Source organism: Ligilactobacillus saerimneri DSM 16049 (assembly GCF_000423265.1).
GTDB lineage: Bacteria > Bacillota > Bacilli > Lactobacillales > Lactobacillaceae > Ligilactobacillus > Ligilactobacillus saerimneri.
Genome location: NZ_AUHQ01000006.1, coordinates 1 through 57,671 on the forward strand (window position 1 = coordinate 1; position 57,671 = coordinate 57,671).

Sequence of the window (57,671 nt, forward strand, 5' to 3'; positions counted from 1 at the left end):
AGGTTAGCCGTTAATGAGCATTTACGACCACGATAACTAAGTTTAGTTTCGTGGTCGGCTTGCGCACTAGTCGCATGGTATTCACCCTTTAACCGGTGAATTTCATTAAAGATAGTAGTCTTACTAAAGCCCAGGTAATCAGCGATATATCGAAGAGATCGCTTTTCATGACGAAGCGTTTCGATGACAATGCGGTCTGAAAATGATAAGATAGTGGTGCCCATAAAGGTCCTTCTTTCTAATGGAATGTTGTAACGACACCATTAAAGACCTTTATGGGTTTTTCTGTCCACTAAAATGTTCAACTTAAATTTTACAATCTGCCCTTTGAAAAACTTGCCGAAGCATTTCCTGAGCAGGTAACTAATGAAGATAAATACCTGAGATTTTATGGAAGGGTTAAGGGAGAAAGAGTATATCGATATTTAAGAAAAGAATATGTATTAGATAATGAATATATCAATAGGTATAAAGTATTTGTTCCAAAGTCTAATGGTAGTGGGGCTTTGGGAGAAGTACTCAGTACACCGCTCATTGGAGCTCCGCTCATTGGAGCTCCGCTCATTGGAGCCACTGATACCTTTTTAAATGTTGGACCTGTAGATAATATTTTTGAAGCCGAAGCTCTACTAAAATATATTAAGTCTAAGTTTTTGAGAGTGATGTTAGGTATAAAAAAGACTACACAAGATAATGCCCGGAACACGTGGTCAGAAGTTCCTCTCCAAGATTTCACCCCTAACTCTGATATTGATTGGACGAAGTCCATCCCTGAAATTGACCAACAATTATATGCAAAATATAAGTTAACCGAAGAAGAAATTAACTTTATTGAAACGAAAGTGCAGGCAATGGAATAAATGACTAACTACAATGATTTAACTGCGCGGGAGAAAGAAGCCTTTGTAATGCTCCCGATTATTGAGGAATTAAAACAATTGGGCGGGGAAGCCGCAAATGATGAAATCAAACGGGCCCTAGTTGCTGGTGACCATGGGCTGCCGGAAGATGTGCTGGTGGCAACCAAGATGGGAAAGAACGGTCCTTTCAAACCATTTGACTTTACCTTTAATTTTGGTGTTAGAAACATGATTATGGCTGGTTATTTGGAACGGCCACGGCGGGGGGTAGTAGCCCTTTTAGCTCAGGGACGAGCTGTGACGGAAACCGACCGACAAGCATTTGCTACCAAGGTTTTTGCCGTTAGTGATCCTAAGCGGGAAGAACTCAGCAAAAAGAAGCAAAAAGCACGGGAGGCCGCCGCTGCTAATGATGAAACAATTGAAGAAGTAGAAGAAAGTCAAGAAAATGCTTGGCGTACTAAATTACTAGATGCCTTGAATAATCTTTCGGCCACTAAATTTGAAACTTTCTGCCGGGCTTTGGTTCATCGGATGAATATTGAGATCGACGAAACAATCGGGATCAGTCCGACTGGTGACGGTGGTTTGGACGGCTATGGTTATTTGACGACTGATGATTTACAAACCGTCCGCGTGGCCTTACAAGCTAAGAAATGGACTAATAGTGTGGTTTCTTCACCGGAAATTGACAAATTCCGCGGGGCCATGGATAAATTCCGGGCGGATTATGGGATTTTTATTACAACTTCAACCTTTACCCAGAATGCCGTAGCGGCTGCGCGCACTGGTTCGAAGATGATTACCTTAGTCGATGGTGACCGGTTAACCAAGCTGGTTGCTAAATATGAAGTTTATGTTCACCCAGTAACAACCTATGAATTGGATGACTTCTTCACAACGGAGGATTAGAAAGGTTTGATGTGTGATGAATGAACGCTTAATCAAATCAACTGATCGGGTTAAAGACCATGGCGAAGTGTTTACCCCTAAAAACATTGTCAACTTAATGTTAGATCAGCCCGAAATTCAAGCAAAAATCCGAGACCTGTCGGCGACATTTCTAGAACCGGCTGCTGGTGAAGGAGCATTTTTGGTAGAGTTATTACACCGTAAAATGCAGGTAGCTTTGAAACAGAGTCATTCTGCTAAGGAATTTGATGAGCATGCATTGATGGCTTTAGCATCTTTATATGGGATTGAATACTTGGAAGATAATATGGAGATGCTGGTGATGAACATGCTAATAGCTTTTCGTGATGATTACCGCGATTCTATTCGCCAGCACTTTGCTAGTGAGCCTAACTCCAAAGTGGAAAAGAGCGCCCAGGTAGTTATTCAGGCCAATATGGTACATGGCGATACTCTCAAAAAAGTGGATGTCCAGGGCAACCCGTTGATTTTCAGTGAATGGACTAACATCCCTGGCCGGGTTAATAAGGTACAACGTACAGAATATACCTTTGAGGCGATCCTTGCAGGAGCTGGTCCCAATGATGTGGTAACCGGGGCACGTCAAGGAGAAGTTGAGCAATTGGACTTGTTTAGTGCATTGGCACCAGAACCGTCGGCTGATGAGCAGACATTGACAACTTATGCGCCTGTAAAGTGGCAGGATATTTATTTGCGTAAGGTATTACCAAAGGAATGAAATTAAACGCATTATAAACTACAAAAGTGCTGTTTTTTGATGATAGGCAGGCAGTTAGGTTGACCTATCGTTAAAAAACGGCACTTTTTTGATGATAGAGTGGAAACATAAGGGAGCTAATATCAAAAAAGTGGTGATTTTTGCTGATAGTTTTTGAGATCTCAGACGTATTTTTCTGGTTTGATGAGTGTTTTTTTGTTACGTTCAAAAGCCGACTGTTTGCCGTAGTTACTAGTGAGAGGGCATTTAAGGAGGTAGCTATGGTAAATTACAGTGAACGGGACCGGCAGCGTTGGTTGCAGGCTAGTCCGACCCATAATAAAATCTTTCAGTGGATTATGGAATCTGGAACGATGTGCCCAGGACTTTCTCAAGGAGATAATTCCTGAGCGGGACTTTAGTCATTTGAAAATCATCAGTGAGAAAAGATTGAAAAACGTCAATCATAAGGAAATTCGTCTCGATATTCTAGCTACTGATAAGCAAGGAAATAAGTACAATATCGAAATGCAGGTTGCTGATGAGCATAATGTTGTTGAGCGATCGTTGTACTACCAATCGTTGTTAGTTGCTGGTATGCTGGATGCAAGGGATAAGTATCAGGACATCCGACAATCCTATGTGATTTTCTTGTGTCTGTTTTCGCCACTGAAGGATGTGCAAAGACCTGACCGAGTAATTAGTCATTTAGAACGCCGGGTAACGGAAGAACTAGAATATTCCCTTAAGGATCGAACCCATACTATTTTATTGAATCTTGATGGTGATTTAAGAACTGTTAATCCCAACTTAAGAGGGTTTATCCAAGCTTTAAAACAGCAACCACAAACAAATACGAGTGACTTAGGAAACCAACTTATTCAAGCATTTAAGGACATTAAGGCTGATCAGGGAAAGGAGCGATCGTATATGATGTTGACAAAGGCAGAGCAAGACGAGATTAGAATGAAAGAAAGACTGGAATCAGCCAAGAGGTATATTCCACGCTTGCGAATTGAAGAACGGTGGGATGCCGCTATGGAAGAATTTGACTATGATGCAGACAAAGCTAAAGCTAAAGCTTTCCTTGAAGAAAATAATATCGAATATTAATAAGCAGGTAATTCTAAAAAAAAGCGAAACCCGCTCCAAGCGTCTAATCACGAGCCCTGGAGCGGGTTTTTGGTTACTTTATTTAGTGTTAGTTAGCAGTTACCGACTTCGGTGTTAGATTTGTCATCCAGGTAGGCCAGGATGTCTTTGGCATCGGCGATTCCAAGAAAAGTATCCAGCAACTTGTTGGAGTTACTTAACCGTAAAGCGCCATACTTGGCATCCAACTTGAGCCCATCCCCGAGGAATGTCATGTCATAGTTAGAAGTATAGAAATTAATTCCTTCTGGACCTTCCAGCTTGACATCGTATTGTGGTTCTAATTCATCAACAGTGATAATAGAGAATTTTCCCCCAATACTGCAGGCCCCCCCATCGATAGAATATTTGCCTCCAGCATCGTCAGTGATGAGGAGCATCGTCTTGTCTGTGAGTTCTTTTTGCTTGAGAATGGCCAGTGCAGCCGGTGTAATAGTAATTTGTGCCATAATCATGACCTCCTTTATGATGGTTTAATCATAGCACATTTATTTACTTTTTGTTAGTAATTTGCTTAGCTTATAGAAGGTAATCAGCCAGAACTTTGAGAACCCCGTTTTCATTGTTACTTGGGGCTTCATGGTCAGCAATATTTTTAACTGCATCGATCCCGTTGGCCATCGCATAGGAGAGGCCGGCTGCTTTGAGCATTTCAGCGTCATTGCCATTATCCCCAAAAGCAATTAATTGGTCGAGCTTGATGCCATGCGTAGTAAGCAACTGTTTCAAGCCATTGGCCTTATTGACATCTGGTGCCAAAATGTCGATACTCCCGTTACCACTCGAAGTAATGTGGAATTGGTTACCAAAATAGGTCCGAATACCATCCGCAATCCGGTCAGTCTGTTCCCAAGGAACGTCCAATGAGAGCTTGAGGATCGGTTCTTGTCCCACCGGCACGTCAGCATATGAAGAAACTTCCGTCGTTTTTGGATAATAAAAATGGACTGCATCCCGGAAAGTTTGGGGGGTCGTCGTCAGGCAATAAGCCTGTTTGAGTCCAGAAATAATGACGTGGACGTTAGTTTGGGGTTGAAGATACTCCAACACCAAGGGAATCAAAGAATTATCAATTGCAGTATAGTCCAATGTTTTTCCACCTTGAAGAAGATACGCTCCGTTTTCAGCGACGTAGTCAATGGCTGTGGCATGCGCCCCAAAGTCTTTTTGCAGTTTATAGAACTGGTTACCACTAGCTGTGATAAAACGGATGTTATTTTTGTGAGCGGCATTGAGCACGGCTGTAAACAAGTCATGATCATAGTCTTTCTTATCTGTCAAAAATGTACCATCCATATCGACAGCAATCGCCTGGAAAGGAATGTGTGTCATACGTGCAGGACTCCTTTTTAATAATTATCTAGTAGTACAAGTATAAAAATAACATAACATCCATTACATGAAAATGCTTTCAAATTGTTATCTAATGTCCCTGTTAACTCTGATAGAATTATTCTCACAATTGAAAAATTACCGGGGGATGGATTTTTCTGGTAGGATAAAGAAGTATTTGGAAAAGAAAGGTGACCTAAGCATATGAACAACCCACAATTTCGTTATCCAGACAAAGCCGCCTATGAATTCGTAGTTAACCGTTTGGCAGACCGGGGCGTCCAGCTCGAAGATTTAGCTGAGATAGTGTACACGACCCAGCATAAATTTGAACCACGCCTGACTAAGGAAGAAGCTCTCACTGAGTTGATCCATACTTTACACAAGCGGGACCTGCTCAATAATGCCATGGTGATGCTAGAACTTGACCGGTTAACTGAAGCTGGTCAACTAGCTAGTCCCCTGAGTGACATCATCGCCAACGATGCGGGTGTCTTTGGCGTGGACGAAACCTTGGCTTTACAGATTGCCAATATCTACGGAACGATTGGTGCAACTAACTTCGGTTACCTTGACCGGGAAAAATCGGGAATTATTCGCAGTTTCGACCAAGGAAATCCCCACGTGACAACCTTTATTGACGATTTGTTAGCTGCAATTGTGGCTGCTGTTTGTGGGAAGATTGCCCACAAGTATGCATAAGTGTCGCTCCTATCTTCTTCAGTAATAACCAAGTGAGAGGGAATAATCCTTGTGGCAAGTCGATGACCTAAAATAGGACGATGGTTGGGCTGGCGCAAAGTACGGCAACTTTCGTTACTAGACTTGTGGTTATTTTCCATGTTATCTGTGAAAAATTAGTGAATATAGACCGAGGCTGGTGAGAAAAAAGTATTTTCTCCCAGCTTTTTTACTGAGGATAATCGCAGTAAAACAGTGTTCCTACAGATAATTAATGATATACTAAAACTAATTATCAAGAAATTTGCAGAGGAGCGACGGAGAGTGGCAGAGAAACCAACATATTACATTACCACCCCAATCTACTACCCATCAGGGAAGTTACATATTGGGAATTCCTATACGACAGTTGCGTGTGATGTTTTAGCACGCTACAAGCGTCTACAAGGCTTTGACGTGTTCTATTTGACAGGGACCGACGAACACGGGTTGAAGATCGAGCAAAAGGCAGAAAAACTAGGGATGACTCCTAAGGCCTATGTTGATCAGATGGCAGCCCAAATCAAAGAATTGTGGCAAACTTTGGAGATCTCCAACACTAAGTTCATCCGGACAACGGATGATTACCATGAAAAGGCAGTGCAAAAGATCTTTGAGCGTCTTTTAAAGCAAGGGGATATCTACAAGGGAACTTACAAGGGCTGGTATTCTGTTTCTGACGAAGAATACTTTACCGAATCACAGTTAGCAGAAGTCTACCGTGACGACCAGGGAAAGATGATCGGCGGCAAGGCCCCTTCTGGTCACGAAGTACAGTTAGTTGAAGAAGAATGCTACTTCTTCAAGATGAGTAAGTATGCAGACCGGTTAGTTAAGTATTATGATGAACATCCTGACTTCATCATCCCTGCTAGCCGCAAGAACGAAATGCTGAATAACTTCATCAAGCCAGGGTTGGAAGACTTAGCCTTAACCCGGACTAGTTTTGACTGGGGGGTTAACGTTCCATCCGATCCTAAGCACGTGATTTACGTATGGATTGATGCTTTGTGCAACTATATCACTGCGCTGGGCTATGGGTCTGATGATGATTCCTTGTTTAACAAGTATTGGCCAGCTGATGTTCAAATGGTTGGTAAGGAAATTGTTCGTTTCCACACTATTTATTGGCCAATTATTTTGATGGCGTTAGACTTACCATTGCCTAAGCACATCTTAGGTCATGGGTGGCTCTTGATGAAGGATGACAAGATGTCCAAGTCCAAAGGAAACGTTATTTACCCAGAAATGTTGGCAGAACGGTATGGTTTGGATGCTGTGCGTTACTACCTTACCAAGTCGATTCCGTTTGGAAATGACGGTCAGTTCACTCCGGAAGACTTTGTTGAACGCATTAACTCCGACCTGGCTAACGACCTGGGGAACTTGCTCAACCGGACGGTTGCTATGATCAACAAGTACCGGGACGGGAAGATTCCAGCCTTACATGCCGGTGTGACCGCCTTTGATGGTGATCTAGAAACGTTAGCACAGACAACGGTAGCTGAATATACTGCTGAAATGGACAGTTTCCACTTTACCAACGCGCTTAATACTTTGTGGAAATTTGTAGCCCGGACAAATAAGTATATCGACGAAACAGAACCATGGGTCTTGGCTAAAGATGACAGTAAGCATGAGCAACTTGACAGTGTCCTGGCACACTTAGCAGCTAGTTTGCGGTTAACAGCGATCCTGATCCAACCAGTGATGACGCATGCTCCTAAAGCTATCTTTACCCAACTGGGATTGACTTTAGAAAACATGGATATCAAAGGAGTTGACTACTTGGCATTACCAGCCGAAACTCAAGTGGTAGCAAAGGGGACTCCAATCTTCCCACGGCTAGATGTTGAGGAAGAAGCTGCCTTTATCAAGTCCAAGATGACGAAGAACGAAAAAGCGAAGGGAAGAAAAGCAATGGCTGAAAAAGCTGAAAAGCAAGAAAAACAAACACCAGCCACAGATGAAACAGCTGGTTTGACTTTGAACAAGAAACCAATTCGGTTCGATAAGTTCGACAAAGTTGAAATGCGGGTTGTGGAGATCAAAGAAGTTTCCAAAGTTGCTGGCGCAGACAAACTTTTGAAGTTCCGGGTTGATGCTGGGGATGAAGGTGGCGATCGCCAGATCCTCTCCGGGATCGCTAAGTGGTATCCTGACTACGAAGCACTAGTCGGTAAGAAGGTTATCGCAGTAGTTAACTTGAAGCCACGGGAAATGAAGGGTGAAGTCAGTCAAGGGATGCTCTTGTCAGCAGAATATGATGATGGCAAGACAGTTCAGCTGATTACTGTTCCAGACAACATTCCAGCCGGATCTGATGTTGGCTAATTAGGCAAATAAACGAGGCCGGGAAGTTTCCTAGCCTCGTTTGTTTTTGCTAAAGGAAGCAGCAAGCTGTTATTATTGAGAAGTTATTTTATTAATGTTAGGTGAAGAAGATGCAGATTTTTGATGCACACACACATATCAATGCTCCCCAGTTCAAAGATGATATTCCTGACGTAATTACCCGAGCTCATGCTCTCGACGTGACGGCAATGTTGGTGCTTGCCGATTCGCCCGCTAGCAATGCGCGCTTGCGGGAATTGTTAGCTTTAGACGACCATATCTACGGAGCGCTGGGATGTCATCCGGAGACCGCCTTGGACTACGGTCCCCAATGGGAGGAACTCCTTTTGACCACCATGCAAAACCCACGCTACAAAGCAGTAGGAGAGATCGGGCTGGATTATTACCATGACGCCCCTCATGATGTGCAAAAGCGGATCTTTATCCGGCAATTAGAATTGGCCCAAGAGTTGCACCGGCCAGTAGTGATCCATACCCGGGACGCCTTGGCAGATACTTATGACATCATGCAGGCTATTCAACCCCAGGATGGGGTGATCATGCACAGTTTTAACGGTGACGCCCATTGGGCCGAAAAATTCTTGGCTTGCGGCTACTATTTATCATTTAGTGGGGTAGTGACATTTGCCAACGCACCGGAGGTCCGAGAAGCAGCACTGATAACGCCGGCTGACCGGCTTTTAGTTGAAACAGATGCTCCTTATCTAGCCCCCATTCCGATGCGGGGAGCTATGAATGAACCGGGCTTTACCCGGTATACGTTAGAATTTCTAGCGCAAATACGGGGGACAACCGCTACAACATTAGCAGCCCAGACATTTGCAAATACAAAGAGGATTTTGAAAATTAATGAATGAAAAGACAAAAATTAGAGAAGTAATCGTTGTTGAAGGCAAAAGTGATACCGAACAGATCAAAAAGGCGGTCAATGCGGACACAATTGAAACGCGGGGGTCTGCGATCAGTGATGAAGTGCTGGCTCAGATTGATGAACTCCAGCAAAAGCGGGGGGTAATTGTTTTTACCGACCCAGATTTCAATGGGGAAAAAATCCGCAAGGTTATTACCCGTGAAGTTCCTGGCGTTAAACACGCTTTTATCAACCGCCAGGATGCAGCGCCCCACGCTAAGGGTAGTTTAGGGGTGGAGCATGCTAGCGCGGAAGCCATTCGGGATGCTTTAGCCCACCTGTATACCGAAGAACCTGATACCCCAGCCTTGATAAGCCTAGAAGACTTACAAACGGCTGGTTTGACTGCTGGTCCCGGAGCCAAACGCAAACGGGAATTGCTCGGTGAGATCTTACGGATCGGTTATACTAATGGTAAACAACTGTACAAACGTCTGCAGCTTTTTCAGATTCAACCAGCGGAATTTGCCCAGGCGTTGGCACAGGTTAATGAGATGATGGGAGAACAAACAGATGGCGAATAATATCGAAATTGGCTCACCGACCCGGACCCGGGCAATCATGGAAGCCTACGGGTTACACTTCAAGAAGAGCCTTGGACAAAACTTCCTAACGGATATCAATATCTTGCGTAAGATTGTGACCAGCGCTGAAATCACTACGGCAGATGATGTGATTGAGATTGGACCTGGGATTGGAGCTCTGACAGAACAGTTAGCACAAAATGCCCACCAGGTTCTAGCATTGGAGATCGACCAGCGCCTGATTCCAGTTCTAGGGGAAACGTTAGCCCCTTATGACAATGTAACAGTGGTTAATCAGGACGTATTACAAGCCGATTTGTCCCAACTGGTAGCGACCCACTTTACAGGGGACCGTCCACTTAAAGTGGTAGCTAACTTGCCATATTACATTACAACCAAGATTATTATGAACTTACTTGATAGTGGTGTGGCTTTAGACAAGATTGTGATTATGGTTCAAAAAGAAGTCGCTGATCGTCTGGCGGCTACACCTCAAACCAAAGATTATGGTTCTTTGTCAGTGGCAGTGCAGTATGCAATGGATGTCCAGACTGCCTTTATTGTTCCCAAGACGGTATTTGTGCCCCAGCCTAAGGTGGACTCTGCGATTGCCGTATTGACGCGCAAAACTGAAGCGCGGGTTCAGCCACAAGATGAATCGCATTTTCGGACTTTGGTTAAGGGCAGTTTCATGCACCGGCGCAAGAGTCTGTGGAACAACCTCCAGGGGCTGTATGGGAAAGATGCGGATGTGAAAGCAAAAATGCAGACTGCTCTAACCAAGGCTGAGATTGCGCCATCAGTGCGGGCTGAAGCCCTGACGGTTGAAGATTTCATCCGTCTTTCTGATTGCTTGCTGGCAGCTGGAGTTATTGCTAAATAATATTTATTTGGTAATTATGCGAAACCATGCTACAATGATATGATGTATAGCGACGGCTGATTAGAGTGAGAGCACAGTAGAGGTGAATTTTATGCCAAGTTCATTGGAAAACATTAAAAAGCGGCTGGACGAACGGATTGGTTCTAAGTTAACCATCACATCCCAAGCCGGCAGAAAAAAGGTTACTAGACGCCACGGCGTTTTGGCCAAGACATTCCCCCGCGTCTTCATCATTGAATTAGATGATAGTGCGGTTAAAACGGTATCCTTTACGTACACGGATATTTTAACTAAGAGTATTGAATTAAACTTTGACGATTACTTTGGTGATGAAGAGTAATCCTTTATCGTCTTCAAGATAAGCGCTAGGTTGCTAGCAAAAAATGGCAAGCTAAGAATACTGTTATCGTAACACTTATTCTTAGCTTGCCATCTTTATTGCAGATGTGAATTGTGGTTAGCGTAAGGGGCGGACAACGTAGACGTTTTGACAAAAGCCTCGTAGACTATTGTAAACATGATTAGCTTGGGTTTGCTTTCGACAAATCCCAAAAACGGTCGGACCAGTTCCGCTCATTTGCGCAACCAGAGCGCCGGATTTGAGCATGGTTTCTTTGATCTTGAGGATTTCGGGGTGTTGCGCACATGTGATTCTTTCTAAGGAGTTACCCATGTTAGCACAGATCCCTGCCAGGTCGTGATTTTGAATGGCTGCCACTACCGCATCGGTGTTTTGGTGATCGAGTTCTTCATAATCGATCTGGCGGAGGATGCGGGGGGTAGAAACACTAGCCTTGATCTTAGCGACTACCAACCAGAGTGGTGGTAAAGGCTCAAGGGGGGTAATGACCTCACCGCGACCGGAGACCCGTGCGGTTTGGCTGTAGACACAGAAAGGAACATCCGAGTCGATTTGCAAACCAATTTGGGCGAGTTCCTTGTGGGAAAGACCCAGTTGCCAGAGCTTATTGAGACCGCGGAGGACGGCAGCGGCATCTGCAGAGCCACCCCCCATGCCCGCAGCTACCGGGATATTTTTCTTAATGTGGATTTTGACGTCGTGGGGAATATTGAATTTGTTCTTCAGGGTAGCAGCCGCCTGAAAAGCCAGGTTCCGTTGGTCACAAGGTAAAAAGCCCGAGTCGGTTTCCACCGTAATTTGGGGTGAACTTTGGGTCTCTTTAGTAGTAATGGTCACGTAGTCAGACAAGTCGATTGCAGTCATGACCATGTCCCATTCAGGGTCACCAGTGTGGTGCCGGTACAGGGTATCAAGGCTCAAGTTGAGCTTGGCCGGAGCTTTTTCGGAAATCTCCATCCATCATCATCCTTTCACGAAATAATATTAATTTTATTATACTGATAAGATTGAAAATTTAAAAGAAGTAACGTTCGTTATCATTTACCGGACAAGTCACTATCTTTTTTAACTAAAAAACGAATTATTTTATTTATTTCAGCCAAAAAGATAGGCAAATGACGAAAAATGCCGTATAATCAATCCGTAAACAACGCTTATAGGAGGGAAAAATGAAAATACGTAGAAGTGATCGCTTGATTGATATGACTAACTACCTGATGGAACGGCCACATACGCTGATTTCATTAACTTTTTTCACCAAGCGGTATGAATCAGCCAAGTCTTCGATCAGTGAAGATTTAGCAATTATTAAGAGAACATTTCAATATCGGGGGATTGGGGTTCTCAAAACCATTCCAGGCGCTGCTGGTGGTGCAATGTTTATCCCATCAATCTCCGAGACAGAAGCGCGCGACTTTATTGCTGATATGGCTCACCAGCTATCTGCACAAGACCGCCTGTTACCTGGGGGATACGTCTACTTATCTGATTTGCTGGGCGAACCCCAAGTTTTAAAGCGGGTTGGTCGTTTGATTGCACGGCAGTACATTGACCAACAAATTGATGCTGTGATGACAGTAGCGACCAAAGGGGTCCCGATTGCTCAGAGTGTAGCCGCTGATTTGAATGTACCGTTTGTGATTGTCCGGCATGATTCTAAGATTACTGAGGGTTCAACAGTGTCGGTTAACTATGTTTCCGGGTCTAATAACCGAATCGAAAAGATGGAGCTATCCAAACGGAGCTTGCCAACTGGAAGCAATGTTTTGGTAGTCGATGACTTCATGAAGGGGGGCGGCACGGTCAACGGAATGAAGAGTATGATCGAAGAATTTGATTCTCACTTGGTGGGGATCACAGTTTTTGCCGAAGCTGCTTTTAGTGGTCACCGGATGGTTGATGAATATACTTCCTTACTCAAGGTTGATAAGGTAAATACACTGGAAAAGACAATTGAGGTTAGTGCAGGGAATTACCTCCAAAAAGTCTTTGGTGATAAATAAGGTCAAAACACAACGTTTAGGATAGGCGTTGTGTTTTTTTAATTCTTAGGGAAATATGATATGATACTGATTGTGTAAAATGGTGGTGTTCATTAAGTAAACACCGCGTTAAATTATGTTCGAACTAGATAAGGAGAAGAAAATGACAGCAAAATATGCAATTATTTTGGCTGCTGGTCAAGGGACACGGATGAAGTCCAAATTGTACAAGGTTTTACACCCTGTTTGTGGCCGGCCAATGGTAGATCACGTTTTAACTCAGATTGAAGCAAATAATATGGACGAAATCGTAACGATTGTCGGTCATGGCTCAGAAGCTGTGGAGCAAACTTTAGGCGATCGGACTGAGTATGCGTTGCAAGCAGAACAACTGGGGACGGGCCATGCCGTCTTACAAGCAGAAGAGCTTTTGGGGGCCAAAGATGGCATTACGTTAATTGCATGTGGTGATACCCCATTATTTACTGCGCAAACTTTTGCGGAATTATTTGAATATCACAAGCAAAAAGGGGCCGTAGCTACTGTTTTAACAGCACGGACTGACAATCCATTTGGGTATGGTCGGATTATCCGCAATGAAATTGGAATTGTGAATAAGATTGTTGAACAAAAAGACGCTACGCAAGAAGAAGCGGCTGTCAAGGAAATTAACACTGGGGTATATGTCTTTGATAACAAGGAACTTTTTGCAGCCTTGCATAAGATTAAAAATGATAATGCCCAAGGGGAATACTACTTGACTGATGTGATGGAAGTCTTCCAAAAAGAAGGTAAGATCGTGGCCGCTTACAAAATGGATGATTTTGAAGAATCCATGGGGGTTAATGATCGCTTAGCCTTGTCCAAGGCAACTAAAGTAATGCGGCGACGGATCAATGAGGAACACATGCGTAATGGGGTTACATTGATTGATCCAGAAAGTACCTATATCGATATTGATGTTAAGATTGGCAATGATACAGTGATTGAACCAGGTGTTCAGTTGAAGGGTAAGACTGTGATTGGAACAGATTGCAAGATTGGGGCTCATTCAGAAATCATTGATAGCCAAATTGGGAACAATGTAACTGTGACCTCTTCATATATCGAAGATGCTGTCATGCATGACAACACTGATATTGGACCTTATAGCCATTTGCGTCCACAAGCTGAGATTAAGTCTGGCGCCCACATCGGGAACTTTGTTGAAGTTAAGAAAGCGACTGTTGGGGAAAATACCAAGGTTGGGCACTTAACTTATGTTGGTGATGCTACTTTAGGCCATGATATTAATGTAGGTTGTGGCACTGTCTTTGTTAACTACGATGGGGTTAACAAGCACCACACAAACGTGGGCGATTACTCCTTTATTGGATCAGGTTCAAATATTGTTGCGCCTGTCAATATTGCAGATCATGCGTATGTCGCTGCTGGTTCAACAATTACTAATGACATTGATGCCCATGACATGGGGATTGCTCGTGGTCGCCAAGTCAACAAGAAGGGATACTTTGATCGTTATCCCGTAGCTCAAGCAGCAGCTGAAGCAGAGAAAAATAAGGCTGAAAATGAAAGAAAATAAGTATTGATTAAACAATAGTGAAATTGTTGCGACAATTTCTTGTTAATGTTAGGAAAATGCATTACTATAAATCTAGTATTGTTAAAAAGATATTTTATTGGAGGCTGCTATGTCGGAACAATATAATGATTCCAACCTTAAAATTTTTGCATTAAATTCCAACAAGCCATTAGCCCAAAAAGTGGCGGCTGCCGTTGGTGTTCCATTGGGTAAGATCTCGGTTGACCGTTTTAGTGACGGTGAAATTCGGATCAACATTGAAGAAAGTGTCCGGGGGGACGAAGTGTTCTTGGTTCAGTCGACTTCTGCACCTGTTAACGACAACTTGATGGAATTATTAATCATGATTGACGCCTTGCGTCGGGCTAGCGTTAAGACGATTAACGTTGTGATTCCATACTATGGTTATGCTCGCCAGGATCGGAAGGCACGTTCACGTGAACCTATCACAGCGAAGTTAGTAGCAGATATGCTCGAAAAGGCTGGGGCATCACGGATTATCGCCTTGGACTTGCACGCTGCACAGATTCAAGGATTCTTCGATATTCCAGTTGACCACTTAATGGGGGCACCATTGTTGGCTGATTATTTCTTGACTAAGGGCTTAGACAAGGATGCCGTAGTTGTTTCCCCTGACCACGGTGGGGTAACGCGGGCACGGAAGTTAGCCGAATTCTTGAAGGCACCGATCGCCATCATTGACAAGCGGCGTCCACGGGCTAATGTTGCTGAAGTGATGAATATCATCGGTGATGTTAAGGGTAAGCGTTGTATCTTGATCGACGATATGATCGACACTGCCGGAACTATCACTCTGGCTGCGCAAGCATTGATCGATGCTGGGGCAACTGAAGTTTATGCTTCTGCTACCCACGCGGTTCTTTCCGGTCCGGCTATTGAAAGAATTGAAAAGTCTCCAATTAAGCGGATGGTCTTGACTGATTCTATCCAATTACCAGAAGAAAAACGGATTGATAAAGTTGACCAAGTATCTGTTGGTGAATTGATTGGTGATGCAATCACGCGGATCCACAACAACCAACCAGTTAGTCCATTGTTTGTTAACCGGTTCCGCCGGAGTTGCAAAGACTAATCTACGGATTTAAGTAGAAACTGATAATTTATCGCTAAATACTAGCGGCATAAAGAGAATGAGAGAAAAAAGATGACTCCTGTCAAAGGGGTCATCTTTTTTATATGCAAGGTTTGATTGCACTGCTATTGTCGTGCTTTCTACCCGCACTACTCAGCACTTTTATTCCTTAACGTGTTCACATCCTCAGATCCCTATCCCTAGCTTTGATCTCTTGCAATGTTTAGCATTGTTACGAGTTCATGTGCTAGTGTACGGGATATAACCGAGGATGTTCACACTTCTATTGTCGTGCTTCACATTGCAAGAGGCTCGTCTGTAAATAGCAACTTCGGCGATAATAAAATTATCACCATCAGTTGCTCCTTACAGCACGCCCCTTACCCGCAATGCTCAGCACTTCTTAATTTAACTTGCTAGCCGCTGCCTCATCCACAATCACAATCACATTCGGATGTTTTTGCAGAGCACTTGCCGGGCAATCCGGTGTTATTGGACCTTCAACCATAGCCTTAACAGCATCAGCTTTCTTTTCGCCATATGCTTCCATCAAGATTTGCTTAGCACTCAAAATTGAACCAATTCCCATTGAAATTGCATAACGGGGTACATCTTCTTCATGTTCAAAAAAGCGAGAGTTAGCATCAATTGTTGATTGAGTTAGCTTAACTTTGTGAGTTTTGCCATCAAATGGAGAACCTGGTTCGTTGAAACCAATGTGACCATTCCGCCCAATTCCCAGCAATTGTAAATCAATCGGATTTTCACTGAGTAATTCTTCATAACGTGCCGTTTCTGCAACGATATCTGATGCCATCCCGTTAGGTAAATAATTGTGTTTAAACGGCTTAGCATCAAATAGGTGTTCATGCATAAAGCGGTAGTAACTTTGCGGATTATCTGGTTGTAACCCTACATATTCATCCAAATTAAGTGAAACGCATTGGGAAAAATCCAGGTCACTATTCCGTAATTCAGTATAAGTAGTTTCTGGGGTACTACCTGTGGCTAACCCGAAAACTTTTGCACCATTAGCTAATGCTTGTTTAAAGACCTCAAAGCCTTTCTTGCCACCAGCCACACTGTCTTTAACTTTGATAATTTGCATGAAACCTCACTCACTTTCTACTCTCTTTGGTATAGTCCAATTATATACCTGTCTATACCAATTATGCAAGTGGTTTCAACCCGAGAAATACTTATTCGACTTGTGACATGTTAGCAATATTCTGGTGCTTTAAGGATGGAAAAATTATCTGGTCTGCAAGGCCTACCAAGGTTCCTTGGAATAATAAGGCAAAAACCGTCCCAATATTAATCGCATAAAGGTGGTGTGTTAAACCAAAGATAACAAAAATGACAATGAGTGGGGGAGTGAAGGTAACTAACTGGGCAACAGTTGAGTTGCCTTTGAAAAAACGAAAGCGGATGATTTGCATTAGGTCATCAACCGGATGAAGCATCCAATTAACGCGTTGATAGAGTGAAATTGCCACAGCAATTAATACAACGCCTAAGCAATCTAAAAAGACTCGCAAGCTAAGTGGTAGACTAGTGATCCCCCATCTAACTAAAAAGTGGGCAAAGATGCCAACCAAAGAGGCAAATGGAACCATAAAAATTAAATTACCGATGATTCGCTTGGTTTGAAAGTGGTGCAATATGATGATATTGGTTAAGATCACTATTGCTCCGGATAAAAATAACCACCAACTCAAAGAAACCGGTGTTGTCTGAGCAAGGTTGACGGAGGCTGCTGTCCACAAGGCAGATCCCAAGTTGATTGAAACGGTTAGGGCATTGCCCAAACTGTTAATAATGACAGATAAGACAAAGTACCCCAATAAGTGCATTTTGTCTGGTTGTTTTACCATACTCTTTCTCTCCTTTACCAAATAGGTATGGGTTAACCCTACTCCAGGAAGCCATGAATGTAAATAATGCGTCGGTTACAAGTGGCGTCAACAAGCGTGGTATACTGAATTTGTAAGGTAGATAGAAGGAGGTCCTGTTATGTCCGAAAGTATCTTTTTCAATCCCGGGCAGTCGATTTCAAGTTCATTTGATTTCGATGAAGCCTACACTGCTGCCAAGATTTATCGGCATAAGGCGGCTAAACCTTTGCTGATCGTTCAAGAAAAGGATGGCCAACCTTACTATGTTTTTGATGAATCACAAGCAGTTAAAGAAGAGAATGCCAAAGCTAAAGAATTTGCGGTTTTGAAGCGTATTACAGACTAACGAGGAGGCTATGCGAATGATTCCTAATTATGAATTACATGATGGCAACGCGATCCCTTTATTGGGTTTTGGGACTTATAAGCTCAACGGGGCTCAAGGTGTAATTAGTATGGATGCGGCTATCAATAATGGTTACCGGTTGCTGGATTCAGCTTTCAACTATGAAAATGAAGGCGCCGTGGGGGAGGCAGTACGTCGGTCGCCAGTTCCGCGGGAACAGTTATTTATCACTTCTAAGTTGCCAGGACGCCACCACCAGTATGATGAAGCTCTGGCTACGATTCAGGAGTCGCTCTACCGGTCAGGGTTGGACTATTTTGATCTTTACCTAATTCACTGGCCTAACCCTAAGCAAGACCACTATGTTGAGGCGTGGCAGGCCCTAATCCAGGCTCAGAAATTCGGATTAGTGAAGTCAATCGGGGTTTCTAACTTCTTACCGGAACATATTGACCGTTTGATTGCCGAAACGGGGGTTACACCAGCAGTTGACCAGGTTGAACTTCACCCATACTGGTCGCAGCCAGATGTAGTTCGCTACAATAGTGACCACCACATCTTGACCCAAGCATGGAGCCCCTTAGGCCGGGCCAATGCTGTCTTGCAGGAACCAGTGATTCAAGAAATTGCGGCGCGGCACAACAAGTCGGTGGCCCAGACCATTTTACGGTGGGAATTACAATTAGGAGTTGGGGTTATTCCAAAGGCTAATAGTATTCACCATCAATTGACTAACTTAGACATTTTTGACTTTGAACTTTCAACGGATGAGATGAAGCGGATTTCTGCCCTGGACCGTCCAGACGGAATGAACAAAAATCAGGATCCGCGGGAATACGAAGAATTCTAGCAATAATCTTGGGATTGTTTTCCGAGTTATTTATGTAACATTAGCGCATAAGAAGGAGGCTGAAAATTTTCCAGCCTCCTTCTTAGTGTAATTATTAGTTTGCTCGGCTTGGCAGGTCGAGTTGAGCTTGGGCAAGGATATGCCCCTTAGCAGCCCTACGAAATTCATTTAGCCAGTAACCTTCTTTAAGATCAAGTTCTTGATCAAGGGCATAGACAGTCAGGGTGTAGTCGTGGGTTGTATCCGGTGGTTGGGGACCAACGTAGCCGGTAGTGATCGCTGGATCACCGTTAACCAAACGGCCAGCGTTGGAATTGTTCCCTTGGACAAACTGGTTAGCCAGGGTCCGACTAGCATCTTCAGGGATGGTTGTCCAGTCAGCCGGGATATTAGCAGCTAGCCAATGGATCCAGGTGAATCCGCAAACAGGGGTTGAATCAAAATCAATAAAGACTAAGGCTAACGATACAGTATTTTTTGGTAAATCGGTAATTTCGATTGGAAAAGACCGGACCGGGTGGTCGGCCTTTAAGTCAGCGGAGCCAGCGAACTTACCAAATTTGTCAGCTAAAAGACCATCTGTTAATGGGACATTAATTTGCATAGTCATGCCATCCTTTCAGAATTGAATTCTTATCACTATAATTGTACCAAAACCAGGCAAATTACCAGCGTAGCAGATGGTAGAATGGAGAAAAGACGACAAAGTGAGGCAAGAAACTATGAAAATCTTATTTGTTTGCTTAGGCAATATCTGTCGCTCACCGATGGCAGAAGCAATATTTACGGCCATGGTCGCCCAAGCGGGGCTTGCTAACCAAGTAGTGGTTGATTCGGCCGCTACTAGCAATGAAGAAGTAGGAAATCCGGCTCATCCCGGTACCAAGAAGATATTGGCCCAGCACGGCTTATCTTCTCAAGGTTTAGTTTCGCGGCAGATTGCAACCGCCGATTTTTACGAAAGCGACTATATCATCTGTATGGATGAAAATAACCGCCGGGACCTGCAACGAATAGCCCCGGCTGATACTACTGCGCAGATTTATCAAATATTTGATATTGTTCCAGGGCAAAAAGGGCACGAGGTTGCTGACCCGTGGTATACCGGAAACTTTACTGTAACCTACCAAGACTTGGACCAAGCCCTTCCTTATTGGCTGGACCTAATCACTAAACAATTAGCGTAATTTAACCACTTCACCGGCACTAAAGACGGCACCCGATGTGAGGACTAGCTCTCCTTGATCGTTGATGTCTTGCACACGTCCGGTGATTTTTTGATTACCTAAATTTAAAGTGACTTCATGACCAATTACAACTGAGTATGTGCGGTATTCTGTCATCAACTTGGGATTAGTTCGATCAGCTAAAGCTGCAAGAACATTGGTCAGGAGGGCAATCGTAAAGGTGGTACTTGAGCATTGAGTAGCTTGGGCAATCTGAGCTAAGGTTCCGATACGATCGTGGAGTTCTGATGGGAAATCATTAATTTTACTTAAATAGTTAATACCAATTCCCAAAACGATTCCTTGTACTTGGTTGGTATCGGTATTCAAAACAACTTCGCTGAGAATGCCACAGACTTTTTTGCCATCAACGAGAACATCGTTGACCCACTTGATTTGTGCTGGTTGGTGAAGAGTTGAAGTTAGGGTTCGGACGACCCCGACTCCAGCGGCCGTTGTGAACAGTCCCGGGCTGGTCAAGTCATGAGTAGTTACGGGAAGAGTTAAGGTCAGATAGATGCCACCCGTAGCCGGTGAACTAAAAGGACGTCCATGGCGACCATACCCTTTGGTTTGATGGTTTGTGAGTACTACTTGGACTTGTTGGCCTTTATTATTTAGGATGAGCTGTTTGGCTAGCTGATTAGTTGATGCGATTTCAGGATAATAGTGAATTTTAAGCTGGGGTAGTGCTTGCTGAATGGTATACGGATTAATTGGGATAAGGTCTTTTTTCATATTGAGTGGTCTCCTTATACATTCAATAATTTTTATTGTTTATTATAATGAAATTTTTGCTAAATTAAAAGTTGTTTAGTAATTCGAACATTAGCTCCTGTAGAATACTTTATAGGTTTAATAATGAATGGGAGTAATTCTCTTACTTTAGCGAGGGATAATTATATTGATGTTATCGAGCTTGTGATAGCTAATTTTGTAAGGGTTACTAAAACTATGCATAGTAATAATTTTTAACATTAGATGCTATCCGATAAATCATCTAATGTTAAAAGAAGTTGGCTTATCAAAAAAAGTGTAGTAGCCAACTAGCATTGGATAAGCAAAATGGTTATCAGTGGATATATTAAATGTAGTATAGTATAATTAAGTGTAGTAACAGTATAATTTAATTAAGGTAAATAAATGTTTGTTTTACGCAAAAACTATTTATTTTTTGACTTAAATAAACGCTTATACTGTAATGATGGAATATAGGAAGGAGGGAGTAATATGTTAAAAAATAACCTATTTGCTACTAATTACAAGCAAAGGTGGTCAATTCGTAAATTGACTATTGGTGTTGTTTCTGTTTTCATTGGGGGAACGATACTTCTTATTAATAGTTCGCATACTGTAATAGCCGATTCTTCAGAACCAAAAATTGAAAGCGCTTCAAATAAAGGGGGAGGCATTTTAACCGATAATTCTACTAATCATGGAGAAGAAAATTCAACTGCTAGTGCAGCTGATGATACAGAAAAAACAACAGTTGCTAACGTAGATAATGATACTATCAAGGTTTCAACTAGTAACATAGTTGGTAATACTGTGGAAAAAACTGCACATCCAGAAGTAACAAAAACGAATGTTCAAGTAAATAGTAGTCCAGTAATTAATAACAATAATAAGGGGGGTGTGCTTGCAAAGCAAAATCATTCCCAAGCTACCGCTTCTCAATATCAACCAAAAGAAAGCGACGAAAGAAAGGAAGAATCTTCAGAATCTTCAAAAGCTAACTACTATGCAATCTTTCGTGAAGTAACTATCATTAAACCTGATGGTACAGAAGTGGTTCTACCTTACCAAGTTTTGGGTTCAATTTATTTTAATTCAGATGAGAAAGAGAATGATCAATTGCCGAAACTTGGGTTTAAAGCTCTTGAAGCTCCACCAATAGAAGGATATAACTCGCCTGTTATTCCTGCAATTTCTGTATCTATTTCTGATTTTTTGAATAATGATATTACTGATCCAACATACGATGATCATCTATACGATGGTCATCATCCTATACAACGTCAAAGTTTGGATGTTGTAGGTCTTCCGGACGACACAAAATATGATGATGACTATGATAGATTTTCAGAGGAGTTTGATGAGAAATACAAGGATAAATATGATTTAAGTGATAATGACTTCGATGTTTTATTAATTAAAGAAAAGTATTTTTACAAAAAGAAGGAAGATCCTAAACCTATTGAAGGTAAGGAAGAAAAGACCATCACTAGAACAATTAATGTTCATTTACCTAATGGAGAAGTGCAAACCACTAAGCAACCTGTTACTTTAGAGCGAACTTACACTAGTGTTGCTGGTAGTGACGAGAAGGAATATGGTCCGTGGAATACGGGGCAATGGGATGCTTTCAGTGCTCCTAAATTAGATGGTTACACTGCTCTTCCTGCATCTGTTGATGCAGACAAGGTAACTTCTGACAGTTTAGATGCTGTTGTTGATATTTACTACAGAGCTGATGATCCAGCTGTTGTTAGTGGCAAAGAAGAAAAGACCATCACTAGAACAATCAATGTTCATTTGCCTAATGGAGAAGTGCAAACTACTAAGCAACCTGTTACTTTAGAACGAACTTACACTAGTGTTGCTGGTAGTGACGAGAAGGAATATGGTCCGTGGAATACGGGGCAATGGGATGCTTTCAGTGCTCCTAAATTAGATGGTTACACTGCTCTTCCTGCATCTGTTGATGCAGCCAAGGTAACTTCTGACAGTTTAGATGCTGTTGTTGATATTTACTATCGGGCTAATGAACCCGTTCTACCAGAGACACCAATTATACCTATTGACCCAAATAAGCCAATTAATCCTCCAACTACACCAGGTAAACCGATTGAGCCACCAACTAATCCGATTACGCCTGGTAATGCAACAATAGGTTTGGAAAGTGGTATTATCTCGAATAAGATAGCAACTAATTCAAAGGTTACAAGTCAGAATGTTGATAACAAAAATGCTCAGGAAAGGCTTCCGCAAACTGGAGATAAAGAGATAACAATCTACTCAATTCTTGGTTTGATATTGACCTCTTTCCTTGGAGTATGGTCATTTATCCGTAAGCGCTAAATGATCTTATGACGATATAGCTTAGTTTTATTTAAACATATAAGAGCGATGTAATTAAAAAGACATCGTTCTTTTTGTTTATGGCGAATTGCCAAACTAAGTACAACACTTCATTAAATAGGGCGGGATGCCAGTAGTTTTAACCACTGGAGGGATAGCCCTCACATATAAGCTCGTTAGAGCTTATTTTTTTGCCCTTCTTTCCTCCCTGTAATATATTTCACTAGCGGTCAAATAATTTAAGACTTTTTTGGGGACGAGGATTAAGTTGCTTTTACCATTCAGTTATTTCTTGGTCCGTATAATTATCAAGATCGGTTTGCTTTAGCACCACGTTGTTCTGGTGAATACTGATCAGGCCAATATACTAACGTCCCTAGGCGTTCAGCTATTGCATCTAAATCAAGGAATTCTGTTCCATGGTTTAAAGTTAGTGAACGAACAAATTCTGGGTCGATACTAGAAAAACATATCGATCAAATATAGTAAGTTGATTATAGCTCATAGTGGGTATTTCGTATGTTTTATTTGGTCATTAAACATTGTACCTGCTATGGGTCTTTTTATATTTGTGATGCACTTAGAGTGTAAATTCACGGCAGAGAATATTGGCAAGGTTAAATAATTTAAAACCTTAAGTAACGTGTAAACTCAATTCTTCGTTAAAGTGTACAATGAAAGTGAAGTGACGTTGGTGAATTTACGAAAGGAGGGGCAATTAGTGTTGTTAGTAACAGACAATGCATTGCTAGTATAAAAATGAAAAATAGAAAAACATTATGGATGTTCTTATTTATCGTTATGAGTGGACTAGCCTTATTCTTTTTCACCAGGCATGATGCTTTTATGTATCGCCAACCAGTTGGTCGTATTGAAACAGTGACCACAACTCACCGTGAAGCGACCACAGATTCATATCACAATCATGATGAGGAAATCCAGCAACAAGTTACGCTCCGAATTATTAATGGTAGATATCAGGGAGACTTGGTGACGATTCGCCATACATATTCACAATCAGGGGGCTTAGACCAGAGCTTAAGACCTCACCAGCAAGTCTTTTTGAATGTGACTTATGATGGCAAGCGGAAAGTTTGGCAATTTGATAACCTGAAGCGAGACACAACACTAGCGATGCTATTTTGGACGGTTATTGTCTTACTAATAGTTACAATGCATTTGCAAGGATTACGTGCTCTCTTATCGGTAGCATTGAATTTTGCGCTATTCTTGTTCTTTATTCAGCTTGATGTCCAGTTAAATTTAAACCATTTCTTCTGGTTATTTGCCCTAAGTGCCTTCCTGTTTACGCTTTTGTCAGTGTTACTTGTGATTGGGTGGAACAAGCAAAGCTTAGTAGTTTGCACTGCTATTTTCCTTGGAGTAACGATAGCTTTGGCACTCGGCTACGCCATCTTACAGGAAACAGGCAATCGTGGCATTCATTATGAAGCGCTGGATTTTGCCACTCAAGCACCAGAACAGCTTTTCTTTGCTGCGACAGTTATTGGATTATTGGGGGCAGTTATGGATGCAGCAACGGATATTGTGGCAACCTTATTTGAATTGAAACGGGCAGAGCCTAAGATCACTAAGCGACAATTATTCCAGTCGGGGCAACAAGTAGGTAAAGCCATCATGGGGCCTTTGATTAATGTATTATTACTGATCTTTTTTGCCGGTGAAATCACTATGGCGGTGGTTTACCTTCGGACCGGTAATTCAATTGCGTATACCTTTGAGTGGACAATGGCTTTAGGCTTAGCCCAAGCATTGATTTCCGCCATTGGGATTGTGTTGGTGATTCCAACGGCAAGTTTCTTGGCAACGCTTGTTTTAGGGAGGGAAAAAGCATGAATTCAATCACCGTCTTGACATTAATTTTGTTAGTTTTAATGGCAATTGTTGGAGGCAAACGTGGGGTTGTTTCTTTTATCAGTGTCGCCTTTAACTTTTGCTTGCTTTTTCTTACTGTGATCCTAATAGCAGGTGGTTTTCCTCCGTTGGCGGTCAGTGCTTTTATGGGAATTTGTATTCTCGCTATAACTATTTATATGGGAAATAACGATGAACGGGCAACTAACGTGGCTTTCTTAGCTACTTTGCTAGTTCTTGGTGCGATGTTAGTGATAATTATTCCCTTTGATCATTGGGCAATGGTTGCAGGATTTAGCAATGAACAATCAGAAGAGATTGAAGCTTTTAACCTCTTGATTGGAGTGAATTTCAGTGCAATTACCGCTGCAGTAACAATTCTCAGTACTTTGGGGGCGATTGCTGAAGCCGCAATTGCAGTAGCTTCAGGGTTAGAAGAAGTTATCCAGAACAAGCCCCATATTAGTCTCAGCGAGTTATTTACCAGTGGGCGTAACATCGGTTTTCAGATCATGGGGATGACGTTCAATACCTTATTCTTTGGGATGTTCGGGGGTGACTTATCCTTATTTGTCTTGTTGTATAAATTAGATGCAAATTTTGGATATTATCTCAATGCCAAGATTTTCGTTCGGGAGTGCATGCTCGTGCTTTATTCCGCAATTGCCGTTATTGCGGTGATCTGGATAACTACTTATCTTATGGGACGGAAAGTAAATAATCTGCGAAAAACTGACCGTTAACTTATGGATTTATATAAATCCATGGTACAATTTAACTGTAAAGAGTTGATCCAAAGGGAGGGATCTGTGGTGTTAAAGAAAAAGAAAGTAGCAACAGGAATTGTTGCCTTACTAACTGTTTTTAGTTTAGGGGCATGTTCAGCTAGTGGAGGCACTAAGAACGATGCCAAAGTCAATACGCAGTCGCAATCCTACGTCAACAATCGGTATCAAAAAGCATTGAAGTATTTGGCTGATGGCTCTAATTCCAAAGCCAATGATGAGCTTCAAAAAATTAATGTGACTAGTAAAACTTCCACTAAGGTAGTCCAATTACGTAACAATGTGCGGACCTTAGTGGGTGTCGAACAGGCATTGGATGCTAACGAAGTTACCCGTGCAGAAAAGTTACTCGATAAGCTCCAAGATGTTTCTCGACCTGAGGAATTACTAACTCAGATTAAGGCAGTAAAAAAAGAAGCTAAAGAAGTAACACTGGCCAATACCTACCACAAGGAAATTCAGCGGTATTACAAAGCTGAGAAATATGAAGCAGCAGGCGGTAGTCTCCAAGCACTGAACTCGTTAAATGATAAGTACGTAACGGTAGCCCGCCTTCAAAAGCAAGCTTCCAAGTACAAAGACAAGATTGAAGATAAGCAAGAAAAAGAAGCAGCTAAACAAGCCAGTTATGCTAATGCTCGTTCTTCTAAGATTGTCAGCTCACAATACGCGCAACAAACTGGACGAAGTATCGAGTCGGCCTCCAATGCTGAAGTGGCCTCAGCTTCCAGTCAGGTAGCACAACCAACGAGCGCAGGGATTATCCAACAGTTCAGAGCAGCTACGGGTATCCCACAGGTTAATGGAGACCAATACTTCGTGCAACAACTAACAGCTACGACTTATCAGATTGAAATCCGGCATACTAGTACCGGGGCATCTACTATTTCTAACCTGAAAGGTTTGTACACATACGATAGCAATACCCACAAGGCCCAGAAAATGGATGAAATCACTGGGGAATATAAGCCGATTAATTAGTGGCTTGGCGTAGCGGGGTTAAATATAATAACAATAATGAGACGTGGGGAAAGTTTCAGAATTTGATAACTTTAACGCACGTCTCTTTTTAGTTAAGAAGGAGGAAGAATTGTGGCAGTTATGGAATTACGAAATGTAGTAAAGAAATATCATCTCGCCGACGGAAATGATTTTACCGCATTGAAGGGGATTAACGCTCAGTTTGAGGCAGGCGAGATGGTTGCTATCGTTGGGGAGTCAGGTTCAGGGAAATCAACCTTGATGAATGCGATCGGCGGATTAGATTCGGATTTTACGGGCGAGATCCTTTATCATGGACACAACTTAGCCCAGTTTAGTCAGCAGGAATTAGTTGACTACCATAAGAAGAGTATTGGTTTTATCTTCCAAAATTTTAACTTGATTGCCCACCTCAACTTGGTTGACAACGTAGCAATGGCTATGACTTTATCCAACGTGGATGAAAAGACCAGAGTGGCACGAGCAGAGCAACTCTTAACCAAGGTGGGGTTGGGGGACCATATGTATAAAAAGCCAGACCAGATCTCAGGGGGACAAAAGCAGCGGGTGGCGATCGCTCGGGCTTTGGTCAATGATCCGGATGTGATTATTGCTGATGAACCAACCGGGGCCCTCGATGCTGAAACCACTGGAGTGATTTTAGCATTGATTAAAGAGATTGCTACTGAAGGGAAACTGGTGCTGATGGTGACCCACTCAGACCGGGTGGCGGCCTTTTGTGATCGCGAACTCCGGATTGAAAATGGTAAGTTATTAGCCACTATACCCACCTCTTCCCCAGCAACAACGCCAGCAGTTGGCCGGTTAGAGAAAGTGGCTAATATGTCTTTGGCAAAGGCGATTCGTTTGGCTTTCCTCAATATGAAAGCTAAGTTCGGGCGGAATTTTTTAGTTGCACTAGGGTCTAGTATTGGGATCATGGCAGTGATTCTGATGCTAGCTTTGGGCAAGGGCGTGACTACATACGTCAGTTCAACGATGAAATCTTATACTAACCCCAACATAACAGAGGTTCATAAACAGGCTGGCAATCAGCAAAAAACCATGCAAAATCCGCAACAGATGGACCGAGCAGAGATTGCCAAACAACAGCAAGCCAATATTGCCGCTATGACTGGGGCTAGCGGTGGGGGTTTCACTGATAAAGATATTGCCCGCTTGAAAAAGATTAAACATGTGGACAGATATCAGTTAGGATATTCGGCATTTTCCATGGGAAACAACGCGGTGACTTATCATGGCAAACGGGCTAGTGTTTTGATGTTGCAGACCATGTCGGACAATATTGCTAAATCAACGATTGTCAAGGGCCATGCTCCTCACCGCGGTGAAGTTGTTCTAGATAAAGGGACGGCTGATTTGCTAGGAAAGGATATAGTTGGTAAGCAGGTTACGTTTGATCTTAAAGTTGGCACCAAAAACCTAACAAAAACGATGACAGTTGCAGGGCTCTATGAAGCACAGACGCAAAGTGTAAGTACGATGATTGTCAGCTATGATGAAGTTGCTAAACTTTACTCCGAAACAGGACAGACACTTGAACCGAATGTAATTTACTTGCACACAGCAAATAAAGATAACACTAAGCAAATCAAGAATAAGGTTAAGAAATTAGGCTATACCGGTTCGATGCAAGAACAAATGACAGAAATGTTTACTCAAATGTTAAATGTCATTACTTGGGTATTAACAGCAATCGCTGCTATTTCATTGGTCGTTTCCGCAATTATGATCTTAGTTGTTCTCAATATTTCTGTGGTCGAGCGGACCAAAGAAATTGGAGTGCTCAAAGCCTTAGGCGCACGGCGTAAAGATATTCGGCGGATTTTTGCAGCGGAAGCCTTTTTGATCGGACTTTTCGCAGGAATTTTAGGCGTGGCTTTCACGTATGGTTTGAGTTTGGGAATCAACCGTTTTGCCCATAGTGCTTTTGATATTACTCTCGTGATGTTGACGCCGAAGTATGTCATGACAGGAATTATTTTGAGTGTTGTGATCAGTATGATCGCAGGAATTTTGCCAGCCAACCGGGCATCCAAGCTGGACCCAGTCGAAGCCTTGCGAAAGGAGTAGGTAGTAAGGGATGAAGAATTTTGTTGATAAGTTATGGGTAAAAACCGACATTTTTATTCTAGTGATATGTGTGATCATGATAGTTATCGGTTATTGGCAAAAACGGATAGTGACGGTTTCTAACTTTTTATTCGTGGACGGTCTCGGTTTTATCTGCCTGATGATTTGTAATATTTTACTTCACGCTGGCTTGTTTTCTGGCTGGTTTAAAAAAAAGAAAAAAGGCGAAACAGACGAGGAGTACCAGGCGGATAAAATTGAGGTTGAAACGGTTGCTAGCAAAAAAAACCGCCCGATTCATTTTGAAGCCTTAGCAGCTAACTGTCTGGTTCTGGGCTTAGGAATGATTGTCCTAGCAATTATCATTACATTGTAGAACAAGAGGGGGCAAGAAGATGACAGTAACGGATGGCTATTTTACTTGGCATAATGACCAGTGGCGCACATATTATCGGATAGTGGGAACTCCTAGTGCAAAAGTGCCCCTAGTTTTATTGCATGGTGGGCCAGGCTCAACGCATACTTATTTTGAGGTGCTAGATGGGTTAGCAGTACGCTTGGACCGCCAACTAATAATGTATGATCAGTTAGGATGTGGGCGGTCGACGATCCCGACTGATCCTGCAGTTTACCGAGCAGAAACTTGGGTTGAAGAATTACAGGCTTTACGCCGTCATCTCAAGTTGGAGCAGATCCATCTTTTAGGTCAGTCCTGGGGTGGAATGTTAGCGATTATTTATCTTTGTGACTATGCTCCTAGTGGTGTACAAAGCGTAATTTTATCCAGTACGCTTTCCTCGGCTCGTTTATGGGCTCAGGAACAACATCGTTTGTTGCAATATCTCCCCCTAACAGCCCAAGAAGCCTTAAAGCAAGCAGAGGTCACGGGTAATTATAGTGGGTCTGCTTATCAAGCAGCTGATGCATTGTTTATGCAGTATTATTGTCGGGATCGGGCAGTCACAAATGCGGAGCCACTCCAACGTGAAGTACGCATGGGGACAGAATCCTATGTAGCAGCTTGGGGACCGAACGAGTTGGTGCCCCAGGGAACGCTGAAAGATTATGAATATACAGACAAATTACAACAGGTAAAGGTGCCTGCATTGATAACAAGTGGAACCGATGATCTATGCACCCCCTTAGTAGCTAAAACGATGTATGACCACCTACCAAATGCGCGGTGGGAATTATTTGCTGGGGCTAAGCACATGGCGTTTGCAGAACAAACTACACAGTATGCAGACCTGTTAGACACATGGTTGGCAGAACGCCAATAAATTGATTATCCAAAAGTGCGTGGAAAATCGATTTTGTGACAAGATATTAGGTTAAGCCCGGATGGTGGTTAACGCAAAGAGCAGAAGTCTGTGTTTCTACTTAGCTTTGAGGTAGGTAGTTGTTTGTTACATTATCTGAGAAATATTAGTGGATAAAAAACAAGGCTGGTGAGAAAGCAGAGCTTTCCACCAGCCTTTTGACTTATTACTTGATTAGCTGATCGTTTTTAATATGCTGCATAAACTCACGATAGACGGGAGCAAATACTTCGCCTTGTCCCTGAAGACTAGTGCCCCGCATTTCTTTAGGGAAGAAGAAACGCTCATCTCCACTGGTCCGGCCAGTAATTGCCAAGACAAGATCAGAAACAGAAGAAAGTTCAACCAGACTCTTATCTTTTTGCATTAGCTCAATCTGTGTTCGCGGTTTTTTTGAGCGCGGATCATACAGGTCATATGGTAGGTCAAAGCTGTCATTGGTATCAGTATAATACTCAGGATTGAATCCGGCTTGGGCAACTAGATCCTGAAGGGTAGGAATGATTGCATGTGTAGTTGGTGTCACCCGGACTGACTTGAGTGGCTTGCGATCCAAAAACCGTGTTGCCAAATCACTTAAGATAGGATCCGGATTATGGCGCCAGTAAGTAAAGTACGTGTTTAAAACCCCATCATCGAGGCTTAAGTAATCACTGAGAGTAAAGTTATCGGTAAAGAAAGGTAATAACAACTCAGGCTTAAATGAGCCGGTGAGTTTTCCCGCCTTGAATAGCACTTTAGCACGGCGAAGAAGGTGGTCTAAGATGACTTCCATTGAGCGTGAAACGGGGTGGAAATAAACTTGCTGATACATTTGAAAACGACTGACAAGATAATCCTCCACTGCATGCATTCCGCTCATATCAAAAGCAATTCCTCCTGTGTAGGGGCGCATTACCCGCATGATTCGGGTAAGGTCGAATGTTCCGTAATTAGTACCAGTGTAGTAAGAGTCACGCAAGAGGTAGTCCATCCGGTCAGCATCGATTTGCGACGAAATCAGCTGGACAACTTGCGGATTAGGATAAGTTTTAGCAATGACAGAAGCCACCTGTGTGGGAAAATCTTCTCCAACTTGGGACAGGACCTGATTAACTTCCGTGGTCGGATCGAGGATGATCTTTTGGGTCATCTGTTCATGGTCTATGTGGAAGATATGTTCAAAGGTATGTGAATAAGCCCCGTGTCCCACGTCATGCAGGAGGGCAGCACAGAGTGCTACTAGCCGTTCATCATCATTCCACAAGCCATCACCCGGAGTGACTTGGGGGTAGTTACGGGCAAAAAGATCACAGATTCGGCGAGTGATTTCATAGACACCGACGGAATGTGTGAAACGGCTGTGTTCAGCCCCATGGAAGGTCATGTTGGCGACCCCAAGCTGGCGGATGCGCCGAAGTCGCTGAAATTCGCGGGTGTTGATCAGATCAAGGATGACTTTGTTTTGGATATAGATATAGTTATGGATCGGATCACGTAAGACCTTTTCCATCGGCAGTAAAGTGCCGGAATATTGAAAATACACGGGGGCAGGCTCCTTCCTAAAGCGATTCGTTAAATAAAATTATTGTTAATTATAGCATAGGCTCGGGCTAACTTTTGAATCTCAGGGATGATCTCGCTATAATTAAACCAGACAATATGTGGATAGGAGAAAATGGGGATGGAGAAATATGACGTACAAGTCGAGATTACGACGCGCCAAGAAACCCACAACAAACAGGTAGAAAATTATCACCGAAAGTTTACCGGACAACTAGTGAATAAGGGAGAGGCAACCTACATTCGGTATCGTGAAGAAGATGGGACAAGAGTGATGTTCAAGCTGGTTACTGACGACCAGGTTATGTTGACGCGGACGACGGGACAACATCGAACGGCGTTGCAATTTGATACAACTGCAACCAAGGTTACCAACCACTACCACACCCCTTACGGAATGATTGAATTAGTGACGCGGACTACCCGGTTGGATCACGTCTTGGATCTGACCAAGCAACCACAGGGACACCTGGCGATAGATTATCGTTTATACCAAGGAATAAGCCTGTTAGGGGAATACAAAATTCGATTGCAATTTAAAGCCTAGTATTGTAGTATGAGAAGTAAACTGTTGAAAGGACGTGTACCAGGTTGGGACTTGAAAAATTCGCTGATATGAATAAAGATGAGCTGTCAATGATCGAAGTCGCTCATGAAATTTTGCAAGAACACGGGGATACATTGGAATTCGCTGATTTAACAAATAAGGTGCAGCAGTTCATGGGCAAGTCTGATGAAGATATTCGTGAACGCTTGACCCAGTTCTATACTGACTTGAATGTTGACGGCAGTTTCATTTCCCTGGGTGATAACATGTGGGGCTTGCGGAAGTGGTATCCATATGATTCCATCGATGAAGCTCTCGTTCATACCGATGATGACGATGAAGGTTCTTCAAGCAAGAAACACAAGCGTGTCAATGCGTTCTTAGCTGATGTTGACGATGACGACGATGATGTGATCGACTACAACGATGATGATCCAGAAGATACAGATCTTGATTCCGGCTACGACGATGATGACGAAGAAAACGACGAATTGAAGCAATACAGTAGTGACTTAGATGACTTTGGTGATGATGAAGAAGACGATGACTTACCAGATGGCATCGAAGGACAATTATCAGAATTGCAAGACGATGATGACGAAGACCAATTAAATTAATTTAATCAGGGCTAATCCTTGACGGAATAATCAAAGTTATGTAGACTGTTTCTTGGGCGCTTTACATGGTAGTGTAAAGCAAAGCAGTTCGAAATAAACAAGCTCCCTATTCTAGTGAGTAGGGAGCTTGTTGTTTTTATTTTATGTTCACCCACAAATTTATTTCAAAGGAGATCTAGCATGACCAAGTATATTTTTGTTACAGGCGGCGTTGTTTCTTCATTAGGGAAAGGGATCGTTGCCGCATCCTTAGGCCGCTTATTGAAGAACCGGGGCTTAAAAGTTACAATTCAAAAGTTTGACCCATATATCAATGTTGACCCAGGGACAATGAGCCCATACCAACACGGAGAAGTGTTTGTTACCGATGATGGGACAGAAACGGACTTAGACCTTGGTCACTATGAACGGTTCATTGATATTAACTTAAACAAGTATTCTAACGTAACCACAGGGAAGATCTACTCTGAAGTATTGCGTAAAGAACGGCGGGGTGATTACTTGGGTGCTACTGTCCAAGTTATTCCGCACATTACTAACATGATTAAAGAAAAGATCATGCGGGCCGGAACAGTTACTGACTCTGACATCGTGATTACTGAAATTGGTGGGACTGTTGGGGATATTGAATCTCAACCATTTATGGAAGCTATCCGCCAAATGAAAAAAGAAGTAGGCAATGACAATGTTTACTACATCCACACGACTTTAGTTCCATACTTAAAAGCAGCTGGGGAAATGAAGACCAAGCCAACTCAACACAGTGTTAAGGCATTGCGAGGCTTAGGTATTCAACCAAACATGTTAGTGGTACGGACTGAAAAGCCTATTTCCCAAGAAATGAAGAACAAGATCTCTAACTTCTGTGACGTAGAACCAGAAGCAGTAATTGAATCAATGGATGTATCTACTCTTTATCAGATTCCATTGAACTTACAAGCACAAAACATGGATCAAATTGTTTGTGACCACTTGAAGTTGGATGTGCCTGCTGCTGATATGACTGAATGGGTTGAATTACGGAACAAGGTTGAGAACTTGGCTGGTGAAGTTAAGATTGCCTTGGTTGGTAAGTATGTCAACTTGAAGGATGCTTACATTTCTGTTAACGAAGCTTTGAAGCATGCGGGTTACCAAATCAATGCTGACGTTAAGATCACATATATCGACGCAGAAAATATCACTGAAGACAATGTAGCTGCTACTTTAGCTCCATATGATGGCTTAATTGTTCCTGGTGGATTTGGGAGCCGTGGCTTGGAAGGTATGATCAAGTCTATCCAATACGCACGGGAAAATGACATGCCATTCTTGGGAATTTGCTTGGGAATGCAGATGGCAAGCATTGAATTTGCTCGGAATGTTGCGGGGATTAAAGATGCAACTACTGGGGAAGTTCATCCTGATGCATCAAACAAGGTGATCGACTTGATGTCTGACCAAGAAGATGTTGAAAACATGGGGGGCACACAGCGTTTAGGTGCTTATCCATGCAAGTTGAAGCCGGGTTCTCGGGCAGCTGCTTGCTATGGCAACCAGGAAGTAATTCAAGAACGGCACCGTCACCGTTATGAATTTAACAACAAATACCGTGACTTATTAGCCGAAAAAGGTTTAGTCTTTGCTGGGACATCACCTGACAACCGTTTGGTTGAAGTGATTGAAATTCCAGACAAGAAGTTTTTCATTGCAGCCCAATATCACCCAGAATTCCTTTCCCGGCCACAACGACCAGAAGGGTTATTTGCAGGATTTATCAAAGCTGCAGCTGGTAAATAAGCAAATAGATAGATAAAGAGACAGCGTCGTCAGATAGCCTGACGGCGCTGTTTTTTTCGGGTTGTAAGGATGGTGTAAAGAGCATTACAGGGAATAAATAAATTCATGAAAAAAGACAAATAAGATGTAAAAGACATTGAAACACCCGGGGCTATCTTATAAAATGAAAGAAAGTGTGCATTTTTATGACACACGGTGCGGAGATGAAGCCGCTAGGGCGGTGATTAAGCTCGCACAGACAATATTATTTTAGATGATTAATTGAGTGAGGATTTCAATAAAGATGAAGAAGTTAATTGTTAAAGGTGGCCAACAGTTACATGGCGAAGTTACGATTGGTGGGGCTAAAAATAGTACCGTTGCACTGATTCCAGCGGCGATTTTGGCAGATTCTAAGGTGAGATTTGATAATGTGCCGGACATTTTGGATGTGCACAACCTGATGCTGATCTTAGAATCAATGAATGTTTCATCGCACTTTAACCGTGGCAATTTAGAAATTGATCCAACCCAGATTCGGAAAGCCCCTCTTCCCGGCGATACTATTCGCAGTCTACGGGCTTCTTACTATTTTATGGGGGCATTACTTGGTCGTTTTGGTGAAGCAATTGTCGGTTTCCCTGGTGGGGACAATATTGGCCCACGACCAATTGATCAACATATTAAAGGGTTCAAGGCTTTAGGAGCAGAAGTAGAAGAAAAAGACAATGCGGTCCACATCAAAGCAGGTGCTGACGGGTTACACGGTGCAGAGATTTTCTTCGATTTGGTATCTGTGGGGGCAACGATTAATGTCTTGCTGGCAGCAGTTAAGGCCAAGGGAACAACGATTATGGAAAATGCTGCCCGTGAGCCGGAAATCGTTGATTTAGCAACCTTCTTGAACAATATGGGGGCGCATATTCGAGGTGCCGGGACAGATGTTATTCGAGTTGAAGGGGTTCCCTCTTTGAAGATGACTAATACCCACTCCATCATTCCTGACCGCATTGAAGCTGGGACTTACCTCTCCTTTGCAGCAGCAAACGGTAAGGGTGTTTTAGTGCGCAATCTTATCACTGAACACCTGGACCCATTTATCGCTAAGCTCAAAGAGATGGGAGTTACATTGGAGATCAATGAAGATAGCATTTACGTTCCAGGGGGCGACAAGTTGTCACCAGTTACGGTTAAAACAGCGCCATATCCTGGATTTGCGACTGACTTGCAACAACCAATCACGCCGTTACTGATGCGGGCACAGGGAAGTTCAAGTATTATTGATACTCTGTATCCCCAACGGGTTAAGCATATTCCGGAAATGCAACGGATGGGAGCTAATATCTCTAGTAAGGACGGAATCATCACGGTTAAACGTTCCCCTAATTTGATTGGGCAAACCGTTGAAGCAGGAGAGATCAGAGCCGGAGTTTCGATCCTAGGCCTGGCATTGATGGCTGATGGGGTAACAACAATCAATCGGGCAGACAATATCCTCCGGGGATATGAACGGATTATTGATAAGTTCAAGGGCTTATCAGTTGATTTGAAAATTGTTAATGAAGCTGAAAGTTTGCACAAATAAACAATAATAAGGTGGGGGATAATTATCGCAACATCGAAGAAACAAGCTAATACCCAACCGGCAGAAGGGTCAGATCGGACCCAGAAATTGCTAACTGTTACCGAACTGGAACAGTTGACTTTACGGGAGTTATACCAGTATGCACGGCAATATCAGGTGCATTATTATAGCCAAATGAGTAAGAAAGAACTAGTGTTGGCAGTAATTCGTGCGCAAGCTGATAAAGAAGGTTTCTACTATACTTCTGGAGTGCTGGAAATTCTGGCGGATGGCTATGGCTTTTTACGCCCGCTAAACTATGCGCCGTCACAAGAAGATGTGTATATTTCAAATTCACAGATCCGGCGTTTTGGCTTACGGAATGGAGACTTGGTGGCCGGGACTGCTCGACCACCACATCCAGGGGAACGCAAGTCAGGTTTGTTACGGGTTGACCAGGTTAATGGGAAAACACCCGATGAGGCTAAAGACCGGCCACACTTTCCGGCTTTAACGGCGGTTTATCCCAATCGGCAGATCAAGCTAGAAACGACTTCGCAACGGATTGCTACCCGGGCGATCGATTGTTTTGCTCCAATTGGTTTTGGACAAAGAGGATTGATTGTTGCTCCACCTAAAGCGGGGAAGACAAGTTTGATGAAGGAAATAGCCCAGGGCATTACTACTAATTATCCGCAGGCGCACCTGCTAGTTTTATTAATCGATGAACGCCCTGAAGAAGTTACTGATCTGGAACGAACGATTAACGGTGAAGTAGTCTATTCAACCTTTGATCAGAAACCTGAGAACCATATTCGAGTGGCAGAGCTGGTGTTGGAGCGAGCTATGCGTTTAGTTGAAGATAAGCAAGATGTAGTGATTTTGCTAGACTCTTTGACCCGATTAGCCCGGGCATACAACTTGACCGAACCACCGAGTGGGCGGACACTTTCTGGTGGTTTAGATCCAGCGGCTTTATATAAACCTAAGAAATTCTTTGGAGCAGCTCGTAATGTTGAAGAAGGTGGAAGTTTGACCATCTTAGCGACTGCTTTAGTTAACACTGGTAGCCGGATGGATGACATCATCTTCGAAGAATTTAAGGGAACAGGGAATCAAGAAATGCAATTAGATCGCGCTTTAGCTGAGCGCCGTATTTTCCCTGCCCTTGACCTCAAGAAGTTTGGAACGCGACGGGAAGAATTGCTCTTGGCAGAAGAAGACCTGGCCGCGGTCTGGAAGTTGCGGAAAAAGATGCGCGGAAATCCACTAAAGGATACCCCGTTAGTACTTAATATGTTACGTAATACCAAATCTAACCAAGACTTCATGGCCCAACTATCCCAATTAACGGGAAACTAAGCGGGAAAATTGTTGCATGGCTTGAGTATTCATGCTATCATGTTGTTTGTTGCAAAGAAAAGAAATACTAACTCTGGCCCAGCAAATGGACCAGGGCAAAGGAGAGTTTACTAATGAAACAAGGAATCCATCCAGATTACCATCAAGTTGTCTTCCAAGATTCAGCTACAGGTTACAAGTTCCTGTCTGGTTCTACTAAGACTTCTGAAGAAACAATTGAATGGGAAGACGGTAACACTTACCCATTGATTCGTGTTGAAATTTCTTCTGATTCACACCCATTCTACACTGGTAAGCAAAAGTTTACTCAAGCAGATGGCCGTGTCGATCGTTTCAACAAGAAGTACGGTTTTACAAACTAAACAGTTCAAAACTGCTGAAAAAGCCTGGTTATTGCAACCAGGCTTTTTTGTATTGATCCCATGCTATAATGAAGGTGGACTATGACCAAAAGGGGGAAATAGTAATGAAGAAAAAACATGATTGGTTTATGGAATTAGTTTTATGGCTAATGCTCTTTTTTGTTTTTTACAATGTAGTCGCGGGTACGGGGACCCTGCTGTTGAACATTGAAATGTTGATCGGGGCCATTATCTTGTATTTACCACGCTTATTAGCGCGAATTTTTCATTTCACTATTCCCTCAATGCTATATTTTTTCTATACATTATTTATTTTAGGCTCGGTATATTTGGGAACTGGCTTCCATTTTTACAGTATTCCTTACTGGGATAAGGGATTACACTTGATCTCTGGTGCTTTATTAGGCAGTTTTGCCCTATCATTGTATGGTGCATTGACCGATAATGAAACACAAAATCATCCGCAACGGGCCTTGATCTGTGTCTACATGCTATCATTTGCGATGTTTGCCGGAGTGGTATGGGAATTTTATGAATTTACTTGTGATGGGATTGCTAATTTAAACTTACAACGTTATCTTAGTGCCGGTCATGCCCTAGTGGGTCGGGCAGCGTTAATGGATACGATGGGAGACCTAATAGCTGATTTCATTGGAGGGATGGTGTTAACAGTATATACATATTTGCAGATGTGCCGTGATCCACTATGGATAAAGCAATTTTTCTTCCATAAAGATTGACGATAAAGGTGAGGACGAAATAACCCTTGCAGCAAGTTGTGGGGTTAAGCTCAAACGAGGGTTAGCGCAAAGGACGGCAACCTTCGTTCGCACTTAGATATTAGACTTGTGATTATTTCCATATTATCTGTGAAACAATAGTGCATAAAGACCGAGGCTGGGAGAAAACACTGTTTTCTCCCAGCCCCTTTTTGTGTGTTAATCAGTATGTTGGTGCCAAAATTTTTTCAAGGCCAGCTGCAGTTGCTGAGGAGAGTTTGTCAGCTGGAAATGTTGCCAGTGAGGCGGATAAAACTGAGTGTAGCGCGGGCTTGCAAAACGTTGGTCAATTAGGACGACCACTCCAACATCGTCTTCACCCCGAATGACACGCCCAGCAGCTTGGAAAACATTATTTAATCCCGGTAGCTGGTAAGCATACTGGAAACCATCGCGATGATGGGCAGTAAAATACTTACGTAGCTCATCTGTTTCGGGGTTGATTCGGGGGAGCCCTACACTGACGATTGCCACCCCGGCCAAACGGGATCCTTGAAGGTCAATTCCCTCAGCAAACATCCCTCCCAAAACGGCAAAGCCGACTAGGGATGAAGTTGGATTGGCAACGAAGTTAGCTAAAAAATTAGTGCGTGCTTCGTTGTCCATGGTTCCGGTTTGACAGACTGTTGCAATTTCAGGATAGTCACGATTAAAACGGGCTACTACTTGCTCAAGATAAGAATATGACGGTAAGAAGATCAGATAATTACCTGGATGGCTAGCAAGAAGCTGATAGATCGTTGCACTGACTTGTCCCAAACTAGCTGGACGTTTTTGGTAGGTAGTTTGGATATCATTGGTTACAAACAATCCCAGGTGGTCCGATGCGAAAGGTGAAGGTAGCTGGTACAGTAATCCTTGGTTCGTATCATCATCCAGGCCAAACATTTCCCGATAGTACGGTAAGGGCGAAAGTGTTGCCGAAAAAAGGACAGTCCCGCCCCCGAGATTGAGGGAATCAGCTAGCAAATGACTGGAATCTAGACAGATAGTCCGAATAGTGAGCTCATCATCTACAACGAGCAGGCGGGTGCGAAATGTTGGTCCATAATAATCATTGATCTTTAAAAAGGCGTGAGCTGTCAGAAAATAGTCCTTTATCTCGTCATATAATTCATCTTGCTGATGCTCCTTGAGCCAATCACTAGCAAACTCGCAAAAAGTATCTAAGCGCTTGTTAAAATCAGTGGCTGCTTCAGTCATCATCAGGGTCTCCTGGTGATACTTTTGGAGAGTGATCTTCAAAGCATCAAAACTATCTAATACCCGCTCCAGTAAATGAATTAAGCGTTGGCGGCGCCGGGGTTGGTCCTTGAGCTGACTTAGAAGGGGAACCAGCGTAGCAGAACTAATTTCCTTGGTGTACATCTGACGTGAGCGGTCAATTAGATTATGTGCTTCATCAACGAGAAAGACATTATGGGGGTCAGGCTGGGTGAAGAAACGTTGGAGATAGACCAGCGGATCAAAGAGGTAATTGTAATCACAAATTACCACGTCACAAAAAAGACTGATATCGAGTGAGTATTCAAACGGATCAACAGTATGCTTGCGAGCATAAGTCCAAATTGTTTCCGGGTCGATCAGCTGCTCATGCTGTAAGATGTCCAGCAGTGCCGGCCGGATCCGATCATAATAGCCTAATAAGAAAGGATTATCCTCATCGGCTAGGTCCCTTTCCTCTTTGAAGATGATTTGATCTTTAGCCGTCAAGACTACCATGTGGAGGTTGAGTCCGTGCTCATGGAGAAGCTTGATGGTATCGCGGGCGACCATGCGGGTAGAACGTTTCGCAGTTAGGTAAAAAATACGCGTGCACAGGCCAGCACCTAAAGCTTTAATGGCAGGAAAAAGTGTGGAGATAGTCTTGCCTGTCCCTGTTGGGGCTTCAACAAGGAGCTTTTTTTGACTAGCAATAGTGCGGTAAACGGCTGCGGCCAGTTCGTGTTGATTTTGGTGATAACTTGAAAAAGGAAATTTAAGTTGAGTGATAGCCTGATCCCGCTGGCGGTGGAGGTCAGCGACAAGATCGAGCCAGACTGCATAACTGGCAATGACATTATTAGTAAAGACCTTGACTTGATCACGGCTGACAGTAACGGATTTTTCCGTTATCTGTTTAGTTGTTGTCTGATAGTAAATTAAAGTTATTTTCAACTGGGGCAAGTCATATTTGGTCAGCAAAAGATGGGCATAGAATTTAGCCTGTGACCAATACAACTCTAAGGTGTTAGTAGTGAGATCTTTAAAAGCGACTGGCGAAGTTTTAATTTCCAAAATTTCACTGGGAAGATGGTCAGCATAGCGCACACCGTCAGCTCGCCCGTGAACCTGAATAGTATGGGCAGCATGGGTAAATTCGCCCTTGAGGTCCACTTCGGTAGCGATTGTAGCAGGCCACTTCTTTTGTAAAAGATGGTGAATTCGGGTTCCTTCCTGAGCAGAATGATCGTTGGAACTAGTAGTTACCAAATCGCCACCCTTGAGGACAAATTCGACAAGCTCGCGAATTCCAATTTTTTCTTTAATGTTAATATCCATCACTGACCACCTCTTAAGTAAAAAACTAACCGAATTAATTATACTATGGACGAGGGAGATAGACACAAATCTTGAAAAATGAAGCAAACCAGTGATTGCGAAAAAATGGCGTATAGATTAAAATATGATTAGTTAATACTAATGTGAGTGGGGAAGCAAGGTGAGAGTGATGGATAGCAAAGCAAAACGATTATTGGCTCATCATGTGATAAATATTTATCAAGTACAGATGCGACAGCTAGAGCAAAGTACAATGTTAGTAACGGCAACTCCGGGCCAAACGGTAGGACGGGGGATGCTACTTCCGACGATCATAGTCGAACAACGTGCACCATTGAGCCGCCTAAAGACAATTCCGAGTGATGTTAAGACAGGAATCATGAACTTTGCTAACCCGCTAGTTCCAGGAGGCGACTTCCAAAGTGGAATTGATGCTTCGGAAGCAGCATTGTGTCGCAATACATTTCTATATCCAGAGTTAAAACAAATGCGGCGAAAATATTATTATTACAATATTCAACACCTTAACGATTATTATTTTGTAGATCGCTTATTATACTCGCAAAAAATAAAAGTTCTAGGTGACGATGAATCGCTAAAGTTTCTCGATCATTTTCGCTATATTGATGTTGTCTCGGTCGCTGCCCCAAATGTCCGGGCAATGTTTTGTAATGGGATTAAACCGGATAAGCAGTTATTATACCGACATATTTATCGGCGCATTTTATGGACATTACGCTTATTCAAAAATCATCAGGTTCGGGTAGTAATTTTAGGTGATTTCGGATGCCAGCGGTCAGGAAATGATCCAGCACTAGTTGCGCAGGCATTTAGTCAAGCGTTGAAACGCCAGGAATTTCGCGAAGCTTTTACCACGGTGTACTTTGATATTAATCAGAATGCTAGGGCATATCATATTTTTAAAGAAACTTTACCAGCTACCTCACCGCAGCAAACAATCAAGTCTTCGACGGCGGTCTTACAATAATAGAAAACGGCAGGTCCACATTAAGTGGCCTGCCGTTTATTGGTTACTAGTAAGTAACCTGTTTGGGGTCTATAAAGATCCTTCAACTGTGCGAATGTTATTCACCACGCAGATTCTTAGCGTCTGCATCGATGCGGGCAAAACCAGAACCAGCAGCTGGCTTAGGTTGCTTTTGCCGGGCTTCCATAGCCTTCCGTGCCATTTCCTTACGTTCTGCCTTACTTAGCTTCTTTGCCATAATCATTCGCCTCTTTCTGCAAAGAAATTAATTGATAATCTCTCTACACCTTTATTATAGAACGATTTTTAAAAAGTGCAAAAGTTTCCTTATTTAGGGGGTGGATTACCAGTTATAATAGAAAAAATAATGTAGCATGACTATTGAAATAATAATTTAAGATGAGGTGATTAAACTGGCAGTAACAATCAAGATGACCCAGGAATTAGCATCACCAATTTACCAAGATGCGCTGGCAATTAGGAAAAAGGTTTTTGTGGAGGAACAAGGAGTTGATATCAGTTTAGAAATTGACGGTGAAAAAGGACCTTATCACTATGTTTTGTATAATGACGGAGTTGCTGCGGCTACCGGACGTGCTTCATGGGAAAACGGTGGCTGGCATATTCAACGAGTAGCTACCCGGAAACAATATCGTGGTTTGGGCTTTGCCCGGCAGTTGTTAACTAAGATTGAAACTGATGCCCGACAGGCAGGAGCAAAATTTTTAACTTTAGGAGCCCAGGATACTGCTCAGGGCTTTTATACTAAGCTAGGATACCAGGTAGTGGGAGCCGGCTTTATAGATGCGGGTATTCCCCACCACCGGATGGATAAAAAACTTGAATTTTAACTGTTTTTGGTTTATAGTAGCAGACATGCGATGAGTCGAGAGGGATCAGGCAATACATTGAGTATTGTTTTGCTGCGGCAACTAGTGATCAAACTTTTGATAAGCGGGGCACATTAGTCACCGGATTGTGACGTGTCTGTAGATTAGTGTTGTGGAGCACTAGCTACTCTTTGCTATTACTGGTGAGGACCGCATGATAGAGGTTAGCAAGAACTTGTTCTTGCTAGCCTCTTTTTGATATTAATAATTTTCAAATATAGGGCGGAAAGCTTTATCCCGATATTTTTCTCTGGTATGCTGAAAATAAAAAGTTTAAGGAGTGATTTTGATGGGATTAATCATTACAATTGTTGTTATTATCCTATTGGTAGGCGGATATATTGCGCTATACAATGGCTTGCAAACGGCCAAGGTTCATGCCGAGGAAGCTTGGAGCCAGATTGATGTCCAACTCAAGCGGCGGAATGATCTGATTCCAAACTTAGTCGAAACTACTAAAGGGTATGCGAAGCATGAAAAAGAAACTTTGAGTCAAGTTATTCAGCTGCGGAATCAGTTAGCCGAATTGCCAACAGATGCACACCAAGAAAAGATGGCAGTTTCTAACCAGTTAACTAGTTCATTGAAGAGTATCTTTGCTTTAGCAGAAAGTTATCCAGATTTAAAAGCTAACCAAGAATTTGGCAAATTAATGGAAGAATTAACTAATACGGAAAACAAGATTGCTTACTCTCGGCAATTGTTTAACAGTTCGGTAGCAGTTTTCAACAAAAAACTGGTAACTTTCCCTTCCAATATGGTTGCTAAATTTCACCACTTCACTAAGATGGATTATCTGGAAGTTCCTGTTGCAGAAAAAGCAGCCCCAAAGGTATCATTTTAGAAATTAAGGAGTGAAATGGATGCTGTACCAGCAGATTAGAAATAACAAAATTAAGACATTTGGGGTAATGTTTTTCTTTATGCTACTTGTCACTTGTGTTGGGGCGGCAGTTGGGTATATCTTTATGGGTAGTACCCGTGGTGGAATTCTACTAGCGGTGATTCTAGGCTTGGTCTATATGTTCGTGATGATGGGGCAATCAACAGCTGTTGTGATGCAAATGAATAATGCACAGCCAATTACAGACGCCAGCCAGGCCCCAGAGCTGTGGCATACGGTTGAAGATATGGCGCTTGTGGGACAAGTGCCGATGCCAGCTGTGTATATCATTCATGATCCTAGCCCCAATGCATTCGCTACGGGGCCGGACCCAGAGCATGCAGCAGTGGCAGCAACGACTGGCTTGTTAGACCGGTTAAACCGAGAGGAATTAGAAGGGGTTATCGCCCATGAAATTTCTCATATCAAGAACTATGATATTCGCTTGCAGACAACCGCAGTGGTATTGACAGCTGTTGTTTCAGCTCTGATTAATATGGGGATGAATTCCTTTATTTGGGGTGGTGGCCGAAGACGTGATGACCGTGAGGAAAGTAACCCACTGGATATTGTCATGCTGATTTTGGCACTATTGGCAGTGGTCTTAGCGCCATTGGCGGCAACCCTGACCCAATTAGCATTATCGCGTAATCGCGAATATTTAGCCGATGCTTCGGCAGTGGTTTTAACTCGTAATCCATACGGGTTAATCAGTGCGTTGGAAAAAATTAGTAATAGTCAACCGATGAGGGCTGCTAATGTGGGAAGTGCTTCGTTATACATTGCCGACCCATTTAAACAGCGGTCATGGAGTCAACTTTTTGCGACGCATCCACCGGTTGCTGATCGCATTGCCCGGTTAGAAAAGATGTAGAACGGATAGGAGTGGAGTATTAGTGAGAGGTAATCTGATTTATATTCACGTCGAAAATATATCACACATGGCACTGACATATGGTGTTACGACCAATGATTTTGTGACAGCGATGCGAGCGATGAACGGATTGCCACAAAATTTACTGCTCCTCTCTCCAGTTGATGCTAACCAAGAAATAGATATTAATACTGGGTTTAATATTGTAACGGGGCAGAATAGTGTGCACGATTATCTAAGTAATAAGCAGAATGTTAATATGCGGTGGTTAGACTTTGATGATCAACATGATTTAGAGCAGTTGACTCCGATTGAAATTGCCGGCATGTTGTACTTAGGTCATGCATATATGCATATGCAGTCGCCGTTTTATTATAAGCTCCAAAACCAGTATGCTTTCTTAACATTACCTAACGGAGCTTTGAAAGTTTACTATCGGCATATGAAGCAACTTGATCGGGTTTTGGCATATAGCTTTACTAGCCATGTGGCCACTGCTTTTAGAGAAAAACGGCGGTTATTCTTCTTACAACGACCGTTAAAATTTGCTCTCTTTCCTTTTGAACTCTCACAAAAACTCCATGTGTTATACAGTGACGGAGCAGTGTTTAACTTTGATGGGATGAAAGTGAAAAATGGGCAGGTCACTGTGCCAATTTTAGTGGCACCAGATACGATATACCAGGTTAAATGGCATGAACCAACGATGCTGGTAGAGCGTTCGCGTCCAGCAGCTAATCTGATTTATTCGCTGAAAAGTCAGGAATGGAAACTGGAAGTAACTGATCAAGAATTGTTTACAACCCAATATTTATAGAGTAGGGGCTGGGAGAAAACACTGTTTTCTTACCGGCCTCGGTCTTTATGCACCGATGTTTCTCCCTCACTTTATTTGCTTTCTGGCACTAGACGTAATATACTACTAATTCTATGTACCTGATATGTGATTGTGATACAATGAGATGGAACTCTTTGCATGATCTATAAATATATTTTTATGTTGACGGCCAAAAAAGCCAGAAAGGGAGATTTAGCATGAAAATGCAGTTAGCAGAGATTGCTAGTGCACTAGGTTTAGAAGCGCAACCGGGGTATGAACAGGTAATGGTAACTAGCGTGAGCTTTGATAGTCGGAGCTTAACAGCTGGAGCACTTTTCGTGCCTCTTACCGGGGAACATGATGGGCATAACTATATTGAAGCAGCCCAAGCCAACGGTGCTGTTGCCACTTTATGGCAACAGGATCACCAAGGGAAACGTCCACAGGGAATTTATACATTAGAAGTAGCAGATACTTTGACCGCATTGCAACAGCTTGCCCAATACTATCTGCACAAAATCAACCCCCGCGTTGTTGCTGTAACGGGTAGTAATGGGAAAACTACTACCAAAGATATGACCGCTGCTATCCTCCAACGAGGATACAATGTTCAAAAAACCTACGCTAATTTTAACAACCAAATCGGGGTCCCCACAACGATCTTGGGGATGGAGCCGAATACAGAAGTACTGGTGGTTGAAATGGGCATGGATCACTTTGGTGAACTGGACCACTTGAGCCGGCTAGTCGAACCAGATGTTGCTGTTATTACTATGATTGGTGAGGCACACATCGAATTTTTTGGAACACGGGCTAAGATTGCTGATGCTAAGATGGAAATTACACATGGCTTGGCCGAAGATGGTCTTTTGGTTTATAACGGAGATGAACCGTTGTTGCGGCAAAGGACACAGAAATTAATCCAAGCGACAACGACTTTTGGCTTAAATGACGAAGATAATTTGCAAGCAACGAATGTTGTTAGTGATAGTCACCAGACTGCTTTTCGGGTTTTAAAATGGCCTGAATACGATTTCACAATCCCGATGATTGGTGCTTACAACGTTAATAATGCATTAGCAGCATTGGCGGTGGGAGATTATTTTCAAATTCCAGTGGCAGAAATGCAGCTAGCATTACAGGACTTTGCCCTGACCAAAAACCGTACTGAATGGGTTGATGGTAATCAAGGCGAACGGATCCTGAGTGATGTGTATAATTCTAATCCAACTGCGGTTAAAGAAGTTTTAGCTGCATTTGAAAACAACGTTACAACCACAGGTAAGCGGATTGTTGTTTTAGGGGATATGCTGGAGCTGGGTGAACAAGGACCAGCGTTACATGCTGGAATTGCTCAAGCGATTAATCCGGATGCTATTGCAAGCGTATATTTATGCGGTCCGTTAATGAGCAACTTACGCGACGCTTTATTAGCTAAGATGCCAGCAACTGCTATCCATTACTACGATACTAATGATAAAGCAAGTTTGATTGCTGACTTAAAAGCAGAGATTGCACCTGATGATTTAGTGCTCTTGAAGGGAAGTCATGGGATTCATTTGGAAACTGTATTGGCAGCCCTGACAGAGAGTAAAGAATAGAAATATAAAACACAGATCATTCTTCCAATTGAGTTGGTAATAATCGGTATATACTGAGGAGGAATTTGATTGAAATTTGGAGACTTAGGTCTTGATAGAGATTTATTAAAAGCAGTTGATCGAAGTGGCTTCGAAGAAGCTACTCCAATCCAAGAGCAGACTATTCCCTTGGTCTTGGCGGGACTGGATGTTATTGGACAGGCACAGACAGGAACGGGGAAAACAGCTGCTTTTGGCTTGCCATTGTTACAGCATTTAGATCCGGACTTGCATGAAGTACAAGCGGTAATTATCTCACCGACGCGGGAATTAGCAGTTCAAACGCAAGAAGAAATTTATCGTTTGGGTAAAGAAAAGCGTGCACGGGTTCAAGCCGTGTATGGTGGAGCCAACATTCATCGGCAAATTAAAGCACTTAACCGGGGGACACAGATTTTGGTGGGAACGCCTGGGCGATTATTAGACCATATCCAACGGAAAACGGTCGATTTACGTCATGTTCAAATGTTGGTTTTGGATGAAGCAGATGAGATGCTCGATATGGGTTTCGTGGAAGATATTGAAAACATCATCCATGCTTTACCAGCTCAGCGCCAAACACTGCTTTTCTCAGCAACAATGCCACAACAGATCTTACGAATTGGCGAACGCTTCATGCACGATCCACAGATTGTTAAGATCAAGGCCAAGGAATTGACAACTGATTTAGTAGATCAGTACTTTGTTAAGGCAAAAGACTATGAGAAATTCGAAATCATGACCAGGTTGATTGACATTCAGGCTCCGGACTTGACGATTGTCTTTGGGCGAACAAAACGCCGGGTCGATGAAGTTGCTCGCGGGTTAGAAGCCCGGGGGTATAATGCCGCTGGAATCCATGGCGACTTGACCCAACAACGGCGAATGGAAATTTTACGTAAGTTTAAAGAGGGTCAACTAGATATTTTAGTGGCCACTGATGTGGCAGCGCGCGGATTAGACATTTCTGGGGTCACGCACGTGTATAACTATGACATTCCGCAAGATCCAGAGAGCTATGTTCACCGCATTGGCCGGACTGGTCGGGCTGGGAAGCACGGTGTGTCAGTAACTTTTGTTACTCCGAATGAAATGGATTATTTACGGGTTATCGAGCACCTGACTAAGAAGCGGATGACGCCACTTAAACCGCCAACGGAACATGAAGCCTTTATTGGACAGTTGGCGACAGCGTTCGAAGATATCGAAAAGTTAGTGAATAACACGGATACCGACAAGTTCCGTGATCAAGCTGAACAGTTATTAGCCCAGTATGATGCGCTTGACTTAGTGGCAGCGATGCTTAATAACATGACTAAGGATGATCCGGAAAAAGTTCCGGTTAAAATTACTCCTGAACGGCCATTACCACGGCGGCGGAAACAAGGTAGTTTCCACAAGAATCGCCGGTATAGTGGTTATCGGAATAATGGTGATCGGCGTTCGCGGACTTTCAATAAGAAGCGTAAGCATTTTAATAGGTAATCAGTGATAATTAAGAATGGGAGTGGAGAATTGCATCCAGCAACTTCACTCCTTTTTGAATGGCAATTCTTAAGTTAATATTTAGAACTTTCTGCTAGAATGTAGAGTAGTATTTAAAGGAGGAAAAGAGATGCTTATAGGATTAGGCAATGATGTTGCGGATATTAAACGTGAGCAAGAAATGTTGGCAAGCGGACGCCTAGACCGTTTTGCTGAGCGAGTTTTGACACCTGAGGAGTACCGCGTATATGCTACTTTTCCTCCGCGGCGGCGTTTAGAATATGTGACTGGACGTTTTTCAGCCAAAGAATCATACGCCAAAGCATTGGGAACGGGGATTGGCAGCCACGTTTCCTTCCAAGATATAGAGATCTTGAACGATGAACAGGGACGACCAGTAATCACAAAACATCCGTTAATAGACCAGGCTCAGGCGTGGATTTCTATTTCCCATACAACGGACTATGTGACGACCGTCGTAATACTAGAGAAAAAGGAAGATGATTGATAATGGTAGTCGCACGGCATCGGGGGACAAAGATTACAGTGGACTTGGGGGCAATCAAAGCAAACATTCGCACAGTCCTACATACGTTACCAGCTGACCAGAAGCTATTTGCTGTCGTAAAAGCTAATGCATACGGGCATGGCCTGGTTCCCGTAGCGTACGCCGCTAAAGAAGCTGGCGCCGCGGGTTTTTGTGTGGCAGTAATTGATGAAGGGGTTGCCCTGCGGGAAGCAGGACTCAATGAACCCATTTTGATTTTAGGGGTTAATCCAGTAACAGAAGCCCCATATATTGCAGCTAATGACTTATCAGTGGCTGTGGGGTCACTTGAATTTTTACAGGAAGCACTGCCATTATTGGCAGAGCAAGGATTACGGTTAAACGTTCATTTGGCTTTAGATACTGGGATGGGGCGGATCGGCTTTCGTCAGCCAGAAGCTGTTCGGCAAGCCGAAGAGTTCATGCGAGCACATGCGGAACAGTTTCGATTTGAAGGAGTATTTACTCACTTTGCAACTGCTGATATGGTTGACACTACGTACTTTAATCACCAAAAGCAAGCTTTCTACAAATTAGTAGGGGCTTTGGATGAACTCCCACCTTATGTGCATATTACTAATTCTGCTGCGTCTTTGTGGCACCAACAAACGGCAGGTAATATGATTCGATTTGGAATTGCAATGTACGGTCTCAATCCTTCCGGCCGTGAAATGGCTCCTACATATGCATTACGACCGGCATTGTCATTGACTAGTGAAGTTGTTCATGTCAAAAAAATCACTGCTGGTGATTCAGTGGGTTATGGCAAGACTTATACTGCAGGGCAAGATGAATGGATTGGTACTGTTCCGATGGGCTATGCCGATGGATGGTTGCGACGTTTACAAGGGTTTAAAGTCTTAGTGGATGGCGAAGAATGTGAGATTGTAGGACGAGTATGCATGGATCAGTTTATGATCCGCCTACCTCACGCTGTTAAGTTAGGTACGAAGGTTACCCTAATCGGGCGGGATGGTGATGCCCAAATCACTGCCCAAGATGTTGCAGATTACGTTGGGACAATACATTATGAAATTCTATGTGGGCTTAGCCACCGTGTCCCCCGCGTTTATCGTGATTAAACCGATAACAATTGACTTTAGCTGGGAAGGAACTTATGGTAATCTTAAGGTATAAAATCTGTACGATGCTATTTGTACTGGGTAAGTGAGGGATTTGTCGTGATGAGAGAACGCAACGATGAATTATTCAATTGCACAAACTTTGCTTTATATTGTTCGTTTTATTCGGTTGATGAGGCAACCATTAAAGAAGATCCTGTTGTGGCTGATTATGTGGCTGCTCACCGGGAAGCTTTGGAGGCTCTTATTGCTGGATATGGTGAGATGGGAAATCTCAATCAAGAAATCTGCGCTGAATACCTGGGGATTGATTGTCCGGGGATAGGTGACCTCAGCGACAAATAGACTCGTTATCGAAAAGAGGGAGTAGATGGCGACAAGCATTAGTCGGGGAGATATCTTTTATGCGGACTTATCACCGGTTGTTGGTTCAGAACAGGGAGGAATGCGCCCAGTTTTAGTTATTCAAAATAATATCGGCAACCGGTTTAGTCCAACGGTGATTGTCGCTGCGATTACTTCGCGGATCAGTAAAACAAAGATGCCGACCCACGTAGCCGTGAGTGCCAGCAAGCATGGGCTTGAAAAAGATTCTGTGATCTTGGCTGAGCAGTTACGGACCATAGATAAGCAGCGGCTCAAAGAAAAGATTACCCATGTCCATGAACAAACCATGGAAAAGGTCGACTACGCACTCCGCGTGAGTATCGGGTTGACCAAGTTACATACAACACCGCATTCTGCTAAATAATCCAAGTAAAACAGGTACTTAAGACGGGACAAAAAGTACATCGAAACGATGCCTTTTGTCCCGTCTAACTTTTTGGTGGGGGAACTTGCTGGAAAAGAAGAAAACAGGTACACTTGACTTAGTTAGAAAGTTTTTAAAGTAGCTCAGTATTTTCAAGAAAGAAGGATTTTCATGAGTTTAATTAATTGTGAAATTACGGATTTTACTGCTCAGGCTTATCAACAAGGGGACTTCAAGACAGTAACTAAACAAGATGTTCTTGGCAAATGGAGTATTTTCTTTTTCTATCCAGCTGATTTTTCATTTGTTTGTCCAACGGAATTAGAAGAACTCCAGGAATATTATTCGGCCTTTCAAAAAGAAGGGGCTGAGATTTACTCAATTTCTGAAGATACTGAGTTTTCCCACATGGGATGGGCACAACAGTCAGAAAAGATTGGGAAAATTGCTTATCCAATGTTAGCCGATCCAACTGGCAAACTAGCTCGTGCGTTCGATGTTTTGAACGAAGAAGAAGGCTTAGCCTACCGTGGGGTCTTTGTGATTGATCCTGAAGGTAAGATTCAAGCTTACCAAGTATACGGGGACGGAATTGCACGGAGTGCCCAAGAAATTTTACGGACTTTACAAGCAACCAAATTTGTTGCTAAATATGGGGATAAGGTTTGTCCAGCTGGTTGGAAGCCAGGGGATGAAGGTTTAGGCACCGGTACTGATTTGGTTGGCAAACTGTAAAATTGGTGATTATAAACATAGAATATTTAGGTATGCTGTGAGTGGAAAATAACCTTTGTGACATTGTGGTTATTTTCGCGATATCTGTGTCCTATTAGTTAATAAAAAACGAGGTTGATAGGAAAACTTTGTTTTCTTTCAACCTCGTTTTTGTGTACTTATTAAAGAGCTAAAATCGTGTAAGTTTTGCAGTAGCTAGTCAAAAGGATATTTTCCAGTGATTATGCAAAAAACTTGTAGGAGATTGGCTATAAAAAAACCCCATCCCATGAATGGATGAGGCAAAAGATGACTACCAGTAAAGGGAACTTCCCCTAGTTAGTCAGGAAATTAAGCTTGAAGATCTTCAATTTCAGAAACTTTGAAATTCTTGCGCTCAAGTGCGTCAACAATTCTTTCCATCCGTTCGTGGGTAATGTTAGCTGGTAAAGTGAATAGTACCCGCCGTACTAACTCTCCTTGAACGTCTAAAGTCATACAGTTAGCAATCGTAGTGTACTTGGTGATGATCTTAGCCATATCAACCAAATCGCCTCGTTCACCAGAGGAAACAACAGTTAAGACATAGGAACCAACGTTAACATTCCATGATTGAGATAACATCTCTAGTAACTTGGCATGAGTCAAGATCCCGTAGAAGTGATTTTCATTATCCAAAACTGTGATGTAAGGAAGATCTTTAATGGTAAAGAAGATCTTAAAGAAAGCATCATCAATATTAACAAACTTAGTTGCATTCTTTAAGAGATGGGTAACAGGGAGAGACATGTCACCACCCCGTGACTTATGCCGGTAAATGTGCATCTTGTAGATATTGCCACGGAAAAGATTACCCGTTTTATCAAGGACAGGCACACACCGGAACCCGGAGTCTTCTAAGATTTTGAGTGCCTCTTCAAGAGTAATATCTTCGGGCACAGTTGTTAATTCAGCTTTAGGTCTGACCAAAGTTTTCAGTAACATTTGAATCCCTGCTTTCTGTCATTAGTGTTTAAGTCAATCATACCATATTTTCACAAAAATCTAATTAAATAATTATAGAAATCAAAAGTGAATGGGAAATAACTTTTGCAGCCAGGTATTGAGTTATGCTCGGATAATGACGTAAAGTGTGGTGGTCTTCGCTCGTACTTAGATACTAGCCTTGCGGTTATTTTTCCCGATATCTGTGAAACATTAGTGAATAAAAAAGACTGGGGGAAAACGTTGTTTTCTCCCAGCCTCGTCGTCAAGAATAGATTTAATAACTTTAGTTCTTATTAGCAAGAGCATTCATGCCGTCAGTTAATACTTGCTTCAAAGTAGCAGCTGAGGCAGTCATCTTAGCTTGTTCAGCTTCATTCAGTGGGACCTCGATAATTTGGCGTAAACCATTACCATCGACAACCCCTGGTGTACCAATATAGATATCGTTTAATCCATATTGACCGTCCATGTAAGCAGAAACAGGCAACACAGCACCCTCATCCCGGAGGATAGCTTTGGAGATCCGAGCTAAGGCTGTAGCAACTCCATAGAAAGTTGCTCCTTTGCGGTTAATAATTTCGTAGGCCTTGTTGCGTACCTGATCTTCCATTTCATCTAATTGGGCAGCAGTGATATTGTTTTCTTGTGCCCAATCCAGGAATGGTTTACCCCCAATAGTAGCAGCTGAGTATGCAGCAAATTCAGAATCTCCGTGTTCACCCATGATGAAAGCGTGAATTGAGCGCGGATCGTTGATCCCAGTCATTTTAGCGATAGCAGCCCGTAACCGTGCAGTATCGAGGGAAGGACCAGAGCCGATAACTTTGTGCTTAGGAAAACCAGAGAGTTTCCAAGTAGCATATGTCAAGATATCAACAGGGTTAGCAGCCACAAGGAAGATCCCATCGAAACCAGATTCTATGATAGGTTTAACGATAGTAGACAAGATACCTAGATTTTTGTTAACTAAGTCTAACCGTGTTTCACCAGGTTTTTGCGGTGCACCGGCAGTGATGACAACCAAGTCAGCATCTTTGCAATCAGCGTATTCAGCAGAATAGATTTTCTTTGGGAAAGAAAAAGCAGTTGCATCTTCCAAATCCAAAGCATCACCGATTGTCCGCTCTTTAGCAATATCGATAATGCCAAACTCTTCTGCGACACCTTGTAGGGCCATAGCATAAGCATAGCTAGATCCAACAGCGCCGTCGCCAATTAACATAACTTTTTGGTGATTTGCATTCTTTACCAAGTAACATCGTCCTTTCGTCTTGAGATAATAATTCAATCTATAAGAACAGTATAACAGTTTCAATAAAAAATAACACTTATTTTGATTGATAAACGCCGATATGATAGCGATTAATCACTATAAACGAATATTAATATGCAAAAAAGCGGAAATAAACTCTTTCTAAAAGGGGTATGCTATACTTAAACAAAGAAAAACGTCCCCAACTGGAGACCGAAGCGGTCGCCGGGTTTTTTGGTATGGATAAAATGGAGTGATTTGTGATGAAAATGGTTGTAGGCTTGGGCAATATTGGGAAAAAATACGAAGCAACGCGGCATAATGTAGGATTTATGGTTGTCGATGAGTTGGCACAAGTGTATGGAGCAACTTTTGCTAAGGAAAAGATGAATGCTCTGGTAACTGAGATTTTTATTGCTGGGGAAAAAGTGTTACTGGTTAAGCCAACAACATATATGAATGAATCTGGACGTGCTGTTCGTCCGTTAATGGATTTTTACAAAATTCCCGTCGAAGACATTATCATTTGTCATGATGATATGGATTTAGATATTGGAAAGTTACGCTTGCGTCAAAAAGGATCTGCAGGCGGACACAACGGGATTAAGAGTATTATCAGCCATGTTGGAACGCAAAGCTTTAAGCGGCTACGGGTCGGCATTGGACACCCAGATAAAATGACCGTGGTTGACTGGGTATTATCGCGTTTTAGTCAGGCCCAAAAAGCAGTAATCACGGATACGATTGCAGATGGAGTAGCTGCGATTGAGGAATGGGTTAAGACGGACAATTTTGCTAAAGTGATGAATGATCATAACTAAAAAAGATCAAAGGGTATGAAAGGAGGGAATGTACGAAATGCAGTTAGATCACCTTTTGGACGGCGTCCCTGAGTATGCTAAGTGGCGCGATCACTTACCAGCAGCAGGACGCTATCAACTGACAGGATTGCTGGATTCAGCTAAAACAATGGCTTTGGTTGATTTGTGGCGCCACCGTTCGCAACCATTAATGATTGTCGTGGATGATTTATACCATGCACAAAATTTGGTTGCTGACTTAACAAACTTGGTCGCTGCTGAAGACGTTGAGATGTTTCCCGTTGAAGACTTGATGGCGGTCGAGATGGCAGCTAGTTCCCCTGATTTTCGTCGCCAAAGAGTAAGGGCGTTGGATGCTTTGGTACGGGAAAAACACAAGATTATTGTAACCACGGTGGCGGGGATACAACGTTTTTTGCCCCAGCCACAAGCGTGGCAAGACTACCAGGTGCAATTGGAATTAGGTCAAGACTTAGATCTTGAACGGACCCTTGCCCGCCTGAGCGTAATGGGATATCAACGGCAAAAAATGGTATTAAAGCCAGGAGAGTTTGCTGTACGAGGATCAATCTTAGATATCTATCCGTTAGATGGAGAAAACCCAATTCGGGTAGATTTATTTGACACAGAAGTTGACTCTTTACGCACTTTTGATGTAGCAGAACAACGGAGTATTGCTAATATTGATCGGGCAACGATTATTCCGGCGACTGATTTTATTGCTAGTTTCGAAATGCTCAACCGTGCAGCGGAACAAGTAGAAAAAAAGTACCAATCTGCTGTAAATAAAACTCAGGATCAAGAGCTGCAGGAACAAATGCAGCAGTATTTTCCTCCGGTGGTGGCTGCTCTTAAGCGTGGAGAACTTGTGGCAGAGTACTTGCCGTTAAGTGAGATGATTTTTACACAGCCGGCAAGTGTGATTAATTATGTTCCTGCTGGAAGCATTATTGTTTATGATGACTATAATCGTTTGCTAGACCATGCCGAAAAAATGCGACTGAATACCGCCCAGTGGCAAACTGAGCGAATGGCAAGCGGACGATTGCTACCTAACCTTGCGTTACATCATGATATTAGAACTCTCCAAAAAGCAGATCATCAGCACCTGATTATTTTTAATTCGCTTTTTGCTAAGGGTATGGGACGGATGACACTTGATGGAACAGTGGAAGTCAAAACCCGGGCAGTACAACAGTTTTTTGGGCAGATGCCACTGCTCAAAGTAGAAACAGATCGCTGGCATAAGCAAGGACAAACAGTTGTTTTGTTGGTTAGTGACCCTAAGCGTATTCCCAAATTAGAGCAAACCTTAGCGGACTTTAAAATACCAGCTATTGTTACACCGGCAACAGCCCTGCAACCTGGGACATCCCAGATAGTTGAAGCCAGCCTAACCAAGGGTTTTGAGCTTCCAGTTGCTAAAGCAGTTATACTAACTGAATATGAGTTATTCCCTAAAACGACCAAGAAACGTCCCCGGCGGCTAACGATGAGCAATACCGAGCGGTTGAAAAGCTACAAAGATCTCAAAGAAGGCGACTATGTAGTACATGTCAATCATGGGATCGGTCGGTACATTGGGATGAAGACTATGGAAGTCCAAGGAAAGCACCAGGATTATATTACGATCGAATATCAAAAAGATGATCGTTTATTCATCCCAGTGACACAATTAGACCGCATTCAAAAATACGTTTCTGCTGAAGGAAAGCCCCCTCACATTAATCGGCTTGGAGGCAGTGAATGGAAGAAAACTAAACACCGAGTGGCTAACAAGATCGAAGATATTGCGGATGATTTGATTGCTTTATATGCCAAGCGGGATTCTGAAAAAGGGCATGCTTTCCCGCCCGATGATGATTACCAACGCGAATTTGAGGATGCGTTTGCGTATACAGAAACGCCTGACCAGTTACGGTCAGCAAAAGAAATTAAAGCGGATATGGAGAAGCCAAAACCAATGGATCGTTTGTTGATTGGTGATGTTGGCTTTGGAAAAACGGAAGTTGCTTTGCGGGCTGCTTTTAAAGCGGTAGAAGATGGAAAACAAGTTGCTTTACTGGCCCCGACAACGGTACTTGCACAACAGCATTACGAAACAATGATTGAACGTTTTAATGATTTTCCGGTAGAAATTGGAATTTTATCGCGTTTTAGCACCTCCAAGCAGGTCAAAGAAACTTTAACTGCTCTTAGAGAGGGGAGACTAGATATCATTGTTGGTACCCACCGATTGTTGTCAAAGGATGTACAGTTTGCTGATTTAGGTTTATTAATTATCGATGAGGAACAACGGTTTGGTGTCAAGCATAAAGAACGTCTCAAAGAATTACGCACTAACGTGGATGTATTGACTTTAACGGCAACACCGATTCCACGAACACTGAATATGTCAATGCTTGGAGTGCGGGACCTATCAGTTATTGAAACACCACCGCAAAACCGGTATCCAATTCAAACTTATGTTATCGAGCAAAACTATGGTGTGGTTGTTGATGCTATTAGGCGGGAACTTGAGCGGGGAGGCCAAGTATTTTATCTCCATAACCGTGTAGAAGATATTGAGCAAGTAGTTCATTTCCTCAATGATTTAGTTCCAGAAGCACGCATAGTTGCGATTCATGGTCAGATGACAGAAGCACAATTAGAGCGGACATTGTTTGACTTTATTGCTGGAGAGTATGATGTGCTAGTGACAACAACAATTATTGAAACAGGGGTTGATATCCCTAATGTTAATACATTACTGGTAGAAAACGCTGACCGGATGGGGCTTTCACAGCTTTACCAGTTACGGGGCCGGGTTGGACGGTCGAACCGAGTGGCATATGCATACTTTATGTACCAACCCAACAAAGTATTAACAGAAGTAAGTGAAAAGCGCCTCGAAGCGATTAAAGATTTTACGGAACTTGGTTCAGGGTTCAAAATAGCAATGCGGGACCTAGCTATACGAGGGGCTGGTAACCTTTTAGGTAAACAGCAACATGGGTTTATTGATTCAGTTGGGTACGATCTTTATGTTGAGATGCTCAATGAAGCGATTG

At 42.8% G+C, this 57,671-nt stretch carries 58 protein-coding genes (1 of these 58 running past the window's edge); 45 read left to right on the forward strand and 13 right to left on the reverse strand.

The genetic code is table 11. The features are described 5' to 3' along the window. A partial coding sequence (locus tag G541_RS09270) for a helix-turn-helix domain-containing protein (RefSeq protein WP_155824479.1) occupies positions 1-224 on the reverse strand: 224 nt, incomplete at its 3' end. A gap of 282 nt (positions 225-506) precedes the next feature. On the opposite strand from G541_RS09270, the gene G541_RS09275 reads away from it, so the two are divergent. The 5 genes from G541_RS09275 to G541_RS0103060 all read left to right on the forward strand — a co-directional run bounded on the left by G541_RS09275 (position 507) and on the right by G541_RS0103060 (position 3,603). After that, positions 507-860 carry a hypothetical protein gene (locus G541_RS09275; RefSeq protein WP_051174546.1) on the forward strand — a complete coding sequence of 118 codons (354 nt, stop codon included), beginning with the start codon at positions 507-509 and terminating at the stop codon, positions 858-860. Continuing rightward, positions 861-1,772, forward strand: a complete 912-nt coding sequence (locus G541_RS0103045; RefSeq protein ID WP_027826471.1) for a restriction endonuclease — start codon at positions 861-863, stop codon at positions 1,770-1,772. It begins immediately after the preceding gene. Positions 1,773-1,788: 16 nt separating this feature from the next. Further along, complete coding sequence (locus G541_RS0103050) at positions 1,789-2,511, forward strand: N-6 DNA methylase (protein ID WP_035162821.1); 723 nt, start codon at positions 1,789-1,791, stop codon at positions 2,509-2,511. A 260-nt stretch (positions 2,512-2,771) separates the two neighbouring features. Then, positions 2,772-2,900: a hypothetical protein gene (locus tag G541_RS10590; protein WP_258409046.1), complete on the forward strand. Its 129-nt coding sequence runs from the start codon at positions 2,772-2,774 to the stop codon at positions 2,898-2,900. 16 nt (positions 2,901-2,916) lie between these two features. Further along, on the forward strand, positions 2,917-3,603 hold the full coding sequence (locus G541_RS0103060) for an Rpn family recombination-promoting nuclease/putative transposase (RefSeq protein WP_027826473.1): 687 nt from the start codon (positions 2,917-2,919) through the stop codon (positions 3,601-3,603). A 92-nt stretch (positions 3,604-3,695) separates the two neighbouring features. Here G541_RS0103060 and G541_RS09280 read toward each other — a convergent pair whose 3' ends face one another. Both G541_RS09280 and G541_RS0103070 read right to left on the reverse strand, forming a co-directional pair. Then, a complete protein-coding gene (locus G541_RS09280; protein ID WP_051174547.1) occupies positions 3,696-4,091 on the reverse strand; it encodes an iron-sulfur cluster biosynthesis family protein in 396 nt (131 codons plus the stop codon). Positions 4,092-4,161: 70 nt separating this feature from the next. After that, positions 4,162-4,974, reverse strand: a complete 813-nt coding sequence (locus tag G541_RS0103070) for a Cof-type HAD-IIB family hydrolase (protein WP_009555616.1) — start codon at positions 4,972-4,974, stop codon at positions 4,162-4,164. Between the two features lie 204 nt (positions 4,975-5,178). Between G541_RS0103070 and G541_RS0103075 the strand changes: the two genes are divergently transcribed. The 6 genes from G541_RS0103075 (at position 5,179) to G541_RS0103100 (ending at position 10,706) form a co-directional block, all read left to right on the forward strand. Next, complete coding sequence (locus tag G541_RS0103075; RefSeq protein ID WP_009555614.1) at positions 5,179-5,676, forward strand: phosphatidylglycerophosphatase A family protein; 498 nt, start codon at positions 5,179-5,181, stop codon at positions 5,674-5,676. A gap of 273 nt (positions 5,677-5,949) precedes the next feature. Continuing rightward, positions 5,950-8,028: a methionine--tRNA ligase gene (metG, locus tag G541_RS0103080; protein ID WP_081654776.1), complete on the forward strand. Its 2,079-nt coding sequence runs from the start codon at positions 5,950-5,952 to the stop codon at positions 8,026-8,028. A 110-nt stretch (positions 8,029-8,138) separates the two neighbouring features. Further along, complete coding sequence (locus tag G541_RS0103085; protein WP_027826475.1) at positions 8,139-8,906, forward strand: TatD family hydrolase; 768 nt, start codon at positions 8,139-8,141, stop codon at positions 8,904-8,906. Next, complete coding sequence (gene rnmV, locus G541_RS0103090) at positions 8,899-9,483, forward strand: ribonuclease M5 (protein ID WP_027826476.1); 585 nt, start codon at positions 8,899-8,901, stop codon at positions 9,481-9,483. Before G541_RS0103085 ends, rnmV begins: the two co-directional genes overlap by 8 nt. After that, the gene (gene rsmA, locus G541_RS0103095; RefSeq protein ID WP_009555606.1) at positions 9,473-10,366 is read left to right on the forward strand and encodes a 16S rRNA (adenine(1518)-N(6)/adenine(1519)-N(6))-dimethyltransferase RsmA; all 894 of its coding nucleotides are present in this window, start codon (positions 9,473-9,475) and stop codon (positions 10,364-10,366) included. Before rnmV ends, rsmA begins: the two co-directional genes overlap by 11 nt. A 91-nt stretch (positions 10,367-10,457) precedes the next feature. Further along, positions 10,458-10,706 (forward strand): Veg family protein, encoded by a 249-nt coding sequence (locus G541_RS0103100; RefSeq protein ID WP_009555604.1) that lies wholly within the window; start codon positions 10,458-10,460, stop codon positions 10,704-10,706. Positions 10,707-10,823: 117 nt separating this feature from the next. On the opposite strand, the gene ispE is transcribed toward G541_RS0103100, so the two are convergent. Then, positions 10,824-11,684, reverse strand: coding sequence for a 4-(cytidine 5'-diphospho)-2-C-methyl-D-erythritol kinase (ispE, locus tag G541_RS0103105; protein WP_009555602.1), 861 nt, complete (start codon positions 11,682-11,684; stop codon positions 10,824-10,826). Between the two features lie 212 nt (positions 11,685-11,896). Between ispE and purR the strand changes: the two genes are divergently transcribed. The 3 genes from purR (at position 11,897) to G541_RS0103120 (ending at position 15,384) form a co-directional block, all read left to right on the forward strand. Beyond that, positions 11,897-12,730: a pur operon repressor gene (gene purR / locus G541_RS0103110; RefSeq protein WP_009555600.1), complete on the forward strand. Its 834-nt coding sequence runs from the start codon at positions 11,897-11,899 to the stop codon at positions 12,728-12,730. A gap of 142 nt (positions 12,731-12,872) precedes the next feature. Next, the gene (glmU, locus tag G541_RS0103115; protein ID WP_027826477.1) at positions 12,873-14,291 is read left to right on the forward strand and encodes a bifunctional UDP-N-acetylglucosamine diphosphorylase/glucosamine-1-phosphate N-acetyltransferase GlmU; all 1,419 of its coding nucleotides are present in this window, start codon (positions 12,873-12,875) and stop codon (positions 14,289-14,291) included. Between the two features lie 109 nt (positions 14,292-14,400). Then, positions 14,401-15,384, forward strand: a complete 984-nt coding sequence (locus G541_RS0103120) for a ribose-phosphate diphosphokinase (RefSeq protein ID WP_009555597.1) — start codon at positions 14,401-14,403, stop codon at positions 15,382-15,384. Between the two features lie 403 nt (positions 15,385-15,787). Here the strand turns inward: G541_RS0103120 and nagB are convergent, their stop codons facing one another. Together nagB and G541_RS0103130 are read right to left on the reverse strand one after the other, a co-directional pair. Then, positions 15,788-16,492, reverse strand: a complete 705-nt coding sequence (nagB, locus tag G541_RS0103125) for a glucosamine-6-phosphate deaminase (protein WP_027826478.1) — start codon at positions 16,490-16,492, stop codon at positions 15,788-15,790. A 91-nt stretch (positions 16,493-16,583) separates the two neighbouring features. Then, positions 16,584-17,258 carry a YczE/YyaS/YitT family protein gene (locus tag G541_RS0103130; RefSeq protein WP_009555593.1) on the reverse strand — a complete coding sequence of 225 codons (675 nt, stop codon included), beginning with the start codon at positions 17,256-17,258 and terminating at the stop codon, positions 16,584-16,586. Between the two features lie 139 nt (positions 17,259-17,397). On the opposite strand from G541_RS0103130, the gene G541_RS0103135 reads away from it, so the two are divergent. After that, a complete protein-coding gene (locus tag G541_RS0103135; protein ID WP_009555591.1) occupies positions 17,398-17,625 on the forward strand; it encodes a hypothetical protein in 228 nt (75 codons plus the stop codon). Between the two features lie 10 nt (positions 17,626-17,635). Beyond that, positions 17,636-18,475 carry an aldo/keto reductase gene (locus tag G541_RS0103140; RefSeq protein ID WP_027826479.1) on the forward strand — a complete coding sequence of 280 codons (840 nt, stop codon included), beginning with the start codon at positions 17,636-17,638 and terminating at the stop codon, positions 18,473-18,475. 94 nt (positions 18,476-18,569) lie between these two features. Here the strand turns inward: G541_RS0103140 and G541_RS0103145 are convergent, their stop codons facing one another. Next, on the reverse strand, positions 18,570-19,079 hold the full coding sequence (locus G541_RS0103145) for a YbhB/YbcL family Raf kinase inhibitor-like protein (protein WP_027826480.1): 510 nt from the start codon (positions 19,077-19,079) through the stop codon (positions 18,570-18,572). 118 nt (positions 19,080-19,197) lie between these two features. Here G541_RS0103145 and G541_RS0103150 point away from each other — a divergent pair, with 118 nt between their 5' ends. Next, complete coding sequence (locus tag G541_RS0103150) at positions 19,198-19,662, forward strand: low molecular weight protein-tyrosine-phosphatase (protein ID WP_027826481.1); 465 nt, start codon at positions 19,198-19,200, stop codon at positions 19,660-19,662. On the opposite strand, the gene G541_RS0103155 is transcribed toward G541_RS0103150, so the two are convergent. Then, on the reverse strand, positions 19,654-20,439 hold the full coding sequence (locus tag G541_RS0103155) for a biotin--[acetyl-CoA-carboxylase] ligase (protein WP_027826482.1): 786 nt from the start codon (positions 20,437-20,439) through the stop codon (positions 19,654-19,656). The two genes, G541_RS0103150 and G541_RS0103155, sit on opposite strands and share 9 nt — an antisense overlap. 492 nt (positions 20,440-20,931) lie before the next feature. Between G541_RS0103155 and G541_RS0103160 the strand changes: the two genes are divergently transcribed. From G541_RS0103160 to pepI, 7 genes are all read left to right on the forward strand, one after another. After that, complete coding sequence (locus G541_RS0103160) at positions 20,932-22,782, forward strand: mucin-binding protein (RefSeq protein ID WP_027826483.1); 1,851 nt, start codon at positions 20,932-20,934, stop codon at positions 22,780-22,782. Between the two features lie 759 nt (positions 22,783-23,541). Then, a complete protein-coding gene (locus tag G541_RS0103165) occupies positions 23,542-24,639 on the forward strand; it encodes a YibE/F family protein (RefSeq protein WP_027826484.1) in 1,098 nt (365 codons plus the stop codon). After that, positions 24,636-25,400 carry a YibE/F family protein gene (locus G541_RS0103170; RefSeq protein WP_027826485.1) on the forward strand — a complete coding sequence of 255 codons (765 nt, stop codon included), beginning with the start codon at positions 24,636-24,638 and terminating at the stop codon, positions 25,398-25,400. The genes G541_RS0103165 and G541_RS0103170 overlap by 4 nt, the downstream gene beginning before the upstream one ends. 69 nt (positions 25,401-25,469) lie before the next feature. Then, positions 25,470-26,423 carry a hypothetical protein gene (locus G541_RS0103175; RefSeq protein ID WP_051174548.1) on the forward strand — a complete coding sequence of 318 codons (954 nt, stop codon included), beginning with the start codon at positions 25,470-25,472 and terminating at the stop codon, positions 26,421-26,423. A gap of 111 nt (positions 26,424-26,534) precedes the next feature. Next, positions 26,535-28,517 carry an ABC transporter ATP-binding protein/permease gene (locus G541_RS0103180; protein WP_027826487.1) on the forward strand — a complete coding sequence of 661 codons (1,983 nt, stop codon included), beginning with the start codon at positions 26,535-26,537 and terminating at the stop codon, positions 28,515-28,517. A gap of 10 nt (positions 28,518-28,527) precedes the next feature. Next, positions 28,528-28,893, forward strand: coding sequence for a DUF3899 domain-containing protein (locus G541_RS10130; protein WP_027826488.1), 366 nt, complete (start codon positions 28,528-28,530; stop codon positions 28,891-28,893). A 19-nt stretch (positions 28,894-28,912) separates the two neighbouring features. Further along, positions 28,913-29,797, forward strand: a complete 885-nt coding sequence (gene pepI, locus G541_RS0103190; protein ID WP_027826489.1) for a proline iminopeptidase — start codon at positions 28,913-28,915, stop codon at positions 29,795-29,797. Positions 29,798-30,002: 205 nt separating this feature from the next. Here pepI and G541_RS0103195 read toward each other — a convergent pair whose 3' ends face one another. After that, positions 30,003-31,328 carry an HD domain-containing protein gene (locus G541_RS0103195; RefSeq protein ID WP_035162844.1) on the reverse strand — a complete coding sequence of 442 codons (1,326 nt, stop codon included), beginning with the start codon at positions 31,326-31,328 and terminating at the stop codon, positions 30,003-30,005. A 171-nt stretch (positions 31,329-31,499) separates the two neighbouring features. Between G541_RS0103195 and G541_RS0103200 the strand changes: the two genes are divergently transcribed. The 7 genes from G541_RS0103200 (at position 31,500) to G541_RS0103230 (ending at position 38,328) form a co-directional block, all read left to right on the forward strand. Then, positions 31,500-31,925 (forward strand): YwiB family protein, encoded by a 426-nt coding sequence (locus G541_RS0103200; protein WP_027826491.1) that lies wholly within the window; start codon positions 31,500-31,502, stop codon positions 31,923-31,925. Positions 31,926-31,969: 44 nt separating this feature from the next. Next, positions 31,970-32,542, forward strand: coding sequence for a DNA-directed RNA polymerase subunit delta (gene rpoE / locus G541_RS0103205; protein WP_027826492.1), 573 nt, complete (start codon positions 31,970-31,972; stop codon positions 32,540-32,542). Between the two features lie 180 nt (positions 32,543-32,722). Then, positions 32,723-34,321, forward strand: a complete 1,599-nt coding sequence (locus tag G541_RS0103210; protein ID WP_027826493.1) for a CTP synthase — start codon at positions 32,723-32,725, stop codon at positions 34,319-34,321. A gap of 283 nt (positions 34,322-34,604) precedes the next feature. Then, positions 34,605-35,885 carry a UDP-N-acetylglucosamine 1-carboxyvinyltransferase gene (locus G541_RS0103215; RefSeq protein WP_027826494.1) on the forward strand — a complete coding sequence of 427 codons (1,281 nt, stop codon included), beginning with the start codon at positions 34,605-34,607 and terminating at the stop codon, positions 35,883-35,885. An 87-nt stretch (positions 35,886-35,972) separates the two neighbouring features. Next, complete coding sequence (gene rho / locus G541_RS0103220; protein ID WP_009555554.1) at positions 35,973-37,226, forward strand: transcription termination factor Rho; 1,254 nt, start codon at positions 35,973-35,975, stop codon at positions 37,224-37,226. Positions 37,227-37,339: 113 nt separating this feature from the next. Then, positions 37,340-37,588, forward strand: a complete 249-nt coding sequence (locus G541_RS0103225) for a type B 50S ribosomal protein L31 (protein ID WP_009555552.1) — start codon at positions 37,340-37,342, stop codon at positions 37,586-37,588. A gap of 104 nt (positions 37,589-37,692) precedes the next feature. Next, positions 37,693-38,328: a DUF2238 domain-containing protein gene (locus G541_RS0103230; RefSeq protein WP_027826495.1), complete on the forward strand. Its 636-nt coding sequence runs from the start codon at positions 37,693-37,695 to the stop codon at positions 38,326-38,328. Between the two features lie 198 nt (positions 38,329-38,526). Here the strand turns inward: G541_RS0103230 and G541_RS0103235 are convergent, their stop codons facing one another. Beyond that, complete coding sequence (locus G541_RS0103235) at positions 38,527-40,908, reverse strand: ATP-dependent DNA helicase (RefSeq protein WP_035162826.1); 2,382 nt, start codon at positions 40,906-40,908, stop codon at positions 38,527-38,529. A 169-nt stretch (positions 40,909-41,077) separates the two neighbouring features. On the opposite strand from G541_RS0103235, the gene G541_RS09290 reads away from it, so the two are divergent. Further along, the gene (locus tag G541_RS09290) at positions 41,078-41,896 is read left to right on the forward strand and encodes a TIGR02452 family protein (RefSeq protein WP_051174549.1); all 819 of its coding nucleotides are present in this window, start codon (positions 41,078-41,080) and stop codon (positions 41,894-41,896) included. A gap of 97 nt (positions 41,897-41,993) precedes the next feature. On the opposite strand, the gene G541_RS10520 is transcribed toward G541_RS09290, so the two are convergent. Continuing rightward, on the reverse strand, positions 41,994-42,134 hold the full coding sequence (locus G541_RS10520) for a hypothetical protein (protein WP_009555546.1): 141 nt from the start codon (positions 42,132-42,134) through the stop codon (positions 41,994-41,996). A gap of 166 nt (positions 42,135-42,300) precedes the next feature. Between G541_RS10520 and G541_RS0103250 the strand changes: the two genes are divergently transcribed. From G541_RS0103250 to G541_RS0103300, 11 genes are all read left to right on the forward strand, one after another. After that, entirely contained in the window at positions 42,301-42,747 is a 447-nt protein-coding gene (locus tag G541_RS0103250) for a GNAT family N-acetyltransferase (RefSeq protein ID WP_009555544.1), read from the forward strand. Between the two features lie 328 nt (positions 42,748-43,075). Then, positions 43,076-43,630: a LemA family protein gene (locus G541_RS0103255; RefSeq protein ID WP_027826497.1), complete on the forward strand. Its 555-nt coding sequence runs from the start codon at positions 43,076-43,078 to the stop codon at positions 43,628-43,630. A 19-nt stretch (positions 43,631-43,649) separates the two neighbouring features. Further along, positions 43,650-44,543 (forward strand): zinc metalloprotease HtpX, encoded by an 894-nt coding sequence (gene htpX, locus G541_RS0103260; protein WP_009555540.1) that lies wholly within the window; start codon positions 43,650-43,652, stop codon positions 44,541-44,543. A 22-nt stretch (positions 44,544-44,565) separates the two neighbouring features. Then, complete coding sequence (locus G541_RS0103265; protein WP_009555537.1) at positions 44,566-45,360, forward strand: hypothetical protein; 795 nt, start codon at positions 44,566-44,568, stop codon at positions 45,358-45,360. Between the two features lie 218 nt (positions 45,361-45,578). Then, complete coding sequence (locus G541_RS0103270; RefSeq protein ID WP_027826498.1) at positions 45,579-46,964, forward strand: UDP-N-acetylmuramoyl-tripeptide--D-alanyl-D-alanine ligase; 1,386 nt, start codon at positions 45,579-45,581, stop codon at positions 46,962-46,964. Positions 46,965-47,033: 69 nt separating this feature from the next. Beyond that, a complete protein-coding gene (cshA, locus tag G541_RS0103275; protein WP_009555533.1) occupies positions 47,034-48,467 on the forward strand; it encodes a degradosome RNA helicase CshA in 1,434 nt (477 codons plus the stop codon). Positions 48,468-48,597: 130 nt separating this feature from the next. After that, on the forward strand, positions 48,598-48,975 hold the full coding sequence (gene acpS / locus G541_RS0103280; RefSeq protein ID WP_009555531.1) for a holo-ACP synthase: 378 nt from the start codon (positions 48,598-48,600) through the stop codon (positions 48,973-48,975). Between the two features lie 2 nt (positions 48,976-48,977). After that, positions 48,978-50,096, forward strand: a complete 1,119-nt coding sequence (gene alr / locus G541_RS0103285) for an alanine racemase (protein WP_027826499.1) — start codon at positions 48,978-48,980, stop codon at positions 50,094-50,096. Positions 50,097-50,198: 102 nt separating this feature from the next. Continuing rightward, positions 50,199-50,441 (forward strand): hypothetical protein, encoded by a 243-nt coding sequence (locus tag G541_RS09295; protein ID WP_009555526.1) that lies wholly within the window; start codon positions 50,199-50,201, stop codon positions 50,439-50,441. A 25-nt stretch (positions 50,442-50,466) separates the two neighbouring features. Next, positions 50,467-50,847, forward strand: a complete 381-nt coding sequence (locus tag G541_RS0103295; RefSeq protein ID WP_009555524.1) for a type II toxin-antitoxin system PemK/MazF family toxin — start codon at positions 50,467-50,469, stop codon at positions 50,845-50,847. A 171-nt stretch (positions 50,848-51,018) separates the two neighbouring features. Then, positions 51,019-51,582, forward strand: a complete 564-nt coding sequence (locus G541_RS0103300; RefSeq protein WP_009555522.1) for a redoxin domain-containing protein — start codon at positions 51,019-51,021, stop codon at positions 51,580-51,582. A 330-nt stretch (positions 51,583-51,912) separates the two neighbouring features. On the opposite strand, the gene cbpA is transcribed toward G541_RS0103300, so the two are convergent. Together cbpA and G541_RS0103310 are read right to left on the reverse strand one after the other, a co-directional pair. Continuing rightward, positions 51,913-52,545, reverse strand: coding sequence for a cyclic di-AMP binding protein CbpA (cbpA, locus tag G541_RS0103305; protein ID WP_009555520.1), 633 nt, complete (start codon positions 52,543-52,545; stop codon positions 51,913-51,915). 286 nt (positions 52,546-52,831) lie between these two features. Beyond that, entirely contained in the window at positions 52,832-53,800 is a 969-nt protein-coding gene (locus G541_RS0103310) for an L-lactate dehydrogenase (protein ID WP_027826500.1), read from the reverse strand. 263 nt (positions 53,801-54,063) lie between these two features. Between G541_RS0103310 and pth the strand changes: the two genes are divergently transcribed. Then, positions 54,064-54,621, forward strand: coding sequence for an aminoacyl-tRNA hydrolase (gene pth / locus G541_RS0103315; RefSeq protein ID WP_027826501.1), 558 nt, complete (start codon positions 54,064-54,066; stop codon positions 54,619-54,621). 37 nt (positions 54,622-54,658) lie between these two features. After that, positions 54,659-57,671: the 5' portion of a transcription-repair coupling factor gene (mfd, locus tag G541_RS09300; RefSeq protein ID WP_035162831.1), read on the forward strand. Its footprint extends 548 nt past the window's final position; the window shows 3,013 of its 3,561 coding nt (coding positions 1-3,013); the start codon lies at positions 54,659-54,661; the stop codon falls past the right edge of the window.

What these genes read in the sequence shown, in the direction of transcription:
- G541_RS0103045 (WP_027826471.1), top strand. Translation starts at nt 861, where the DNA reads ATGACTAACTACAATGATTTAACTGCGCGGGAGAAAGAAGCCTTTGTA.
- G541_RS0103050 (WP_035162821.1), top strand. Translation starts at nt 1,789, where the DNA reads ATGAATGAACGCTTAATCAAATCAACTGATCGGGTTAAAGACCATGGC.
- G541_RS10590 (WP_258409046.1), top strand. Translation starts at nt 2,772, where the DNA reads ATGGTAAATTACAGTGAACGGGACCGGCAGCGTTGGTTGCAGGCTAGT.
- G541_RS09280 (WP_051174547.1), bottom strand. Translation starts at nt 4,091, where the DNA reads ATGGCACAAATTACTATTACACCGGCTGCACTGGCCATTCTCAAGCAA.
- G541_RS0103070 (WP_009555616.1), bottom strand. Translation starts at nt 4,974, where the DNA reads ATGACACACATTCCTTTCCAGGCGATTGCTGTCGATATGGATGGTACA.
- G541_RS0103075 (WP_009555614.1), top strand. Translation starts at nt 5,179, where the DNA reads ATGAACAACCCACAATTTCGTTATCCAGACAAAGCCGCCTATGAATTC.
- G541_RS0103085 (WP_027826475.1), top strand. Translation starts at nt 8,139, where the DNA reads ATGCAGATTTTTGATGCACACACACATATCAATGCTCCCCAGTTCAAA.
- rnmV (WP_027826476.1), top strand. Translation starts at nt 8,899, where the DNA reads ATGAATGAAAAGACAAAAATTAGAGAAGTAATCGTTGTTGAAGGCAAA.
- rsmA (WP_009555606.1), top strand. Translation starts at nt 9,473, where the DNA reads ATGGCGAATAATATCGAAATTGGCTCACCGACCCGGACCCGGGCAATC.
- G541_RS0103100 (WP_009555604.1), top strand. Translation starts at nt 10,458, where the DNA reads ATGCCAAGTTCATTGGAAAACATTAAAAAGCGGCTGGACGAACGGATT.
- ispE (WP_009555602.1), bottom strand. Translation starts at nt 11,684, where the DNA reads ATGGAGATTTCCGAAAAAGCTCCGGCCAAGCTCAACTTGAGCCTTGAT.
- purR (WP_009555600.1), top strand. Translation starts at nt 11,897, where the DNA reads ATGAAAATACGTAGAAGTGATCGCTTGATTGATATGACTAACTACCTG.
- glmU (WP_027826477.1), top strand. Translation starts at nt 12,873, where the DNA reads ATGACAGCAAAATATGCAATTATTTTGGCTGCTGGTCAAGGGACACGG.
- G541_RS0103120 (WP_009555597.1), top strand. Translation starts at nt 14,401, where the DNA reads ATGTCGGAACAATATAATGATTCCAACCTTAAAATTTTTGCATTAAAT.
- nagB (WP_027826478.1), bottom strand. Translation starts at nt 16,492, where the DNA reads ATGCAAATTATCAAAGTTAAAGACAGTGTGGCTGGTGGCAAGAAAGGC.
- G541_RS0103130 (WP_009555593.1), bottom strand. Translation starts at nt 17,258, where the DNA reads ATGGTAAAACAACCAGACAAAATGCACTTATTGGGGTACTTTGTCTTA.
- G541_RS0103135 (WP_009555591.1), top strand. Translation starts at nt 17,398, where the DNA reads ATGTCCGAAAGTATCTTTTTCAATCCCGGGCAGTCGATTTCAAGTTCA.
- G541_RS0103140 (WP_027826479.1), top strand. Translation starts at nt 17,636, where the DNA reads ATGCGAATGATTCCTAATTATGAATTACATGATGGCAACGCGATCCCT.
- G541_RS0103145 (WP_027826480.1), bottom strand. Translation starts at nt 19,079, where the DNA reads ATGCAAATTAATGTCCCATTAACAGATGGTCTTTTAGCTGACAAATTT.
- G541_RS0103150 (WP_027826481.1), top strand. Translation starts at nt 19,198, where the DNA reads ATGAAAATCTTATTTGTTTGCTTAGGCAATATCTGTCGCTCACCGATG.
- G541_RS0103155 (WP_027826482.1), bottom strand. Translation starts at nt 20,439, where the DNA reads ATGAAAAAAGACCTTATCCCAATTAATCCGTATACCATTCAGCAAGCA.
- G541_RS0103160 (WP_027826483.1), top strand. Translation starts at nt 20,932, where the DNA reads ATGTTAAAAAATAACCTATTTGCTACTAATTACAAGCAAAGGTGGTCA.
- G541_RS0103165 (WP_027826484.1), top strand. Translation starts at nt 23,542, where the DNA reads ATGAAAAATAGAAAAACATTATGGATGTTCTTATTTATCGTTATGAGT.
- G541_RS0103170 (WP_027826485.1), top strand. Translation starts at nt 24,636, where the DNA reads ATGAATTCAATCACCGTCTTGACATTAATTTTGTTAGTTTTAATGGCA.
- G541_RS10130 (WP_027826488.1), top strand. Translation starts at nt 28,528, where the DNA reads ATGAAGAATTTTGTTGATAAGTTATGGGTAAAAACCGACATTTTTATT.
- pepI (WP_027826489.1), top strand. Translation starts at nt 28,913, where the DNA reads ATGACAGTAACGGATGGCTATTTTACTTGGCATAATGACCAGTGGCGC.
- G541_RS0103195 (WP_035162844.1), bottom strand. Translation starts at nt 31,328, where the DNA reads ATGGAAAAGGTCTTACGTGATCCGATCCATAACTATATCTATATCCAA.
- G541_RS0103200 (WP_027826491.1), top strand. Translation starts at nt 31,500, where the DNA reads ATGGAGAAATATGACGTACAAGTCGAGATTACGACGCGCCAAGAAACC.
- G541_RS0103210 (WP_027826493.1), top strand. Translation starts at nt 32,723, where the DNA reads ATGACCAAGTATATTTTTGTTACAGGCGGCGTTGTTTCTTCATTAGGG.
- G541_RS0103215 (WP_027826494.1), top strand. Translation starts at nt 34,605, where the DNA reads ATGAAGAAGTTAATTGTTAAAGGTGGCCAACAGTTACATGGCGAAGTT.
- G541_RS0103225 (WP_009555552.1), top strand. Translation starts at nt 37,340, where the DNA reads ATGAAACAAGGAATCCATCCAGATTACCATCAAGTTGTCTTCCAAGAT.
- G541_RS0103230 (WP_027826495.1), top strand. Translation starts at nt 37,693, where the DNA reads ATGAAGAAAAAACATGATTGGTTTATGGAATTAGTTTTATGGCTAATG.
- G541_RS0103235 (WP_035162826.1), bottom strand. Translation starts at nt 40,908, where the DNA reads ATGGATATTAACATTAAAGAAAAAATTGGAATTCGCGAGCTTGTCGAA.
- G541_RS09290 (WP_051174549.1), top strand. Translation starts at nt 41,078, where the DNA reads ATGGATAGCAAAGCAAAACGATTATTGGCTCATCATGTGATAAATATT.
- G541_RS10520 (WP_009555546.1), bottom strand. Translation starts at nt 42,134, where the DNA reads ATGGCAAAGAAGCTAAGTAAGGCAGAACGTAAGGAAATGGCACGGAAG.
- G541_RS0103255 (WP_027826497.1), top strand. Translation starts at nt 43,076, where the DNA reads ATGGGATTAATCATTACAATTGTTGTTATTATCCTATTGGTAGGCGGA.
- htpX (WP_009555540.1), top strand. Translation starts at nt 43,650, where the DNA reads ATGCTGTACCAGCAGATTAGAAATAACAAAATTAAGACATTTGGGGTA.
- G541_RS0103270 (WP_027826498.1), top strand. Translation starts at nt 45,579, where the DNA reads ATGAAAATGCAGTTAGCAGAGATTGCTAGTGCACTAGGTTTAGAAGCG.
- acpS (WP_009555531.1), top strand. Translation starts at nt 48,598, where the DNA reads ATGCTTATAGGATTAGGCAATGATGTTGCGGATATTAAACGTGAGCAA.
- alr (WP_027826499.1), top strand. Translation starts at nt 48,978, where the DNA reads ATGGTAGTCGCACGGCATCGGGGGACAAAGATTACAGTGGACTTGGGG.
- G541_RS09295 (WP_009555526.1), top strand. Translation starts at nt 50,199, where the DNA reads ATGAGAGAACGCAACGATGAATTATTCAATTGCACAAACTTTGCTTTA.
- G541_RS0103295 (WP_009555524.1), top strand. Translation starts at nt 50,467, where the DNA reads ATGGCGACAAGCATTAGTCGGGGAGATATCTTTTATGCGGACTTATCA.
- G541_RS0103300 (WP_009555522.1), top strand. Translation starts at nt 51,019, where the DNA reads ATGAGTTTAATTAATTGTGAAATTACGGATTTTACTGCTCAGGCTTAT.
- cbpA (WP_009555520.1), bottom strand. Translation starts at nt 52,545, where the DNA reads ATGTTACTGAAAACTTTGGTCAGACCTAAAGCTGAATTAACAACTGTG.
- pth (WP_027826501.1), top strand. Translation starts at nt 54,064, where the DNA reads ATGAAAATGGTTGTAGGCTTGGGCAATATTGGGAAAAAATACGAAGCA.